Source organism: Microbulbifer sp. MKSA007, assembly GCA_032615215.1.
Lineage (GTDB): Bacteria > Pseudomonadota > Gammaproteobacteria > Pseudomonadales > Cellvibrionaceae > Microbulbifer.
In genome coordinates, this window is sequence record CP128433.1 from 2,153,947 (window position 1) to 2,211,617 (window position 57,671).

General features: G+C 46.4%; 51 protein-coding genes and 1 pseudogene (2 of these 52 only partly in view). 30 read left to right on the forward strand and 22 right to left on the reverse strand.

Annotated features, from left to right (window positions below; all coding sequences use genetic code 11):
• On the reverse strand, nt 1-50 hold the beginning of the coding sequence (locus tag QT397_12465) for a hypothetical protein (protein WNZ58106.1). 634 nt of this gene lie to the left of the window's left edge; the window shows 50 of its 684 coding nt (coding positions 1-50); the start codon lies at nt 48-50; the stop codon falls past the left edge of the window.
• Nucleotides 51-804: 754 nt separating this feature from the next.
• Between QT397_12465 and QT397_12470 the strand changes: the two genes are divergently transcribed.
• Nucleotides 805-2,973: a jacalin-like lectin gene (locus QT397_12470; GenBank protein WNZ58107.1), complete on the forward strand. Its 2,169-nt coding sequence runs from the start codon at nt 805-807 to the stop codon at nt 2,971-2,973.
• Nucleotides 2,974-3,119: 146 nt separating this feature from the next.
• Nucleotides 3,120-3,569, forward strand: a complete 450-nt coding sequence (locus QT397_12475; protein ID WNZ58108.1) for a phosphate-starvation-inducible PsiE family protein — start codon at nt 3,120-3,122, stop codon at nt 3,567-3,569.
• Nucleotides 3,570-3,694: 125 nt separating this feature from the next.
• Here the strand turns inward: QT397_12475 and QT397_12480 are convergent, their stop codons facing one another.
• Nucleotides 3,695-4,780, reverse strand: a complete 1,086-nt coding sequence (locus QT397_12480; GenBank protein WNZ58109.1) for an FAD-dependent oxidoreductase — start codon at nt 4,778-4,780, stop codon at nt 3,695-3,697.
• A 134-nt stretch (nt 4,781-4,914) separates the two neighbouring features.
• On the opposite strand from QT397_12480, the gene QT397_12485 reads away from it, so the two are divergent.
• A complete protein-coding gene (locus QT397_12485; GenBank protein WNZ58110.1) occupies nt 4,915-5,775 on the forward strand; it encodes a LysR family transcriptional regulator in 861 nt (286 codons plus the stop codon).
• On the opposite strand, the gene QT397_12490 is transcribed toward QT397_12485, so the two are convergent.
• Nucleotides 5,706-6,617, reverse strand: coding sequence for an EamA family transporter (locus tag QT397_12490; GenBank protein WNZ58111.1), 912 nt, complete (start codon nt 6,615-6,617; stop codon nt 5,706-5,708). The two genes, QT397_12485 and QT397_12490, sit on opposite strands and share 70 nt — an antisense overlap.
• A gap of 119 nt (nt 6,618-6,736) precedes the next feature.
• Between QT397_12490 and QT397_12495 the strand changes: the two genes are divergently transcribed.
• Both QT397_12495 and QT397_12500 read left to right on the forward strand, forming a co-directional pair.
• Complete coding sequence (locus QT397_12495; GenBank protein WNZ58112.1) at nt 6,737-8,137, forward strand: PLP-dependent aminotransferase family protein; 1,401 nt, start codon at nt 6,737-6,739, stop codon at nt 8,135-8,137.
• A 134-nt stretch (nt 8,138-8,271) separates the two neighbouring features.
• Nucleotides 8,272-9,042: a hypothetical protein gene (locus QT397_12500; GenBank protein ID WNZ58113.1), complete on the forward strand. Its 771-nt coding sequence runs from the start codon at nt 8,272-8,274 to the stop codon at nt 9,040-9,042.
• Between the two features lie 65 nt (nt 9,043-9,107).
• Here QT397_12500 and QT397_12505 read toward each other — a convergent pair whose 3' ends face one another.
• Nucleotides 9,108-9,488 (reverse strand): VOC family protein, encoded by a 381-nt coding sequence (locus QT397_12505; GenBank protein ID WNZ58114.1) that lies wholly within the window; start codon nt 9,486-9,488, stop codon nt 9,108-9,110.
• Nucleotides 9,489-10,058: 570 nt separating this feature from the next.
• Between QT397_12505 and QT397_12510 the strand changes: the two genes are divergently transcribed.
• The gene (locus QT397_12510) at nt 10,059-11,927 is read left to right on the forward strand and encodes a carotenoid oxygenase family protein (GenBank protein WNZ58115.1); all 1,869 of its coding nucleotides are present in this window, start codon (nt 10,059-10,061) and stop codon (nt 11,925-11,927) included.
• A 118-nt stretch (nt 11,928-12,045) separates the two neighbouring features.
• Complete coding sequence (locus QT397_12515; protein ID WNZ58116.1) at nt 12,046-13,629, forward strand: D-arabinono-1,4-lactone oxidase; 1,584 nt, start codon at nt 12,046-12,048, stop codon at nt 13,627-13,629.
• A gap of 154 nt (nt 13,630-13,783) precedes the next feature.
• On the opposite strand, the gene QT397_12520 is transcribed toward QT397_12515, so the two are convergent.
• On the reverse strand, nt 13,784-14,632 hold the full coding sequence (locus QT397_12520; GenBank protein ID WNZ58117.1) for an alpha/beta hydrolase: 849 nt from the start codon (nt 14,630-14,632) through the stop codon (nt 13,784-13,786).
• A gap of 205 nt (nt 14,633-14,837) precedes the next feature.
• On the opposite strand from QT397_12520, the gene QT397_12525 reads away from it, so the two are divergent.
• Nucleotides 14,838-15,629, forward strand: a complete 792-nt coding sequence (locus QT397_12525; protein WNZ58118.1) for a nucleotidyltransferase domain-containing protein — start codon at nt 14,838-14,840, stop codon at nt 15,627-15,629.
• Nucleotides 15,630-15,996: 367 nt separating this feature from the next.
• On the opposite strand, the gene QT397_12530 is transcribed toward QT397_12525, so the two are convergent.
• Together QT397_12530 and QT397_12535 are read right to left on the reverse strand one after the other, a co-directional pair.
• A complete protein-coding gene (locus QT397_12530) occupies nt 15,997-16,206 on the reverse strand; it encodes a helix-turn-helix transcriptional regulator (GenBank protein ID WNZ58119.1) in 210 nt (69 codons plus the stop codon).
• Between the two features lies 1 nt (nt 16,207).
• Nucleotides 16,208-16,717 (reverse strand): hypothetical protein, encoded by a 510-nt coding sequence (locus QT397_12535; GenBank protein ID WNZ58120.1) that lies wholly within the window; start codon nt 16,715-16,717, stop codon nt 16,208-16,210.
• A 148-nt stretch (nt 16,718-16,865) separates the two neighbouring features.
• Here QT397_12535 and QT397_12540 point away from each other — a divergent pair, with 148 nt between their 5' ends.
• Entirely contained in the window at nt 16,866-18,932 is a 2,067-nt protein-coding gene (locus tag QT397_12540; GenBank protein WNZ58121.1) for a S9 family peptidase, read from the forward strand.
• A gap of 163 nt (nt 18,933-19,095) precedes the next feature.
• On the forward strand, nt 19,096-19,530 hold the full coding sequence (tnpA, locus tag QT397_12545) for an IS200/IS605 family transposase (GenBank protein WNZ58122.1): 435 nt from the start codon (nt 19,096-19,098) through the stop codon (nt 19,528-19,530).
• A 141-nt stretch (nt 19,531-19,671) separates the two neighbouring features.
• Here the strand turns inward: tnpA and QT397_12550 are convergent, their stop codons facing one another.
• Together QT397_12550 and QT397_12555 are read right to left on the reverse strand one after the other, a co-directional pair.
• Entirely contained in the window at nt 19,672-19,968 is a 297-nt protein-coding gene (locus QT397_12550) for an Lrp/AsnC ligand binding domain-containing protein (GenBank protein WNZ58123.1), read from the reverse strand.
• 56 nt (nt 19,969-20,024) lie between these two features.
• Nucleotides 20,025-20,159, reverse strand: a complete 135-nt coding sequence (locus QT397_12555; GenBank protein WNZ58124.1) for an AsnC family protein — start codon at nt 20,157-20,159, stop codon at nt 20,025-20,027.
• Nucleotides 20,160-20,804: 645 nt separating this feature from the next.
• On the opposite strand from QT397_12555, the gene QT397_12560 reads away from it, so the two are divergent.
• A complete protein-coding gene (locus QT397_12560; protein ID WNZ58125.1) occupies nt 20,805-24,317 on the forward strand; it encodes an indolepyruvate ferredoxin oxidoreductase family protein in 3,513 nt (1,170 codons plus the stop codon).
• Between the two features lie 24 nt (nt 24,318-24,341).
• Here QT397_12560 and QT397_12565 read toward each other — a convergent pair whose 3' ends face one another.
• Both QT397_12565 and QT397_12570 read right to left on the reverse strand, forming a co-directional pair.
• Entirely contained in the window at nt 24,342-25,013 is a 672-nt protein-coding gene (locus tag QT397_12565; protein ID WNZ58126.1) for a ChrR family anti-sigma-E factor, read from the reverse strand.
• A 7-nt stretch (nt 25,014-25,020) separates the two neighbouring features.
• Nucleotides 25,021-25,635, reverse strand: a complete 615-nt coding sequence (locus QT397_12570) for a sigma-70 family RNA polymerase sigma factor (protein ID WNZ58127.1) — start codon at nt 25,633-25,635, stop codon at nt 25,021-25,023.
• A 250-nt stretch (nt 25,636-25,885) separates the two neighbouring features.
• On the opposite strand from QT397_12570, the gene QT397_12575 reads away from it, so the two are divergent.
• The 9 genes from QT397_12575 (at nt 25,886) to QT397_12615 (ending at nt 33,682) form a co-directional block, all read left to right on the forward strand.
• Nucleotides 25,886-26,317: a nuclear transport factor 2 family protein gene (locus tag QT397_12575; GenBank protein ID WNZ58128.1), complete on the forward strand. Its 432-nt coding sequence runs from the start codon at nt 25,886-25,888 to the stop codon at nt 26,315-26,317.
• Nucleotides 26,318-27,097 carry an SDR family NAD(P)-dependent oxidoreductase gene (locus QT397_12580; protein ID WNZ58129.1) on the forward strand — a complete coding sequence of 260 codons (780 nt, stop codon included), beginning with the start codon at nt 26,318-26,320 and terminating at the stop codon, nt 27,095-27,097.
• Entirely contained in the window at nt 27,097-28,347 is a 1,251-nt protein-coding gene (locus tag QT397_12585; GenBank protein ID WNZ58130.1) for an FAD-dependent oxidoreductase, read from the forward strand. The genes QT397_12580 and QT397_12585 overlap by 1 nt, the downstream gene beginning before the upstream one ends.
• Nucleotides 28,348-28,360: 13 nt before the next feature.
• A complete protein-coding gene (locus QT397_12590) occupies nt 28,361-29,158 on the forward strand; it encodes a DUF1365 domain-containing protein (GenBank protein WNZ58131.1) in 798 nt (265 codons plus the stop codon).
• A complete protein-coding gene (locus QT397_12595; protein ID WNZ58132.1) occupies nt 29,155-30,423 on the forward strand; it encodes a cyclopropane-fatty-acyl-phospholipid synthase family protein in 1,269 nt (422 codons plus the stop codon). The genes QT397_12590 and QT397_12595 overlap by 4 nt, the downstream gene beginning before the upstream one ends.
• Nucleotides 30,424-30,560: 137 nt before the next feature.
• Nucleotides 30,561-31,076 (forward strand): DUF2878 domain-containing protein, encoded by a 516-nt coding sequence (locus tag QT397_12600; GenBank protein ID WNZ58133.1) that lies wholly within the window; start codon nt 30,561-30,563, stop codon nt 31,074-31,076.
• The gene (locus QT397_12605; protein ID WNZ58134.1) at nt 31,069-31,803 is read left to right on the forward strand and encodes a hypothetical protein; all 735 of its coding nucleotides are present in this window, start codon (nt 31,069-31,071) and stop codon (nt 31,801-31,803) included. Before QT397_12600 ends, QT397_12605 begins: the two co-directional genes overlap by 8 nt.
• Nucleotides 31,804-31,980: 177 nt before the next feature.
• Entirely contained in the window at nt 31,981-32,376 is a 396-nt protein-coding gene (locus tag QT397_12610; protein WNZ58135.1) for a glycine zipper family protein, read from the forward strand.
• Between the two features lie 286 nt (nt 32,377-32,662).
• Nucleotides 32,663-33,682, forward strand: coding sequence for an NAD(P)-dependent alcohol dehydrogenase (locus tag QT397_12615; GenBank protein WNZ58136.1), 1,020 nt, complete (start codon nt 32,663-32,665; stop codon nt 33,680-33,682).
• A gap of 121 nt (nt 33,683-33,803) precedes the next feature.
• Here QT397_12615 and QT397_12620 read toward each other — a convergent pair whose 3' ends face one another.
• Complete coding sequence (locus tag QT397_12620; protein WNZ58137.1) at nt 33,804-34,292, reverse strand: DUF4334 domain-containing protein; 489 nt, start codon at nt 34,290-34,292, stop codon at nt 33,804-33,806.
• Nucleotides 34,293-35,030: 738 nt separating this feature from the next.
• On the opposite strand from QT397_12620, the gene QT397_12625 reads away from it, so the two are divergent.
• A protein-coding gene (locus QT397_12625) for an IS3 family transposase (GenBank protein WNZ58138.1) occupies nt 35,031-36,169 on the forward strand; the annotation gives its coding sequence in 2 pieces (ribosomal slippage) (nt 35,031-35,280 and nt 35,280-36,169; 1,140 coding nt in all).
• 344 nt (nt 36,170-36,513) lie between these two features.
• Nucleotides 36,514-37,539 (forward strand): alpha/beta hydrolase, encoded by a 1,026-nt coding sequence (locus QT397_12630; GenBank protein WNZ58139.1) that lies wholly within the window; start codon nt 36,514-36,516, stop codon nt 37,537-37,539.
• Between the two features lie 131 nt (nt 37,540-37,670).
• Here the strand turns inward: QT397_12630 and QT397_12635 are convergent, their stop codons facing one another.
• The 3 genes from QT397_12635 to QT397_12645 form a co-directional block, all read right to left on the reverse strand.
• On the reverse strand, nt 37,671-39,185 hold the full coding sequence (locus tag QT397_12635; GenBank protein ID WNZ58140.1) for a lytic polysaccharide monooxygenase: 1,515 nt from the start codon (nt 39,183-39,185) through the stop codon (nt 37,671-37,673).
• Between the two features lie 872 nt (nt 39,186-40,057).
• Nucleotides 40,058-40,453, reverse strand: a complete 396-nt coding sequence (locus QT397_12640; GenBank protein WNZ58141.1) for a hypothetical protein — start codon at nt 40,451-40,453, stop codon at nt 40,058-40,060.
• Nucleotides 40,454-40,861: 408 nt separating this feature from the next.
• Nucleotides 40,862-41,260: a TetR/AcrR family transcriptional regulator gene (locus QT397_12645; protein WNZ58142.1), complete on the reverse strand. Its 399-nt coding sequence runs from the start codon at nt 41,258-41,260 to the stop codon at nt 40,862-40,864.
• A gap of 120 nt (nt 41,261-41,380) precedes the next feature.
• Between QT397_12645 and QT397_12650 the strand changes: the two genes are divergently transcribed.
• Nucleotides 41,381-42,130: an SDR family NAD(P)-dependent oxidoreductase gene (locus tag QT397_12650; protein ID WNZ58143.1), complete on the forward strand. Its 750-nt coding sequence runs from the start codon at nt 41,381-41,383 to the stop codon at nt 42,128-42,130.
• A gap of 93 nt (nt 42,131-42,223) precedes the next feature.
• Nucleotides 42,224-43,171 (forward strand): alpha/beta fold hydrolase, encoded by a 948-nt coding sequence (locus QT397_12655; protein WNZ58144.1) that lies wholly within the window; start codon nt 42,224-42,226, stop codon nt 43,169-43,171.
• Between the two features lie 901 nt (nt 43,172-44,072).
• Here QT397_12655 and QT397_12660 read toward each other — a convergent pair.
• From QT397_12660 to csrA, 4 genes are all read right to left on the reverse strand, one after another.
• Nucleotides 44,073-44,576, reverse strand: a complete 504-nt coding sequence (locus QT397_12660; protein ID WNZ58145.1) for a hypothetical protein — start codon at nt 44,574-44,576, stop codon at nt 44,073-44,075.
• The gene (locus tag QT397_12665) at nt 44,576-45,187 is read right to left on the reverse strand and encodes a TonB-dependent receptor (GenBank protein WNZ58146.1); all 612 of its coding nucleotides are present in this window, start codon (nt 45,185-45,187) and stop codon (nt 44,576-44,578) included. Before QT397_12665 ends, QT397_12660 begins: the two co-directional genes overlap by 1 nt.
• On the reverse strand, nt 45,184-46,683 hold the full coding sequence (locus QT397_12670; protein ID WNZ58147.1) for a TonB-dependent receptor: 1,500 nt from the start codon (nt 46,681-46,683) through the stop codon (nt 45,184-45,186). Before QT397_12670 ends, QT397_12665 begins: the two co-directional genes overlap by 4 nt.
• 264 nt (nt 46,684-46,947) lie before the next feature.
• On the reverse strand, nt 46,948-47,136 hold the full coding sequence (csrA, locus tag QT397_12675; protein WNZ58148.1) for a carbon storage regulator CsrA: 189 nt from the start codon (nt 47,134-47,136) through the stop codon (nt 46,948-46,950).
• A gap of 932 nt (nt 47,137-48,068) precedes the next feature.
• Here csrA and QT397_12680 point away from each other — a divergent pair.
• Both QT397_12680 and QT397_12685 read left to right on the forward strand, forming a co-directional pair.
• Nucleotides 48,069-48,714, forward strand: a pseudogene (locus tag QT397_12680) (reverse transcriptase domain-containing protein).
• A 120-nt stretch (nt 48,715-48,834) separates the two neighbouring features.
• Complete coding sequence (locus QT397_12685; GenBank protein WNZ58540.1) at nt 48,835-49,161, forward strand: group II intron maturase-specific domain-containing protein; 327 nt, start codon at nt 48,835-48,837, stop codon at nt 49,159-49,161.
• A gap of 623 nt (nt 49,162-49,784) precedes the next feature.
• Here QT397_12685 and QT397_12690 read toward each other — a convergent pair.
• Together QT397_12690 and QT397_12695 are read right to left on the reverse strand one after the other, a co-directional pair.
• Complete coding sequence (locus QT397_12690) at nt 49,785-50,438, reverse strand: DUF4279 domain-containing protein (protein WNZ58149.1); 654 nt, start codon at nt 50,436-50,438, stop codon at nt 49,785-49,787.
• Nucleotides 50,439-50,532: 94 nt separating this feature from the next.
• Nucleotides 50,533-52,764: a M12 family metallopeptidase gene (locus QT397_12695; protein ID WNZ58150.1), complete on the reverse strand. Its 2,232-nt coding sequence runs from the start codon at nt 52,762-52,764 to the stop codon at nt 50,533-50,535.
• Nucleotides 52,765-53,312: 548 nt separating this feature from the next.
• Between QT397_12695 and QT397_12700 the strand changes: the two genes are divergently transcribed.
• From QT397_12700 to QT397_12715, 4 genes are all read left to right on the forward strand, one after another.
• A complete protein-coding gene (locus QT397_12700) occupies nt 53,313-53,906 on the forward strand; it encodes a TetR/AcrR family transcriptional regulator (GenBank protein WNZ58151.1) in 594 nt (197 codons plus the stop codon).
• 74 nt (nt 53,907-53,980) lie between these two features.
• A complete protein-coding gene (locus QT397_12705) occupies nt 53,981-55,111 on the forward strand; it encodes a methyltransferase (protein ID WNZ58152.1) in 1,131 nt (376 codons plus the stop codon).
• A 303-nt stretch (nt 55,112-55,414) separates the two neighbouring features.
• The gene (locus QT397_12710) at nt 55,415-56,239 is read left to right on the forward strand and encodes a transporter substrate-binding domain-containing protein (protein WNZ58153.1); all 825 of its coding nucleotides are present in this window, start codon (nt 55,415-55,417) and stop codon (nt 56,237-56,239) included.
• A 146-nt stretch (nt 56,240-56,385) separates the two neighbouring features.
• A complete protein-coding gene (locus tag QT397_12715; protein WNZ58154.1) occupies nt 56,386-57,273 on the forward strand; it encodes an SMP-30/gluconolactonase/LRE family protein in 888 nt (295 codons plus the stop codon).
• A gap of 6 nt (nt 57,274-57,279) precedes the next feature.
• On the opposite strand, the gene QT397_12720 is transcribed toward QT397_12715, so the two are convergent.
• Nucleotides 57,280-57,671 carry the 3' end of an amidase family protein gene (locus tag QT397_12720; GenBank protein ID WNZ58155.1) on the reverse strand. Its footprint extends 991 nt past the window's final position, so 392 of the gene's 1,383 nt are visible here — the last part of the coding sequence; its start codon lies off the right edge, out of view; the stop codon is at nt 57,280-57,282.

Here is a 57,671-nt window from a genome sequence, read left to right on the forward strand (position 1 = left end):
CATGAGGCGATAAGAATACTACTCAATATGATAAGTGCCTTGCTTTTCATTCTCTCTCCTTGATAAGGCTGCTTTCCTGGGGCGGAAATTATAAGTTTCTATTTGTTCTATGAATGTAATATTTCAATAAGCCTACCACTCCTTGGGTGCTCAATTCATCGTTTGGTAAGTATAAATATCTAAGTTGTACTCTTCTTATATCCTGAATCCGGCCTAGCTTTAAATCAACTCTACGCCTTAAGGGGAAGATTTCTTGTCGTCTATTTTTTTATCGATGTTAGCTGAAGAGTGTGATGCCGATTCTTTTAAAGTTGCCCCAATTATATTTTGAAACTTTCAATAATCTGAAAAGATGATTTAGATGTCCAAACTCCGCCCCTAAACCAGCTGATTTAACGTGCGTAATATCACTTCCAAGGTTGTGATTGAATCCTAAATACTGGAGGGATATTTGGCCTGTCATTTATGTTGGCCTTGTTACAAATGGGCAGATATTTACATAACTGCCTTAAGCCCGTAACTGATTGGTCATGCTCTGTAGCTACTATTTTGCGCCCCCGCTTGCGGGTAGTTTTATGAATGTTTAATTCGGAGATGGATGTTTGTCAGTATTGAAAAGTGCGTAAATTATGAAAATGTAAAGTAGGGTAAATGACTAAAATTGACCAGTCAGTACTGTTGTAATTTAGCGGTTCACGACAGGTGTGTACGCTTGTTCCAATTGGTCAATTCAACTGAGGGGAAATACTTACTGGGGTTTTTATTTTAGCGGTAACTATCAAGATACTTATCAGGAAAAGAATAATGCATGAAACAATTGGTTTGGTATCAAGTTTGCTTTTGAGTTTTTCGATGTCTGTTGTCGGCGAAATTGATGCTAGCGATGATAAAGTGAAGCGCCTGGATTTACAGGGGCAGATTGATACAAAGGCTCCCTTATCAAAGACCTTATGGGCGGGAGCGCATAATGCCTATGCATCCTATCAGTGGGATCAGGGTGTATATACCGATGTAAACCAGTGGTACGCGCCGGAGAAATTATTCAGTCGGGGAATACGTCTGGTCGAATATGATACTTACCCTGCTTCCAATTTCAGCTCAACACCGCACCTGTGTCATATGGGCCTGGAAGAGGCCACTATGTGTATTTATATGTTTGGCACAGCTGCAACGCTGGGGGATGGGCTGGATGAGATTAAGGATTTTCTTGAAGATAATAACGATGAAGTCATATTCCTAAAGTTTGAGGCTTACGATTCTGATTACCACCAGAACTTCCGCAATAAGATTGGTGAGAAAATTGAAAGCAGGTTGGGGGATCTGGTATTTAAGCCTACCGACTGGGGCTATACAGAAGATGATTGCGCCTCCCTGCCGGCGCAAACACTGACTAAACAGGATGTGTTGGATGCGGGACGCAACGTTATCCTATTTATTCAGGTGCCCAGAGAGTATCCGCACACTGGTGATAACAATCTGTGTGATTACCATGACGAGTCAAACACATCGAAATTCAGACGTAATGTCTGGATCGGTGTGGATGAAATGGATGCATCTGGAAACCTCACTTCTAATGAGCCACTTGCACAAAATTCCAGCCAGCTAACAGCAGATATCGACGGTAATGCCAGCGCAATCAGCCACTACAACAATGGGAATTTAAGTGTCGCCCTGGATGCAACAACGGAATATAGCAAGGATGACATCAAGTATTCCGGCAGTGAGATCCTGGAGAAAGCAGTATCTGGGTATAACATGCTTGAGTTGGCGCTGGTGGAGGCCAATGCGACCACTATAGGTGCCTCTAAAGCACCCCAGATTGAAGATTTTACGTGGTCTTGGCGGAATGACTCTCCCAGTGGCAGCAATAGTTGCGCCTGGTTAAGTAATGACGGTGAAATTCGTGACTATAGCTGTAGCACGGAGCGAGTGTTTGCCTGTGTGGACGATGAGCGAAACTGGCACATCAGCAGTGCATCGGGGACTTGGAGTGAAGGTTACTCCGCCTGTGAAGCTGATGGCTACCGCTATGGAATGCCTTATAACGCTTTGGAAAATGCCACGCTCTATGCCAAGAGGAATTCAGAAGGTGTAACTACCTCGGTTTGGGTGAATTACTACGAACCATTTGATGGGTTCTGGATCGCCAACCAAGATAGTTACTCGGATTTTGGCTACATCAAAAAAGATGCCGTGGGTGGTACCGGAGGTGATGCGTTTGATTCAATCGACCTGGTAAAACGCAAACTGCTCGGCAGCGGCACTATGAATCTGAAATCTGTCCAGATTCGTTCCGGTGGCCGAATTGATGGTTTTAAAGCTTGCTATGAATTTAAGCAATCCCTAAGTCATGCCACAGCCAGTGATCATGAATACTGTATTGAATATGGTGATGGAGATGGGGGCTCGATGGGGAGTGTACTGAGTTTCAACTCCGCCAGCAGCGAGTATTTGGATGACGTTAAAATTTGTGTCGACGATGAAAAGCATGAAACGGGTAGTGTTTACTACCTTAAATTGACGTCGAGCAATGGCTCATCTATTTCCGGGGGCACTCAGCAGGGGACTTGTACAACTTATTCTTCCACTTCATCCCAGCAAATTTTTGCTTTCCACGGGCGCCACGGTGATGAAATCGATGCTTTGGGCGTGCACAAGTTATCCAACAGCTTGGTAAACCCAGGGTACTACGCAACCGAGTGGCTGGACCTGGATGATCCCTCCTCAGGTGGCATTGATTATGAGAGCTTTAACGAACACAAGTCAGCGGGAAATATCAGCAATAGCTGTGCTGTCAGTGATGTTGCTGGTATTGAGGCAAGGGTTGTTGATACGAAGTTGGATTATTCCTTAACCGGCGAAAGCATGCATATTGGCGATATCGGCACTAATTACCGCTTCTTCTGTGCAACAGAGGATTGTAGTGACTACGAAGTAAAGTATTTCTTCTCTAACGCAGCCTGCCTACCTTAACGACTCACAATATCCCGGCGGTGAATATGCTGCCGGGATTCCTCTTACTACTCGCTCACTAAAGGAAGCTCTCTCGGCTGAATACGGGGATTTCGCCTATAGTCGAACTCAAGCAATGTGCGGTATCAATCGGCAGAGCGAAGCCCATGAAATATGACGAGATACATGAGGATCATGCTGATCCCCTGATCAACCAATTACATCGAGCAATAAAATATGCCGTTAAATTTCTCGCCATTCTTATGGTGTTGGTCATATTCTGGACCATTGCGGATGTCGTCTATGTACTTTATGAAAGGCTAATGGAGACGCCATTCCTATTGCTTGATATGGAAGATATCCTCGAGACTTTTGGGGCCTTTCTCGCCGTTCTTATTGCCATTGAAATTTTCACTAATATCCGACTCTACCTGGGTACAAATGTGATACCGGTGCAATTGGTATTGGCTACAGCCTTAATGGCTGTAGCTCGGAAGGTTATTGTGCTCGACTTAAAATTTGTTAATGCGGAGCAAATAGTCGGTATTGCCCTGGTGACTATCGCCCTGGGAGTTTCCTACTGGCTGGTGAGGGAAAAAAGTAATAAACCTGGTTAGTACTTGTGATTTTTTGTCCTTGATAATGCTCACTTTATGATTTTATTTTTTGTATTTATACAGTTGACCAAAATAGAATCATATCGTTAACTGCATTAATAGCTACTTACAATAGTTAGCCCGAACTAAGAGAGCCGGGCATTTGGCTGAGTGCCAAATCCACGATAAACCTTATTAATGAATAGGTCTTTCTGCTTCAACCGAACGAGGTGGTTGCAGGTTGTTACTGCGAAAGGTAACTGTACTAATCCTTGCTTCTGGCCAATGGGAACTAGTGCCATTAGTGGGTTTCGTTTATAGCTTTTGGTACTTTTTCCTGTTCTATTTCTGGCGATGGCCTTTGCCAGGTATTCACCTTGCTGAGAGGCGAGGTAGCCCAGTTTGGCCTCACCAATATCGGCAATATCTCCGAGTGCATACAAGCTTGGTTCGTCAGTAACTTGAAGTCTGTTATCGACTTTCACAAATCCCTGCTGATTAAGGATATGCGCTAAGTGCGGTTTTAGGTAATCATTGTTGGGCAGCGCACCAATTGCTTCAAAAACCAGGTCTGCATCGCTGGCTTGGCCATTGTTGAGATTTATATAGCGGCCATTCTGATTTTGGTAGCGGCTGTTAAACTGAATTTCTACACCTAAATTCACTAATTGTTTCTGGGCTTTGATCTGTGCTTTAGGCTTGAAGTTGTCCAATAAGACCTCTTTATTGTGTGCCAGAATTACTTGAGTTCTCGGCATAGCGTGTGCGACCTCTCCCGCCAATTCGACTCCAACGACTCCTCCTCCTATCACCATGACTTTCCTTGCTTGTTTCAGTCGCCGGTGCTCGTCCAACAGTTCTTGGTTCCGGGATTGAATATCCATTGCTGAAAGGGATTTGGCTAACGGCATGCTCGGATATCGGGTGCCAGAGGCGAGTATGGCGCTGTTGAAATGTAACTCTGTTCCATCTGCCAAACGCGCTGATTTCGCAGACATTTCAATTACATCTCCCTGAATGAAGCGGCCATAGAAAAAGTCTCTATAGTACTTGCGCGCTTGATTCCCGGTGCTGGATGGATCGGTTACATTGCGCAAGGTGGCAAAAGTGACTTCGAAATAATCTTTTTTGTCTACCAGAATGGTATGGACGCCATTTCTTTCCAGTACTTGCGCGACAGACACACCGGCGAAACCACCGCCTACTATCAATACTTCCGCTTTAATTACCATATTTTTCAACCATTAGAGGGTGTACAGGTCATTTGAATCCATTTTATGGTGTAGCGAATATGCTGTGAATGTGTGATTATGAGACTCTGATGTGCATATTTGCACATCAGAGTATGGGGGACTTTAGGTAAATAATGGATAAATGGACTGAGTTAAGGACCGCTTACAAGCTGGCCAAGCTAGGCACTCTGAGTGCAACGGCCCAAGAGATTGATATTCATAGGTCCACCGTGATGCGCCATATTAATGTACTGGAGGAGAGCCTTGGGGTTGTACTATTTCAGCGCAATGACAAAGGCTATATTCCAACGGAGGCGGGGCTGGATGTTATGCGACTGGGGGAGGTGACGGACAGCCATTTTTCCCAGTTGTCCTCGCGGTTACAAAGCAAAGAACAGAATTTGCAAGGCAAGCTCACCATCACCTCTGTCGGCGAGATGGTAGACCTGTTGATGCCGCTCATTAGACAGTACCAGACCCAGCACCCAGGTATGCTTGTCAATTTAATCGGGGACCTACGCAATTTTAACCTAGAGTACGGTGAAGCTGATATTGCAATTCGTGTCGGTGAGAAACCAACGACACCTGATAATATCGTGCTGCCATTTTTCACTACAGAATTCGTTTTCTATGCACACAAATCCTATGTTGAAGAGTATGGGCTTCCCGATAAAAGTAATCTTCAAGAGCACAGGTTTCTGGCTTTAGGTGATCGTCCGTTACACTTTGACTGGAATGAATGGGTTTATAATCATATCCACGATCAAAATATTGTCCTGACTACTTCCAGTCAGCAAATTCTTAACCAGGCAATGCTTTCTGGTTGTGGCATTGGCGCCATGCCGAGAATTCTGGCTAAAAAATTTGAAGACATTATTGAGATTCCTACGCCTGAAAGCTGGCAAATCTCAACTTGGATACTTGTTCATCGCGATATGTTTAATATGCCAAAAATCCGTGAGTTTCTTAGCATCTTAAAGCTCTGGCAAAAATGAACAATGCCAAGTGCCAGCCCAGAGAAAATCATAACAGCGGCTATAAACTTTTCGGGACCAATCGATTCTCCAGTTAATAACCAACTAAAAAAGAGTCCAAAAACGGGGCAGAGTAAACCTAAAGGTGCAACAGTAGACAGCGGGTACTTAATGATTAACCGGTTCCAGAACCAGTATCCCAGCAGGGTGGTTGGGTAGGCCTGAAACAATATGGAGAAAATCAACTTTCCACTAAGGTTGTTTTGTATTTCATAAAATACATCCGCACCACTTTGAATATAGGTAGCAGCGAACAGTGGTAACGGTGCAAATAATAGCCCCCAGACAATAAAGCTAAATACGTGCTGTGTGCCACTGGCCTTTACTATGAGCCCACTGATGCTCCAGCTGGTAGCCGCTATTAAGATAAGTGCAATACTGATTAGGGGTACAGTGCCATCTTCAACCATCAAACTTAATAACAGCCCTCCCAAGGCAAGTAGAGCCCCAAGAGCTTTCTGCGGGATAATTTTTTCTTTCAGGAATACCCAGCCAAATAGTAAGCTAATCGCAACATTTACTTGCAAAAGAAGTGAGGCCATACCCGCAGAGAGTCCGCTAGAAATTGCCCAGGTGGCCATCCCCCAAACCCCACAGCCAAAAGTCAGGCTGTAGGCCAGAACGTACTTCCAGCTGGCTGTCGGTCTGGAAACAAAAAGCACTGCCGGAAAGGCTGCCAAAGAAAAGCGTAAAGCCACCAGAAGGAGTGGGTCCAGATCTTCCGTTCCCATCTGAATAACGATGAAGTTGAAACCCCACATTGCCATTAGTAGCACACCAAGTAATAAATCCGAGTACCGCATCAGCCCCTCCAATTTGTCTCGGGGCTAACTATCCAAGAAATGAAAAAAGGTATACAGATGCAATTTTTGTATAAAATAGGTATACAGTTTGGGCGGAGACGGAATCGGGGAGGGGATAGGTGCGATATAAAGAGCTTGCCGAACGCTGTATAGAGGATATTCAGTCAGGGAGAATACCGAGCGGTCATAAACTACCGTCCCTCAGGCGGTTCGCTGCACAAAACGAAGTGAGCCTGACAACAGCCCAAAGCACCTACTACTTGCTGGAGGAGCTGGGCTGGGCGAAGGTTCGACCGCAATCTGGATTCTTTGCCTCAGTTCCTCCCAGCAGTAACCCGCCTCCCATAATGCCCGCATTCACCTGCCGAACAACAGATCCAGTAAATCACGATTGCTATTTCCGTGGGTTGGGAACAGGGCCATTGGGTGTTGCGTCTTTATCTCCAGAGCTATTGCCGTTAGATTCCCTGGAGCGCAGTATGCGGCGGGCAACCCGAGAGGCTGGCGCCAGGATGCATGGCTATCCGGTTTCCTCTGGGGAGCCGCTTTTGCGCAGTGCGCTTAGCGCACACTTTGCCAGCTATGATTTGCATTTCTCTGCCAATGAATTAGTAGTGACGAATGGTTGTATGGATGCCGTCCGCACGGCGATTGCCATTACGACTAAGCCCGGTGAAGCGGTTGCGATCAGTTCTCCTTGTTACAACGGTCTTCTTAATCTGTTGGCTTTGATGGGGCGAAAAGTTGTTGAGATACCGACTGTTGAAAACGGCTTAGACCTTGCACAGCTAGAGCGCTATATGCAGCAGGGATTGGTCCAAGCGGGTCTTTTTAGTAGCAGTCATATGAATCCTACGGGCGTGTCCCTGAGCTCGGAGCAGAAAGAGAACCTGGCCGCACTGGCTGGTAAATATCGGGTTCCAATTGTCGAGGATGATGTGTATTTGGAACTCGGATTTCAAAGAAGTCTGCCCATGCCCGTGCGCTACTGGGACCGGAGCGGGTATGTGCTTTGGTGTGGCTCTATCTCCAAGACATTGAGCGCAGGCTATCGCCTGGGGTGGTGCTTACCAGGAAGGTATCGAAAACAATATGAACGCTATCGATTTACCGAAAGTTTCGGTGTGAACTTGCCCGTCCAATTAGCGGTAGCCGATTTCATCGGTACTACTCAATACTCCCGTCATGTGCAGGGGCTCAAGCAAAAGCTTGCCTTCCAGGTCGCATCCTATCGCAACTACTTAAGTTCAAACTTGCCCGATGAATCGCGCATCAGTGATCCCCATGGAGGAATGGTGATTTGGTTGCAGATCCCAGGGTTGGATAGCCGGAGTCTTTGCCGTATGGCTTCCGAAGAAAATATAGCCTTGTTGGGCGGTGCAGATTTTAGCACGCTTGATCTCTACGGTGATTGTGTGCGGGTGAATTGTGGTTGGCCGCTTGAAGGTAAAGATAGAGGGAAGGCTGAGGCCGGATTTCAGTTGGAACGTTTTATCGAGTTAACTCACTTATGCCGATAATTAATATTATTCAGATATTCACAACCTTGGAAGAAGGTACCTGAACTTTCATATCGTTACACTGCTTTTGATAGTTTTTTTCCTCTGCTAGAATCCGCGTCCCTTTTAGGATGATTGTTCACGGAGGACATCTAATGAAAACTCTTGCCACTTTTACAGCAGCGATTGCTATTGCCGGTGCGGTTCCCGCTCAAGCAGAACAGACTTTTGAACTGCCTAAGTTCAGTCAGTGTTCTGTAGCGGCTTCTGCAAGTAATACTAATGATCGCGAGGTTTATCGCATCTTTTCAGACTTCTATTATGAAATAGAAGACTCTCGAGAGTATGCAGTTAAGGCTGTACAAAACTGGGCTGAAAGCTTTGCAGAAGGCTGTGCTGGGGAGACAAGTCAAGTCAGCCTGGATATGGTTCAGTGTGATAATTTTATTGGCGGTGCACCAGTTTGCAGAATAGAAAGTGATGAAGGTGATTACGTCATTGTGAAAGACTATGTTGATTCAACCAACGTAGTACTCTCTCAACATGATCAACAGAATTGGCCAGGAATACACTCCTCGAATGATCAGGAAACGCTGTGGATGGCCAGGCCTGAACTCTGCTATAGCGAGCTTCTGGAAGGGGGTATTGATTCCCAAGCATATTACCTGGATGCCTATAACTATCGCTACTTTGGTGATTACCGCTATGTATTGGCAAGGAGCAGCCGCGATTTAGTGCAAACTCTTGACAGACAATACAGTCAGTGTGAATACGATACTTCGGGAATTGAAGCCTACAAAATGCAGTGTTCTGAGACTTCCCAGGGGACGAAGGTGTGCGCAACTGCACATACTGGAGCCGGCTATTTCGTATTCGTGAGTGACGATCATCACGGTATGCACGTTATTTTCAACCGCTGGGACTGATTACACTATTAGTCCACTTCTAAAGCGCCTCCCTGTAAAGGGAGGCACCTGATAGCGAACCCTAATTAGCTTGCTCTATACAGTGCGCAAAGCTTATTGCCAGCAGGGTCTCGTAAGTAGGCGAGGTAGATTGGGCCTACGGCGCTATCCCGTACGCCTGGGGGTTCTTCGCAGCTGGTACCACCGTTGGCAATACCTGCAGCATGCCAGGCATCAACCTCTTCAGAACTGTTTACTGTAAAGCCAATAGTGCTGCCGTTGCCATGGCTTGCGGGCTCCCCATTGATGGGTTTGGTGATGGCAAAAATACCGTTGTCATTAAAATAGAAGCAGCGGCCACGATCATCAATAGTGCCGGGTTTGTAACCCAATATTCCAAAAGTGGAATCGTAAAATACCTTTGATTCCTCGATATCATTGGCCCCGACCATAATATGACTAAACATTGATGTCACCTTAAATTAATTTTAGGGTAGTTGTGCGTGAAAGATTGTATACCAATACTATTAAACATCAATGAATAATCATTCACTCAATGCCTAATAGAATTGTTCGTATATCCGTTACCTCCAGGCTGTACCTCTCAGGGTGTGTGGACTGGTGCAGCTTTCTATCTGTTGGGGTTTATATATGAGATGCCTCACAGATATATTAAATATTGTGCGATTCAATGATCATTAATGCTTATTTTAAATTCTGTTGTTGATAATAATGTGGTGACTAATTCGGGTGATATCGGATTTCTTATCGATATTTTTTTGCTTGACTGACTGGTGTTTGTTTTTTGTTCTGTTTGATAGGTTTTATTTCCTGGTTTGGTTTATTTTTATTGTGGTATATAGGTTGATAGTGTGAATTTTAAGGGGGTAAAATTCTGGAGGTTTGATTTGATAAAAAATAATAAATGGTTTTCGCTTAAAGGTTTACTTTGGGTGTAAGTTGCGCCAATTATTTAATTAAAAAATTTAATTTTATGGTCAGGTTAAGCTGTCGGCCGTATTTTTTAGGGATAAAAAATGAAGCGTCGAGATCTATTGAAGGCTGCAGGTGTAATGTCTGCATCACCGCTTATGGGAGTGGCATCAGCTAAGGCTGGAACAAGTAATGCTTTGGATGGCTCTAGTTTCCCAGAGTCAATAATGGTCGGTGATCTATCAGATTCCTCCGGAGTACTCAGTGTAATACAGGGAATCTTACCTGATGATGTTATTGGCCATCTTCTTATGGCTGAGGGTATTCCTTTGGCGTCCAACCATCTTACACCTAATGGAAAGGGAGCTTTGACCCGGCTCGACTTTACTGGGCGGAGCAATAACAGTGAAGTTCCCTATACCCGAAAAATGATACGTACCGCGTCTGCGATAATGCAGGAGCAGGATTTAACAGGTTTTGATAAATTCAATTTGTTAGGTGGGACAATATACTCAAGCCCGAATCTGGGATTTATGAACTACTGTAATACGGCCCCCAACTATATGGGAGATAACCGTTTTGCAATGAGTTATGAAGGGGGTATGCCCTATGAGTTTGATGCTACAACTCTAGAGATGGTAACCCCTATTGGAGAAGTGGATGAATGGAAATCGAGCTTACCCCCGCTGCTTGAAAATCTAACCCCAGAAAAGTGGCTATTTCCCCAGGTTCGGACTACCGGTCACCCTTTCTTTGATCTGGAAACAGGTAACTGTATCACCATCAACTATGGTGGAAATATTGGTGATTCTGGTAGCTCAGGATTTATTCGATTAATTCGCTGGGATCGAGAGGGTGCATTTGAAAGTTGGAACATTCGGGATCGTCAGGGTAACAACGCCTATATTGCTGCAAGCTCACACTCTCTTGGCGTAACGCGAAATCATATCATTGTCTTTGAAACTGCAGCGAGAGTTGAATCTACCCGAATTATTGGAACACGAATAGTTCTGCCTCAAGAACACCGGACCCGGTGTTGGGTTATTCGGAAGGCCGATATGGTGCCGGGTGCTGATACTATTATCGCAGATTACCTGGAGCTCGGCTTTGATACGTCGGACATTGTCTGCAACTACGATGACAATGCGGGTGAGATTACCCTGTATGGCCAATATATGGGGGCAATGGATAAATCCGAGCAGTTATTCCGCTTTGAAATCCTGCAGAAGGGAGGTTTGGTACCCAAGTGGTTGTCCGGATACCCTGCAGCACCGCTGGATGTTGGAGGTTTGGTACGTGCCCGGATTCGAGTTAACTCAAATTCAGCTATTGAGATAAAAGAAGATTACCGGGTTATTCGGGATGATGCGCTTTCCTGGGATATGAATGATCCGGCTTACCGTGGGCACTTCCAGTTCCCTGAAACCTTTGAGCACCTTTATTGGGCTGCTGTGGGTTACAGGCCTGACCATATATCTATGCGGGTTTCCTGGGCATATCGCGATTATCCTGAGCGCCACTACGGCTATTGGAATATGCCTGAAGAAAGTCGTCCCTCTGCCTTGATTCATATGGACTGCGTCAATATGAAAATTGCGGATGCCTTTCAGTTCCCAGAAGATTGCGTAATGCGTACACCGCAATTTATGGCCCGCCCGGGCTCCACGGCCCAGAACGACGGTTATGTGATTGCAGCAGTTGTACGCAAATATCCAACGACATCCGATTCCAATGGTAAAGAGTTTTGGATTTTTGATGCGGCACGTCTCAGCGGTGGGCCAATTTGTATCCTAGCTAACCGATCACTGGAATTTGCAACCACGAATCATGCACTGTGGGTGCCATCCATTGGTCGTCGCCCTTTATCAGCCTACCGGTCAAATTATGCTGATTTTCTTCGCAGTAAAGCGCCTGATCACAGCAGTAATGTTCGGGACATTATCGATGGGGAGCTGCTTCCCCGTTTTGGTTGATTTATCCAGTCTACGTTAATGCAATAAAGGGAGTTTAGGTATGTGTGCAGAAATAATAACCAAATCCAAACATTTATTGAGGTGGTGTAGAAAAGCTCTTTGTATAGCGGGCGTTTTTATGGCTGCTACAAGTGTTGCAGAGCAGCTACCGCCACCAATTGAAGTGCCTGAGGTATTAAAAAACTACCAGGATACTCAGGATTGTTTCCCTGGTGTTATCCATGATCCGACCAGTATTGAAGAAGTTCAGCAGATAGTACGTGATGCAGCGGATCAAGGCCGTAAAGTGATGACAGGGAGTCGCCGATTCAATAGTCAGATTGATGCGGCCTGTGCAGGTAATGGAGAGGTGCAAATCACTCTGGAAAATATGGATCAGGTTGTTAGCCTAGACAAAGATAACCTGTTGGTTACTGTCCAGGCCGGTATGAGATTCCGGGATTTGACCGCCTATCTTCGAGAGCATGAACTAAGTGTGCCGATGGTGACAGAGCTGGCCATATTCACGATAGGCGGTATGCTGGGAAGCGGTACTCACGGTTCAACTTTTACACAAAAAAGCAGCATGATCTCTGATTATGTCACCGAATTGAAGTTGGTTGATGGCAATGGGGACTTACGAGTAATCAATGGTGAGATGCTCAATGCCGCCAGGGTAAACCTAGGTGTTTTAGGCGTAGTTGTTGAAGTGACCATAGAGGTTGAACCTGGCTATAAAGTACAAGCAAAAGTAAAGGGGTATCACAGCGATGATGAGCTGGAGGATGTTGTTCTTGATTTGGCTCGAGATAATCATTCAGCTAATGTTGCCTGGTTCCCGGGATTAGGGCGCTATACCGTAACAACTTACAACAAGGTACCTTTGTCGACTAAGGGTAATGCCTACAATGCCCAGGCAGATGTATCAGACTTCTCCGAATATTTATTTGGGCTGATATTTGATAGCCTTCATGAAGCCGATAGTGCCGCATTGCAGTGTTTTGCAGCTTCTCTTCGCCATACTGCTCGCTCCAGTTCCTATTTCAGGGATGTTGACTCAGGCTTGAAAAAGTTTATTAAGCCCACTGGACATGCGGACCTGATGCAACATTTCGTATGTAAAGAGCCAGATAAATGTGTCTGGGACAACCTTCCAATTGCACTTCAGGAAGTCGCGATTCCATTTGAAGAATTGCCCAACTGGATTGCGGATGTCCGCCAGATTATTGCAAATAGTGAAAAAACCTGTTTTCCGCTGAATGGTATTTATTTCCGTTTTGGCAAGTCTTCCGACAGCTATTTAGGGATGACAGCAGGCCGCGATACAGCGTTTGTAGGGATTGAATATACCCTTCGTCAACGAGGTGAAGCTGTGCCAAAGAACTACTTTGTCAATTTGGAAATTGAGCAAATGTCCCTCCGGAAGTATGGAGCCAGGCCTCACTGGGGTAAGAATTCAGTCGCTATTTTTGAGGACATGGCTGAGCGATTCCCCAAATGGTCCCAGTTTATGGATGTTAAAGAAGAGTTGGACCCAAACAATATATTTTCCAACCCCTTTTGGAATCGGGTAAGTGGAGCTGATCCTTTGGAAAACTATTTAACTCCTGGCTGCAATCCCGATGGTCAGTGCTATTGTCAAACAGATGAACACTGTGAAGAGGGTTCCAGCTGCCAAGCGGGAGTTTGGTATTCAGACGCAAGGATTTGTAAAGCTGATTAGAGCACTTTAGGGGGGATAATTCCACCCCCTGTATTTAATTGATAATGAGTAATAATAAGAGGCTTTTAACTGTTGAGCGGGAAAGAATACTCGAGAGACTAAGCCTAAAATCGGTATTCATGCCTTATAGGTGTTCTTTCCCTGCCCTTTATTATTAAGTTACAGGTTGCTGGTCACAGCAATTGGTAATGCGATCTCTCACAAGTTGGCAAAAGCGTGCAGGATCTTCCAGAGGTAGCATATGATTTGCTGAGCTTACCTCTTGTGGATGGGTGTCTGGAATTAATGTTCCCGCCACAAGCGATACAGTTTTAAATAGCTGGCGAGTATTACTGCCATAGGCCACGGAAACTGGAATAGATATGCCTGAAAGACTACTTGGGTTCAGTGCGGATTGTTCAGTTTGATTAAGCTGTAGAGGTAGGGTGTAGGCATTATCCAGCTGCTGTACGCGATATTTAAGGGGCTGCTGAGAGAAGTAGCCTGCTTGATTCCCAGAGCCGTCGATTAGTAGCTTAACGGCAGTATCCAGCTCACCTTCAGCTGTTGTTTTGAAAATTTCTGCAAACATAGATTCAGCATCTTGGCGATACTCTTCCATGTTATTGCTTTCAATGTATCCCGGATATCCAGGCTCATAAAGGTACAGACTTTTGATTAATTTAGGTGCCTTTATGGCAGCATTTAAGCTTACATCGGCACCATAGGACCATCCTACTAGGTGGGCAGGGCCTATATCTAGTGCCTCAACCAGCCCTACCAGGTCTGCTGCATGGGTATCAATTCCAAAGGGGCCTTCCGAAGGATTACCCGGATTACCGAAATGCCTTTGGGTGAATGAAATCGCTCTAAATTCATTTGATAGAATTTTGCAGTGTTCTTGCCACATGCGAGCATCGGCCAGTGCGCCATGTACAAGAACAATGGGTTCTCCCTGTCCCTTCTGGAAATAAGAGATAGAGTGGTTGTTTACAGTGATAGAGTCTTTTGGGTTTCCGTCCATGGGGCTAGCTTCCTGGGAGCCATTTTTTAGCGCTTATCATAGTCTATTAGAGGTTTATGTTTAACATTTCCTAGTCCAGTTGTTAGGAGAGAGAGACAGCTGCCCTAATGTCTCTCTCATGAGAGTAAACCGATAGGTCTCCTAAGAGTAATCAACGAGCTTTTCGGGTATAGTTGATTTGTTTTGACGTAGCAGGTGGATGTATATGGAATCGCTGATAAAGGACCGTCTGAAATCACTGGAAGTAGAGCGAGATATTGAAATTATCTATGCCTGTGAGTCAGGAAGCCGCGCATGGGGATTTGAATCCCCTGATAGTGACTGGGATGTAAGGTTTATCTACAAACGTAATATTCAGCAATATCTCACTATAGGTACTCCCAGAGATGTTGTTGAGGTTCCATTTGATAAAAAACTTGGTGATGAACTGGACTTGGTCGGCTGGGATATCAAGAAGACTTTAACTTTAATGAGGGCAAGTAACCCCACTTTAATTGAGTGGCTATTTTCGCCAAAGGTCTATTTTAGAAATGAAGATGTTTTGAAGTCATTGCAGGATTTGGCTTTAAAATGTTGGCAGCCGCGAGCATTAGCTCATCACTATGTCAGCATGGGATTTAATAATTATTCCAGGTTTATTCGCGAGGATGATCGAGGCTTTAAAGAGATTAAGGTCAAGAAGTTACTTTATGTTCTGCGTTCACTGCTTAATGCTCTGTATATAAAAGAGTTTACAAAAATTCCTCCTGTGGACTTTAGTCATATGTATAACGAGTTGTTGCCTTCCTCAGGAAGTGAGTGGCTTCTGGATATTCTTTCCAGTTTGATTTTGAAAAAGAAGGAGCTTGAAGAGGGCGATTTGATAGCCGTTGATGGCAAACTGGATGGCTGGATACAGGAAAATATGGATAGATCTGGTGCCAATTCTATAGAGGAAAGGCCAAAGTTGGATCTTCCAGAATTTGACAGGCTTTTTCGTAAAGTTCTGGGCGTATAGCCTTTTAAATCGGACGGATTAGAATTTTATGCATATGCGGCGCGCATAGGGTTTGGCGAGTAGCGGGAAGAGCAGTTTTGGGGGTTAGCCTGAATTAACAGGTAACTATATAGCCACCTGTTACCTTGTGATAATGTTATATCTCACCTAATTTCGAAAGGGATTCCCGATAAATGCGTGTACGAAAGTGCTACTACTGACTGCCTTAGAAAAAGCTGAATTTCAGGATTTACTGCCGGAAATTGAGAAGACCTGGGCAGGTATCCTAGCTCAGTACGCGAATTCTACCTTGGAGTGAATGGCTTGCTTTGCCACTGAACAAGGTAAAACCTGTTGTTAGAGAGCCCATTGGGCTCTCGTAATAGTCTTACTCGTCTGGTTTAAACTCAAGAATATCGCCAGGCTGACACTCAAGTGCTTCACAGATTGCCGCCAAGGTATCAAACCTTACTCCCTTCACTTTGCCGCGCTTCAGTAGGGATAAGTTGGCTTCGGTGATTCCAATTCGCGCGGCCAGTGATTTCGAGCTGACTTTACGTTTAGCCAGCATAACGTCCAAATTGACAATAATTGCCATGCTAAACAAACTCTTTGTTTTCTTGGTCAATTTGTTTTGCGGCGCGCAAAATAAAGAAAATGCTGACTAGTACAAATAGGGTAAGTATCCTGCCGATATCAAACGGAAGATGTAAGGAGACCTCTTCGCTATGCATGTAGTAAATGTAACTAATCCAGGCTGATTCAATTGCCCGTAACGGAATAATGGCTCCATATAGGCATACCAACCACAGGTAACACCGGTCGCTCTCCTTATCAAAATAGTCACCTTTTGCATACTGGCCGAAGAGACGCCACAGCCAGTATATAAATAAACCAAAAAGCACAATTGTTGGCACTTGGCCAATTAGTAATAAAGGTCTGTATTGGTCATCCTGTGCCCATAGTTCTCGAAGAAAAGGATTGGCACTATTAAATAGGTACTTATCGAAAAGAAAAAAATTGATCAGCAAGATACCTACAGCGAGCAGCCCTATTGCTAGGACACTCCAGCGCAGGCGAGTACTCACCACCTGAATTTTATGGTTCATAAGTTCCCCCTTTTTTGAAGTCATAAGCATTATATCGTGATGTTTAATTTCTGCAATTCAGCTATAAATTATTGCTTTACAATAATTTATAGCTGTCTTACAGTGTTTTTTACAGTCGACACTGACAGCTAACAAGGAGTTAAAGCATATGAAATTGCACATTCGTAACAGTTCAATAAAGAAGGCTATCTGTAGCTTGAGTCTTGCGATTGCATTTAGCGGTTGCAGTATGAATGCTTCCCAGGAAGAGGGGGCGACAAAAGTTAACGAGCAGGAGTTGATTTCTGTCGAGAGCCTCTTTAATGAGTCTGCTATCAAGGATGTTAATCTGTCATCAGATGGACAATGGCTGGCCTGGCTCCAGCAGCATAATGGAGCGCCAAATATCTATGTGATGTCGGCTGATGGGGCAAGCAAAGATGCATTTGCGTTAACAGAGTTTGCAGATGGTGTAGATGCTTTTTTGTGGGATAAGCATCGGCTTGGTTTATTCGTTTTAAAAGATGTGGATGGGAATGAGCAACACCAGGTTTATCGACTGGACCTGAATGATGAAGGTAAAAGCTTAAACTTGATTGGCACCGAAAAATTAACCTCAAACGACTCTGCAAATTACATGGTTTTTGGGCAAGCTTCGGAAAAGCGGGATTCACTGACGCTAATGGCCAATCATGATGACCCGAATAATTTGAAATTTTATCAGCTTAATACTGAGACGGGTGAACTAACATTTTTGATGGAAAATACTCATCGATTTAACGAAATTTTAATTGATGATGAAGGGGTTCCGGTTGCTGGTGTGCGACCCAATCCTGATACGTCAAAAGAGTTATTTGTTCGTAAAGGCGACTCCTGGGAGGGGGCACTAAAGACGGAGCCGGGAGAAATACTATCTCTGTCGAGCTATAACTCAGAAATTGGCAGTCTGTATTTTGAATCAAGCTTTGGTGCAGCTGATACCTCTGGGGTAAAACAGTTAGATTTAACTTCAGGAAAAATAGCAGCCATTCACCAAGATCCCAATCAACGGTCAGACGTGTATAAAACTCTGTTCAATAAGGATGGTGAGCTCCAGCTGGTTTCCTATTATTATGGTTATCGAGAAGACTATCCTGTTGATAAGAATTTCCAAAAGCACTGGCAAAATATCACCAGTAACTTTAGTCGTCGGGTGGAAATAGACGTTGTTTCCATGGATGAAGAAACTGGAGTTTGGTTGTTGGAAGTTGCCAGCGATATCGATCCTGGTGCGTTTTATAGATATCAGCAATCAGACCAGTCACTGGTACGTTTAATTGACAAAGATTCCCAGTTGGACCCTAAATTTTTGTCAGAAAAGCGCTCAATAACCTATACCGCGCGTGATGGTATTACTATTCAGGCATACCTCACTTTACCTAAAGGGAAGAGCAAGCAATTGCCGTTGGTTGTTCTGCCCCATGGCGGTCCTTGGTCGAGGGATTACTGGAAGCTCAACGATGGATTTATGACGCGTCTAGCACAGTTTTTAGTGAATCGCGGTTATGCGGTATTGCAGCCAAACTTCCGTGCCTCCACGGGTTTTGGTGAGACTTTTATCGCTCTGGGTAATCGCCAATGGGGAACAGGTGCGATGCAGCATGACTTGACCGATGGAGTAGAGTTCTTGATTGAGCAGGGAATTGCTGACAGCGATAGAGTAGCAATTATGGGGGGCTCATATGGAGGCTATGCGGCTTTGTCAGGACTAACATTTACGCCTGATACATATACTGCAGCAATATCGTTTGTTGGTCCCTCTAGCTTGATTACTTTGATTGAATCGTTTCCGGAGTATTATCGCCCCTTTATTTCCAATTGGTTTAAAGCGGTTGGAGATCCTTTGATTGAAAGTGATCGGGAGGAAATGCAAACTCGATCTCCGTTGAACTATACCGATCGAATCAAGGCACCTTTACTGCTGGTTCAAGGGGCTAATGATCCTCGTGTTACCCAGGTGGAGTCTGATCAAATCGCCAAAAAAATGTATGAAAACGGGTTGGAAGTTGAGTATATCTTGGCAAAAGATGAAGGGCATGGATTTAGCAAGCGCATTAACAAGTTGGCACTTTTAATAAAAACAGAAGACTTCCTGGCAGAACACTTAGGTGGGGAGGTGAGCCCATTGGTGTCGGATCAAGTTGCCACGCATCTGGCTGGTCTTGAAGTTGATATATCAAGCTTATCTGAGAAGTAATTCTTTTAGATAATTAATGGGGGGGTTGCTAATAGAGTTCCAATTAATTAACACATGGGTAAACCACCGCCTCTGGCGGTGAGACTTGACAAGGCTCTGCCGTTCCGGCGTGCAGAGTAAAAATATGGCCTCCATGAACCGGCAAGTTCTTTAAGGAGGCCATATGCGAGATTGGCAGTGCCAAGCTCACGTGAAACATTATTGCAGGTACCATGTGGTATTTGTGCCCAAGTATCGAAAGAAAGCGTTATTTGGGGCATTGAGAAGTGAGATTGGAGCAATATTCCGAGACTTGTGTCGTCAAAAAGGCATTGAGTTGGTCGAGGGGTACGCAATGAGGGATCACATTCATATGTTGTTAATGATTCCTCCAAGGTTAAGTGTTTCCAATACGGTTGGGTTTCTGAAAGGGAAATCTGCGATCCGGATATTTCGGAAGTACAAGCATATACAGAGAAATTTCACAGGAAGACATTTTTGGGCTCGGGGCTACTGCGTGAGTACAGTAGGGCTTGATGAGCAGATGATTCGAGAGTACATCAAGAATCAAGAGGTTGAAGAACGCCGGCAAGAGCAGATGCAATTGGCGGGATTGTAACAAGCCCCCTCTGGGGGCTTTCACCATACCACCCGCTATGCGGGTGGTTGCTGATTGGCTTAAGCAACCCGCACAATTTTGCGACGGCTAAAGGCAAGATTGTGAATAGACGCCTGCAAGAATGCAGGCATCAAAAGAGGCTCAGCTTTGGCTTTCCAGCAACTGATCCAAGGGTAATTCAGTGCGGTAACGCACCTGCTTTAAAGAGAAGCTGCTTTTAATATGATCGATGCCTGGGAGTTCAGTGAGTTTTTTATCCAGGAATTCCTGGTAAGCCTGCAAATTGGGTACAACAACTCGCAGCAGGTAGTCGAAATCACCGGTCATCAGGTAGCACTCCATCACTTCCGGCCATTGGCCGATAACTGATTCGAAGTCCTGTAACTCTTTTTTCACTTGGTGGTTAAGAGTAACCTGGATAAATACACTTACCGGCAACCCAACCTTTTCCGGTTCAAGCAGGGTAACTGCGCGTTTTATAAACCCTTGCTCGTTTAGGTTTTTAACCCGCCGTGAACAGGGGAGGGTGAGAGGCAGACTTTTTCTGCAAGCTCAATATTTGGAATGGTGGCATCCTGTTGAAGGATTTCCAGAATTTTTTTGTCGATGGCATCCAGTAAATAGGCCATGGTTATATTCCGTATCTCATCTCTCTGAACGTACGCCGGTATCGCCGGCTGCTAATCATCAACCTGCCAGTGAACCTTTGCTTCCCAGCGTTCTCCGGTAAATTGTGTGCATTGCGTACATGGTTTTTTTTGGTTTGTTATGGCAGTAGCTTCCTATACTGCGCATCTTTTGTGAGACCTTCTCGTTTTTTATTAATTTCCCGCTAATGGGTACGTTGCCCAACCGGTTGATACTGGTTAGCTGTAAACGGGCGGAAACTGATATCCCCTGATCAGTTCCAGGCTATGCCTCTCAAAAAGCTGAACCTTTGGCGCTTATTTAGTCACACAGAGTGTGAAGGCCAGAGGCGAGCACCATAAGAGGGCATCTCCTTTCCGTTGTACCCCCCAAAATACTTCATTTTGAGTGATTTGTTGCCAGTAGCTGGTCATCTTTAGCGAGTTATGGCGGCATTATGCCTGAGTTGGGCCAATTTTGGTATGACCTGCTCTGCCGGGCAGTGTTAATTTTAGCGCTATTAAACAGCTCTGGTCTGTTCTGCTGTAACTCGGGAGATGCCGTGAATATTTTCGCGACATGTTACTGGCGTCGAGAACCGGAGTGATGAAAGCAATAAAGCAATAAAGATAAAATAGGTGGTACCCATGGCAATGGTCGAAGGCGATCAGGAATTGGGCTTTGATAGCGAGTATTCGCTGAAAGCGGCTTTTACCCGTGAATCCGGCCGTGTATTCCTGACCGGAATTGACGCCCTGGTTCGTTTGCCCTTAATGCAAAAGCGCATGGATGAGCTGGCGGGCCTCAATACAGCTGGCTTTGTTTCCGGTTATCGCGGTTCCCCATTGGGCGGTTACGACCAGGCCCTGTGGCGGCACAAGAAGTTATTGGCCGAGCGGGAAATCCATTTTGAGCCGGGTATTAATGAAGACCTGGGGGCGACCAATATTTGGGGCACCCAGTTGCTGGATCACTATCGCCAGCAGGCAACGAAAGACGGCGTCTTTTCTATTTGGTATGGCAAGGGCCACGGTGTAGATCGCACCGCAGATGTTTTCCGCCAAGCCAATATTCAGGGCACCTCAAAACTAGGTGGTGTTTTGGCGTTGTGTGGGGATGACCACACTGCAGAATCCTCCATGTTTTCCCACAATACCGACCAGATTTTTGAGTCGGTAATGATGCCGCTGATATTTCCGTCCTCCATTGATGAGTACCTGACCCTGGGCCTCGCGGGCATTGCTTTATCCCGTTTTTCGGGCTTGTGGGTGGGTTTTAAGGCAATTACTGAAACTGTAGAGGCCGGTGCTTCCTTGATTGTGCCGGAGTTGCCCCAGTTTACAATTCCAGCTGACTTCCCAATCCCGCCACACGGCCTGAACTACGATCCCCACCTGAATTGGCCTGCCGAGCGCCTCGAATATGAGCGCCGTATGCTGGAGGAGCGTTTGCCTGCAGCCAAGGCATTCGCCTATGCCAACCGCTTGGATAAAACCACCCACAGTGCGGAGCGGAAACGCTTCGGCATTGTAACGGTGGGTAAGGCCCACGGTGATTTGCTTGAGGCCTTGAAACTGCTCAACTTATCAGAGGCAGATCTGAACTCAGCAGGCATCTCCATCTATAAAGTGGCGATGTCTTGGCCGCTGGAGCCTAGGGGCATCAGTGAGTTCGCCAAGGGCATGGAGCGCTTGCTGGTAGTTGAGGAGAAGCGTCCCCTGGTGGAGGATCAGCTGAAAAACCTGCTCTACGGTTGGGAAGATAGCTATCGTCCGAAGGTAGTCGGCAAGAAAGACCTGGATGGCAAGGATCTGTTGCCGGCAGTGTGGGGCTTTGGCCCGGATCAGGTGGCCAAGGCCATTGCCCGCTGGCTGGTGGATACTGAACTGGCGGCACAGCTGATTCCCCTGGCAGAAAAACTGGGGGGCAATGTCGCTGCAAAGGCTCAGGGCTTGTTGGCTCGTGAACCCATTTTCTGTGCAGGTTGTCCTCATAACACTTCCACCAAATTGCCAGAAGGCAGTTTGGGGAGTGCCGGTATTGGCTGTCATATTATGGCTTTGGGTAAAGGCCTGCGCACCGATACCTATTCCCATATGGGAGGCGAGGGTGCCCAATGGGTGGGCCTGCACCGTTTCTCCAGCGCCGAGCATATTTTCCAGAATATGGGCGATGGAACCTACAACCACTCCGGGCTATTGGCCATTCGCCAGGCCGTGGCGAGCCAGGTGAATATCACCTACAAAATTCTTCTGAACGATGCGGTGGCCATGACCGGTGGCCAACCCGCCGATGGCGAAGTTAATGCTCCCTCCCTGGCTGCACAGTTGCTGGCCGAGGGGGTTGGTACGGTTATTCTTTTGACCGAGAACCCCGACCACTGGCGTGAACACCGCAGCCAACTGCCCACTGCCGTAGAAGTTCTTCCCCGCTCTGAGCTGGATGCCGTGCAGCGTCGCCTGCGGGAAACTGCCGGTGTGACGGCGATTATTTATGAGCAGGTCTGTGCGGCCGAGAAACGCCGCCGCCGCAAGAAAAAACAGATGGTCGATCCATCCCAGCGATTGCTGATTAACCACCGGGTCTGCGAAGGCTGTGGCGATTGCAGTGTGCAGTCCAGCTGTATTGCCGTGGAGCCGCTGGAAACCCCGTTGGGGCGCAAGCGTCAGATCAATCAGTCCAGCTGCAACAAGGATATGCGCTGTGCCGATGGTTTCTGCCCGAGCTTTGTCACTGTGGAAGGGGGAGAACTGAAAAAGCCCCCGGTGCAGTCCCTGGCGGATGCCTTAGACGTGGCTATTGCCGGATTACCTTCTGCGCCGGTCGCGACTCTGGCCCAGCCACTCAGTATTTTGGTGGCCGGCATTGGTGGCAGTGGTGTACTTACCGTGGCGGCACTGTTGGGCATGGCGGCGCACCTGGAAGAGAAGGGCAGTACAACTTTGTACTTTACCGGTCTCTCACAAAAAAATGGTGCCGTTGTGGCTCATGTAAAAGTGGGAGAAAACCCCGAGGCGATTACCACCGCTCGTATTCGCGATGGCGCGGCGCAATTGTTATTGGGCTGCGATATGGTCACCGCCGCTGGCCAGCGGACCAAATTTGCCACCGGCGAAATGCGTGCCCTGGTAAATACTGCTGAAGTACCGGTGGCTGCCTTTGTTCGCGACAACGAGCTGGCATTCCCCGCCGATGCGACCCAACAGAGTATTGAGTCCCTGTGTGCGGAGTACTTTGCCTTTGATGCGAATAAATATGCTCAGGCACTGTTTGGCGATACCGTAGCCAGTAACTTGATGATTATGGGGTTTGCCTGCCAGAAAGGACTGCTGCCAATCGGTGAAGCGGCCTTGGAGCGGGCCATTGAGCTCAATGGTGTGGCGGTAGAGAACAATCTGCGCGCTTTCCGCGCGGGCCGTTTGCTGGCGGAAAACCCTAAAGCGATCGAGCAATTGGCAGTGCCGGCCAAGCCGGTGAAATTGGTGGAGCCTGAGGAGTCAGTGGAGCAGTTGCTGGAGCGATTGGCGGCAGAGCTTCGCGACTATCAAAGCCCGGCCTATGCGGCAGAATTCCTTCGCCATATAGAGGCGCTGCGCAAAGCAGAATCCTCACTGCCAGCTACTCGGGGCGATCTTACCCGTATGGGTGCGCGCAGCCTTTATAAAGCGATGGCTTATAAAGATGAGTACGAAGTGGCGCGCCTCTACACCGGTGAAGATTTCAAGCGACAGCTACGTGAGACATTCAGCGGCGACTACACCCTGAAATTCCATATGGCGCCGCCGCTTCTTGCGCGCCCCGATAGCAGTGGTCGCGTACGCAAAATGCAGTTTGGCCCCTGGATGGGCAAGCTGATGCCGCTGTTGGCTAAGGGTAAAGTTCTTCGCGGTACTGCACTGGATGTCTTCGGTTACACCCAGGAGCGCCGTGCTGAACGGCGCTGGGCCCTACAGGTGGCCAAAGCAGTTGATTGCGTGGCCGCGCATCTGTCCGGCGAAAACCTGTCAGAGGCACAAGAGCTGCTCGAAATCCCCCTTCAAGTGCGAGGCTATGGCCATGTGCGCGAGGAAAAATTCGCGGCGGTCAGCGATCGTTGGGACGAGCTTTCTGCAGTATTTGTGGGCGGGGAGCAAGAGCCGACTTCTCTGGCGGCGTCCTAGACGCCGCAGCTCTTTTAATCGGTGTCAGCCCGGACGAAACGGGATAAGGCGGTTTAGCAACCAGCCGCTGACGCCGGTAATCGCCACCGGTGCCTGTACTGCAGAGAAGCACAGGCACTCTTGATCTTCTGTGACCGTCGGGCGGTGCACGTCGCCGGGTTCCCGCAACAGAAAGTCCCCTGGACTATAAACACCATCGCTATCAGAGAAGCTGCCGTACAAAACCAGGGTGAGTTCGTAGCCCCGGTGATCGTGCTCTGCAACTTTGCCGCCACAACTCAGGCGATGAAAGCTCACTTCATATTGATCCTGCCCGGTTTTTAGTCGACACATTTTTAGGGCGGGCGCTATAGTTTTCCATTTGATCGGGGGATTTTTTTCCAGCAGCTTGTGCACGACTGGCGGTGCATCCGCCAGCATGGGCTCTGTGGATTTGGATCTTTCGGGAGATACTTGTTGCTCCGATTCAGCTGCCTGATCAATACGTCCCATCAGGCGTTGGAAAGCCTCATCGTTTACGGCCTGTGGTGCACAGGACTCCAGAATGGAGCCACCCAGGGTGTTCATGGTTTGATATTGAGCGCGACACTCGGCACACATTTGTATATGGGCGGAAACGACCAGGCTGGCGCCTTTGGGCAGGCTGCCGGAAGCGTATTCAAGGAGTAAATTTTTATCGGGGTGGTGGCGAATCATACTAAACCTACTTGGCCAACCTCGCTTGTAACTTCTTTAGGGCCAGTCGCACGCGGGACTTTACCGTGCCCAATGGTAATTCCAGCTCCTTGGATATCTCACTGTGGGATTTTCCCTCCATATACGCCTTTTCCAAGACGTGGCTCTGTTCTGCTGGCAGGCTGTGTAGGCCTTCCGCAACTTCCTTTTCGTTGCGTCTTCTCTGTAGAAATATCAACGGTTGGTGTTCGGGGGTTTCATCCCAAACATCCATGGCTTCAATAATCTCGGCGTTTTGATGACGCCCGTTGCGGCGCAACATGTCGATACGAGTGTTGCGCATAATGGTGAATATCCAGGTGCTGGCAGAAGCCTTACTGGCATCGAAGCTGGGGGCCTTGCGCCAGACTTTAAACAGGGTTTCCTGAACTAGCTCATCGGCGGCTTCAGCGCTAATTGCCTGAGTGGTGCGGCTGTGATGGAAACCCTTAATTAGTGGGGCAAAGTGGTGAAAGAGCTGCTCAAAGGACTGGCGATCACGCTCCGCACCGACTCGCGTCAGCAGGGCACTCCAGTCCTGGTCCTCTCTTTGTGGCAGTTTCACCGGGCGTATTTCACTTTTTGCTTGGGGGCTATGCGCCATGTTAACGGTCTTTCTGTCGTTGTCGATACTCACGCAATCAAGCATGTGTGGAAATTAGTGTTGAGACCTGTTGTGGTACATCCGTGTACCACACTCTGCAACAGACTCTCAGGGGAGACTTCCAAGTTGTCTGATAACTACTTACGCAGAGGGGGCATAACTGGATCTCCCTGGCCTACCTTTTATTAAGCGGTGATCCAACCGATGGGGTGTGGCGTATTTATCTGCAGCTTGAACAGTAAGGAATCCGATGATGAGCGCGTTGATTGAGGAGCTAGAGGAGTACTACAAAGACTTCCTGATGCAGGAAACTGGCAGCCTTGGATCACTATATAGCGACGATGTCATTTTTTGTGACCCGTTGCATCGGATAGAGGGATTGCCTGCTTTAAAGAGTTACTTTGCGGGAATGAGCAGGGGGCTTACCCAGTGCCGCTTCCAATTTGATGATCTGCCGGTGGTGGGCGAGGGCAGCGCCTGCCTTTCGTGGACCATGCACTACCGACACCAATCACTCAAAGGTGGACGCCCATTACAACTTCGTGGCTGTAGCCTGTTGCGTTACACCGATAAGATTCACTACCACGAGGACTTTTACGATATGGGTGCCATGGTCTATGAGCAGGTGCCGGTATTGGGCTCCTGCATTGGTTTTATCAAGTCGCGAATGGAGCGCAACTAAGTGTCCCAGGGGATTCGCGATAAAACCATCTGGATCACAGGTGCTAGTTCGGGTATTGGACGCGCGCTCACATTGCGCCTGGTGGAGCAGAATAATTTTGTGATTGCCAGCGGTCGCAGGCTGGATGCGCTGACGGAGTTACAGAACATAGCCCCCAGTCGCCTCAGGGTATTGGACTGTGACCTTAGTGATGATGCGGTAATGCCGGGAGTTGCTCGGCGATTAGCGGACTTCACAGATCACCTGGATATGGTGATTGCTTGCGCTGGTACCTGTGAATATGACGACGACCTTCAATTGGATATCACCATGTACCGGCGGGTTTTTGATGGCAACTTCTTTGCCTTGGTGAATACCTTGAAATGCGCGCAGCCACTGTTAGCCGCAAGCCGGACTCCGGTTTTTGCCGCGCTCGGTAGTCTCTCGTCAGTGGTGCCTTTTCCCCGCGCCGAAGCGTATGGCAGCTCCAAAGCGGCGGTGGCCTATTTTTTAGAGTCGGTGCGCGCCGATACCAGCCTCACTCCACTTCGAGTAGTTCAAATTCGCCCGGGGTTTGTCGATACCCGCCTTACCCAGCGCAATGATTTTGATATGCCCTTTTTAATGACTCCAGAGCAAGCTGCCGAGCGCATTGAACGCGGGCTCTGTGGCGTTGGGAGCACAGTTGATTTCCCCAAACGGCTCAGCTGGCCTCTGCGGTTTCTGGGTTTTTTCAGCTCAATCTGGTTCCGTTTTTGCGTACCCAAAATGACAAGAATCCGCACTCTAAGGAAGAATTGATGCGAATCGCTATTGTTGGCAGCGGCATTGCCGGTCTTACTGCCGCTTATCTATTGAATCGAAAGTACGATGTCACCCTGTTTGAAGCACAGGCGCGCCTGGGAGGGCATACCGCTACGGTTGATATTGACGAGGGGGAACGCCGGTTAGCAGTGGATACCGGCTTTATTGTTTACAACGACTGGACCTATCCGAATTTTATTCGCTTGCTTAAAGAGCTGGGAGTTCAATCCCAACCCACCTCCATGGGCTTTAGTGTGCGCTGCGATCAGGAGGGGTTTGAATATGCGGGTAACAATCTCAACAGCCTGTTTGCACAGCGCTCGAACATCGTCAGCGCTGGGCACTGGCGTATGCTCTGGGACATTGTGCGCTTTAATCGTAATGCCCTCCGCGACTGGCAGGAGGGGAGGCTGGGCGAGACATTGACCCTGGGTGAGTATCTACCTGCGAACGGTTACTCCGCGGAATTCGCCAATCGCTATTTGGTACCTATGGGCTCGGCTATCTGGTCTGCCAGTGTGGCGCAAATGCTGGAGTTTTCTGTCAGTTTCTTTGTCCGCTTCTTTGTCAATCACGGCTTGCTCAACTTGGTGCGTCGCCCGCAGTGGCGAGTGATCAAGGGCGGGTCGCGTGAATATATTGATCCGTTAATACAATCTTTCGCAGATAAAATTCGCTTATCTACGCCCATTGAGGCGGTGCAGCGCTGCAGGGAAGGTGTGAATGTTCGCACCGCAGCAGGGGAAAATTTGGAGTTTGATGCCGTTGTTTTCGCTTGCCACTCCGATCAGGCCCTTCAATGTTTGACCGACCCCAGCGGCAGTGAGCAAAAAATCCTGGGGGCTATACCCTATGCAAAAAATGCCGTGGTCCTGCATACAGACAGCACCTTACTACCCCGTCACCGTCGCAGTTGGTCGAGTTGGAATTACCAATTGCGCAGTGAACAGGATGCACTGCCTGTTTTGACATACAACATGAATATACTTCAGGGATTGAATACAGAGAAAACGTATTGTGTCACTCTGAATGCCGAAGAGCGTATCGATCCCAAGTCTGTGCTCGGTCGTTTTGAATACTCCCATCCCCAGTTCTCTGTGGCCGGAACACGAGCGCAACAGCAGTGGGATAGTATTAATGGCGTTAACCGCACCTGGTTCTGTGGCGCTTATTGGGCAAATGGATTTCATGAAGATGGCGTAACGAGTGCGCTGCGAGTGGCTCGGGGGTTGGGTGTTGACTGGTAAGGAGGCCGGTATCATGGAAAGTGCGATTTATACCGGTTGGGTGGAACACCGGCGCTTCGCGCCCAGAGCTCATCAGTTTCGCTACCAGGTTTTTATGATGTACGTCGATCTGGCAGAGGTGGAAGCCATTTGTCAGCTCTCACCTCTTTGGTCCTCCCAGCGGCGAGCACCTGCGAGATTTTGTCGCAGTGATTTTTTTGGCGATGAATCCCTCAGTCTTGATGAGGCAGTTCGACAGCGGGTGGAGGAGGAAGCGGGAGAGCAGCCTGCGGGACCTATTCGTTTGCTGGCCAATTGGCGTTACTTTGGCTACAACATGAATCCACTCAGTGTTTACTATTGTTTCGATGCTGAGGGCCAGAATGTGGATTGGCTGCTCCTGGATGTACACAACACACCCTGGAAAGAGCGTCACAGCTATGTTTTGGATTGCCGTAATAATACCAAGTTGCAAAAAGCGACCTTCGCAAAAACATTTCATGTCTCGCCTTTTATGCCCATGGCCCAAGGGTATCGATGGAGGGGGACAAAACCTGGAGAAAAGCTGACAGCTTACCTGCAAAATTTTGATGCGAGTGCCGAGGATACAGAAGATGGCACTCGCCCAATGTTTGATGCAACCCTGAGTTTACAGCGCTGTGAAATTAGCGGCCGATCGCTTAATTCAATATTGATCCAGTACCCTTTGATGACCGTAAAAGTTATAGCCGCCATTTATTGGCAGGCACTGAAATTATGGGTCAAGCGTATCCCGGTATTTTCGCACCCTCGCGATGACGCCGAGGTTCAGGCAGGAGATAAACAACTATGAGAGCAGTTCAGGAAGTTGATCAGGCTTCGTCGTCAAAATCAGAAGTATCGGCACAGTCCTGGCTCGTTCGCCTGGCGCGCAAGCTGGTGTTGGAAAAACTCAAGGGTATTGATCGTGGCCACTTGCTAATCGAAGAGGGGGAGCAGTGTTACCACTTTGGCCAGAGACCAGAAGAAGCAGAGATCTCGGCACATATTTGCGTACATGATCCATCCAGTTATATACAGGTGCTATTAAACGGAACCATTGGTTCTGGAGAAGCCTTTATGCAGGGCGCCTGGACCTCAACCAATACCGTGGACCTGATTCGCCTGATGGTGGACAACATGGAATTGGTGGAAGGCATCGATAGTCGTTGGAGCTATTTACCTCGATTAGGCCTGCGCTGGTTACATCAATTAAATGCGAATAATCGCAATGGCTCACGCAAGAATATTTCTGCACACTATGACCTGGGCAATGAATTTTTCCGGTTATTTTTAGACAGGACCATGCTGTATTCATCTGCGGTCTACCCGTCTGAAAATGCAACTCTGTTTGAAGCCTCTAATCACAAACTGGAACTGATCTGCCGAAAGCTAAAGTTAAAACCCTCCGATCACCTCCTTGAGATTGGTACTGGGTGGGGTGGTATGGCCATTCATGCTGCCAAGTACTATGGCTGTAAAGTAACAACCACTACTATCTCCCAAGAGCAATATGACTATGCCCGCCAATGGGTGAAGCACGAAGGGTTAGAGGAGCAGGTGACCCTGCTATTACAAGACTATCGGGACCTGAAAGGTAAGTACGATAAAATTGTATCGATTGAAATGGTGGAGGCGGTAGGTCACGAATTTCACAAGACCTTCTTCGCCGGTTGTAGCGAATTACTCAAAGAAGATGGCCTGATGGTGATGCAGGCAATCACCATTCGCGACCAGCGCTACCACGAGTATCGTAAAGAGGTCGACTTCATTCAGCGATATATTTTCCCCGGTGGCTGCCTGCCATCTAATCAGGTTATCGCGGACCATATTGCCAATTCAACAGATATGCAGATTGTTGGACTTGAAGACATCACCGCCCATTACGCCCGCACATTAAGTGACTGGCGCAAAGCATTTCTTGAGCGAATTTCCAAAGTGCGCGAGTTAGGTTTTGATGAGCGCTTTATCCGTATGTGGGAATTCTATTTATGCTATTGCGAAGGGGGATTTTTGCAACGAGTGATTGGTACCGCCCAATTTGTGTTCGCCAAACCTCGGTTTTTGGGCAGTTTCTAAACTCTCTCAAGTTAATCTTGTGAAGTGTTTGCCTTTCAGAATGGCTCAGGATCAAGGCGTGATTTCAGGAGACTGTTTAAACTTTTTAAGAGTTTGCAACCCAAGGATATTACGGAATCAACCAGAGGCTCTCCTGCATGTGGCGTTTTGTCGCTAATGCCTTACTTTTCGATATCGCCTGGCCACTGTGCGTCATAGTGGCCAAGGTGTGGTTGGTGGTTCCCTTTACTCTGTTGAACCTTTTTATACATCTGCGCTATATCGCCAATTTGCCCAGGGAACCGCTTTGGTTAGCGGGGGTGTTTATCTTTGGTGTGTCTATAGACTCTATCTTGTTTCATTTGGGGGTGATGCGAAATGATAGTGGCTCCTCCTGGCCTCCCTTATGGCTGATCTGCCTGTGGTTGAACTTTGCCATGACCTTGCGATACAGTTTGGTTTTCTTACAGAAAAATCTATGGTTGGCGGTAATCCTGGGTGGTTTTTTCGGACCATTTAGTTACTTTACCGGTGCATTCCTAAATGGCACTGTGGAATTGCACAGGCCCCTGTGGCAATCCCTGGGAACATTAAGTGTAATTTGGGCCTGCATCCTGCCGTTGTTTGCCTATTTGGCAAGAGAGATTTGTCAAAAAGAGGTGAGCAATGCTTGAATTTATTGCGATGTCGGCTATTGCCGGAACTAACTGTCACTATGAAGGGCCTTTCCTGGTAAAAGGTCTGGCCTATGATCCGGATAATCAACAGTTACAGTACTGTGAATATTATACTTCGCAAGATAATGGCGAAATAACTGTTTTCTACTATGCACCCCAGGGTGATTTAATAGCAGAGAAAACCCTTCGAGAGCGAAATGGCCCCGCAGCTGGTCGCAGTGCCTTACCTAGTGTCACTCAAATAGATCGGAGGCACGGTGAAGTCCGTGAAGTCCTTTGGGATGACGGCCAGTGGATGATGCGCTATAGAGCCAACGAGGGCGAAGCCTGGAAAGTAAGTTTGCGAGAGGCACGAAGTGTTGATGTAGTTGATGCAGGCTTTGATACTTATGTGCGTGACCACTGGGACTTATTGTCCTCAGGAAAAACTCTTAAATTCAATTTTGCTTCGCCACTGCATGGTCGATCGATAAAGCTGCGCGCTAAGGCAGTATCCTGTAATCAAGCGGCAGGCGAAAATACTTGTATACGAGTAGATATTGCCCAACCTCTTATCCGCCTTTTCGTAGAGGACTTAAATCTCACTTACGATACGGAGAGTCGGCGATTAAAGAGTTTTAAGGGCATAGTAAATATCCTCGATCCACAAGCGAAATCTCAAGAATTAGAAGTGTTTTACCAATATTCAATTCTGCCTATAGGAACCCAGCCTGCAGATCCATAGAAAAAAGGCGCCCTCCACTAATAGCTACAACACTATTTACGCCTGTTGAATTTGTTGCCCAGCGGGTCATTCATTTTTAGGCGCCGGACTGGCGCCAAGTTCTACCAGCAGCTAAACCTAAAGAAGAAAAGCGTGACAAGCTCACTATCCTGTGGCGAAAGCGATATGGGGTGTTTGATGAAGACTGCTATTTCTGCAACTGCTGGAATTATGATGTCGCTGCTTTACGGCTGTGCGAATCAGCCAGAGCAGGTTCCCGGTGCCGGTGGAATCGTTATCGATACCTGGGGCGTTAACATGAATCAGTATCAAGCGGACCTTGCAGAGTGCAAGGGAATCGCTTACTCCACGTACAGTGACCAAGGGCGCAGAACAGCTGCCGGTGCTGCAGGTGGTGCTGTAGTAGGTGGTGCGCTTGGTGCAATAGTCGGTGACAGCGGGCGTGCTGCGGTAGCCGGAGCCGGTGCCGGCGCGCTTGTTGGGGGCTTGTCAGGGGCGGGTAGTGCGAGCTCTGAGGCAACCTACATTATCAAGAATTGCCTGGTTGGTCGCGGATATCGAGTGTTGAATTGATCTTCTGCGTAAAACTGCGGTCCAATTTCTCATCAGTCCTCTGCTATTCAGCAACCTCACAGGACTTGACACTGGCCGGGGGAAGTACCCCCGGCCTTTTTTCTGTTTTACAGCTTTAATTTCAATCTTTTACTTTCTCCCGGTTAACACTTTTAATTTCTGTGCTAGATAGTAGGGCCACTAGTTTCTAGAAAATAAAATTGTAAGTGTGCAATAAAGTCTACAGCTGAATGGCGTCTAAACTTTTAAGGTCATTTGTGATTTCCTTTTCTTCAAGGAGCCCGCCATGTCTACTGCATCAACTATTAATGCCTATGCAGTCTTGGAGGCCGGCGGTCCATTTAAGACCTACCAAATTGCAGCTGGAGAGTTGGGTGCAACAGAGGTTGAACTGGAAATCATGTACTGCGGCATCTGTCATAGTGACTTGAGCATGATTGAAAATGAATGGGGTATTGGACAGTACCCTATGGTTGCCGGTCACGAAGTCATCGGCCGTGTCACCGCGATGGGGGAGCAAGTAGCTCATCTTAAAAAGGGCACGGTGGTTGGGTTGGGGTGGAATTCAGGCTACTGTGAAACATGCCATACTTGCCGAATTGGTGACCTCAACTTATGTAGAGAGGCAAAGTTCACCATACTCACCAATGGAGGCTTTGCGGATAAAGCCAGGGCGGATATGAGTAGCCTGGTTGTTATCCCTGATGGTGTGGATTATGCATCGGCCGGCCCCCTTTTATGTGCGGGTATTACCGTATTCAATCCATTGGTCCAATTTGATATCAAACCCACTGACAAAGTGGCTGTGATTGGTATTGGTGGCTTGGGCCACCTTGCCTTGAAGTTTTTCCATGCCTGGGGCTGTGAAGTTACCGCGTTTACATCCAGCGAGGAAAAACGCAAAGAAGCCTTAGCTCTCGGTGCTCATAAAACACTGAACTCCCGTGATCCCGCAGAGATTCAAGCTGCGGCAATGAGCTTTGATTTTATTCTGTCGACTGTGAATGTCAGTCTTGATTGGGATCTGTATATCCAGGCTCTGAAACCTAAAGGGCGCTTACACTTTGTTGGAGCTGTAACTAACCCAATCCAATTTACTCTATTTCCCTTGTTATTTGGGCAGCGCTCAATTTCAGCATCTCCAGTCGGCAGCCCTGGTACCATCGAAACTATGCTTGAGTTTGTGGCGCATCATAAGATCAAACCTGAGATAGAGATTTTCCCAATGAGCCAGATAGAAGCGGCATTTGAGCATTTGAAATCTGGTAAGGCTAAGTACCGGATTGTTTTGTCGCAGGAAGGGTAGGGATATTTAACTGGATCAGCTTCTGGGTGAGGAGAGCGCAAAGTCACACTACAAAGGAGCTTAAATTAAAAAGTATGGGGTTGGGATTTAGGCAGAAGCAATTCATTAGAAATCGATAAGGTCAGTTAGTTTTTTTCATAGTGAAGAACATACGGCCATCCATTCCTTTTCTCTCCATAAGTCCTAGAATATGATCCTCATCGACTTTTCGCATCATATCATGCATAGGTATCGTGTCATAAATCATAGTGGCACTTGATTTCCCTCTGTGTTCCAAGATGCGCAGGCGGGCTTGGGCTTTTGTGGTTATATGTAGTTGTTGGGTACGGAAGAACAAAGGGGCATCGTAAGCGTTGATAGATTTGAAGTCTGAATCCCAGCATAGTAAAGGATAGACCGTTTCAGAATCAATAAACTCTTTGCCGTACCAGCGTTTTCCTGCATCCATTTCATGCTGTAAAGGATGTTGTGTGTTAAATCCTTGCGCTTCCCATCGGCCGATAAGAGAGTTTATTGATATAGGTGAGAGATTATCGTAAAACTCAAGCAGTTCTTGTGGATCTACCTGATCCAGTTTTTTAAGTTTTTCTAATGTGGTTAAGAAGTGCATGAGCTTGATTTAGTAGGGTATGTTTCTGGAGCATGTAATTGGGAAATAGCTTTCCAACATAACTAATACTGAGTATAGAAGTAGGAATATTAATAATCAATTATTCTTGCTGTGCTTGGCCGCTGATTTCAATGATGGTTACCCCCTCCGGCAGAGAGCCTAGAAACACTGGTCTTCGGTACAATATTCTTTGAGGAATTGGGTAAAACTAATACCTTCCTGGAACTGCACCTAATTACGAGCCATGATCTTTACCACTGTGAATCAGGTAAATGGCCGTGTCTATGTAGAGTTCATTGTGACCTTGCAGGGTGATAATTAGGGGGCTCATGTATATTTCAGAAGCCAAGAATAGAAAATATCAAAGAACTATTCAGGTGCTAGGGAAGTCAAATTCTTACACCTTTCAGGAAGCAGTGAGGGTATCTGGTCTTATAGCCTGTCTGGGAGGGGTGGATCAGGTGCCCAATACTGCTGAATGTAATACAAGTTGACCATTTGTATTTTTGTACTGCTCAACTGGAATCAGCCAGTGCTCGTGAAATTTCTGCTAGAGACTCTGGTATCTTCCAAATTTTTACAGAGGTTGGGCATTTTTTATCTTGAGCGGGTGGGAGAAATTTTCTTGCACCAATAGTATCCACCTGGGCATTATATAGAACTATAGGAGCACCATGTAGTGGTCTAATCCTTCCGGACACTTCGCTAAGATGGTAAAACTACCAAGCGAGGTGAAGTATGACAACAAAAGGTACACGTCGGCATTTCAAGCCGGAATTTAAGAAAGACGCCGTAGCGCTAGTCTCTGAGCAAGGGTATTCAATTTCTAAAGCAGCAGAGGCTGTAGGAACAACAGCCAATAACCTGCGACGCTGGATAAAGGAACTGAAGCAGGAAGAAGACGGTGTGAGGTTGGATGTAGGTGAGCGCGCAGAGTTAGAGCGATTACGATGTGAAAATAAGCAGTTGCGGATGGAGAAAGAAATCCTAAAAAAGGCCAGCGCCTTCTTTGCGAAAGAAATGAAATAAAGTACAGCTTTATTGAAAAACAGCAAGGCAGCTTTCCTGTTAGGGTGCTCTGCCGGGTAATGCAAGTAAGTAAAACTGGTTATTACGATTGGTGTTGCCGTGGTAATAGCTCAATAGATGCTCAAACATGGCAACTATGCCATCGTTTGAAGGCCCTATTTGCAGAATCTAGACAGAGCCTGGGAAGTCGTCGGTTAATGAAGCTGTTACGTAAAGAAGGCTTTGAAGTCGGGCGCTATCGAGTCCGCAAGCTCATGAAAAAGCTAGGCTTGGCAGTAAAGCGTAAGAAGCGATTTACACTGACGACAGACAGTAAACATCACCTGCCGGTCGCAGAGAACCTTCTGAATAGGGAGTTCTCACCGAGTGCTAAAAATCAAGTTTGGACGACTGATATTACATATATTTGGACTTCGCAGGGCTGGTTGTACTTGGCGGTAGTGATTGATCTCTATTCGCGCCGGATTATTGGTTGGCATCTAGATCGGAAGATGGAAACGGCCCTGGTAACTCGTGCGTTGATGATGGCTGTCAATTTGCGTTCGCCCCCAAAAGGTCTCCTGCATCACTCTGATCGTGGCAGTCAGTATGCCAGCCATACCTACCAAACGTTATTGAGTCAGCATGGGATGGTGTGTTCAATGAGCCGTAAGGGAAATTGTTGGGACAACGCACCGACTGAACGTTTCTTCAGCAGCCTGAAGCGGGAGTGGGTAACGGGAAACCTATATCCGACAAGGGAGGATGCGGTAGCAGATGTAAGAGCCTATATTGCTTATTACAACTCACGAAGAATACATACAACACTGGGAGACCTAGCCCCTATCGAATTTGAGAAATGTGCTTAAAGAAGTGTCCGGTTGGAGTTGACCACAACACCAGGCTCATAAAGCAGCTGAGTCCATTGTTGGTTTCTATACCTTATATTTTCTGTTGCATGATCATTGAAGCTATGAGCTGCAGGCAGGTCCATACATAGGGTTGCACCCTTAGTCCCCCTTGCGGAGGATTAATTTTAATGTGTACATTTATCATCCAGTCGTTGTAGCTGGGCAGTTTAATCATCAACAAAAGATGACAAATGTCATATATATTTGATAACAGAAATGACTTACCCAATTTCCGCTATTGCCTGATATTACATATAAATATTATTTCTGCACCGGTGTTACGGTGTTTATGGAGGCTTACATTGATCAAGAAAGTTTCTTTAATCATTGGCACGATAGTATTCCTTCTGGTGTTAGCCTGTACTGTTTGGGTCCTTACAACACCCCCGCTTCCCAAAGATATCCAGAAACAGCTAAATTTGAGTCTTGAGAAACCACTACCTGAACTGATCTCCGGTCAGAGCGGATATGTTCGCTCAGGGAGCCTTAAAATTTGGTATCAACTTAAAAGCCCAGAGGGGATACCTGTTCGTGGCACAGTGTTACTGATAAACGGTATGGGCTCTTCTTCTTTGTACTGGCCATCTGAAGTCTATGAGCCACTCTTAGCTGCTGGCTATCAAGTACTACTCACCGATCATCGTGGCTGCGGTGCCTCGAGTTGGGTTACCAACTGGGCTAAGGAGACCGCTTACGACCTTTCCGACATGATGCGCGATAACCTTGCGGTTATGGACTCCCTGGGGATTAAGCAAGTTCATGTTATGGGCGCCTCAATGGGAGGGATGATTGCGCAAGAAATGGCCCTGCAATTCCCCAATCGCTTGAAAAGCCTTACTTCAATCATGTCCTCAGGTTTTCTCGACGACCCCGAGTTACCCCAGGGAAAAACCTTCAGATACAATATGCTTCGGCTATTTCTTCGCTATGGACTCAGTGGCTCCGATGAGGGTATGGCTAAGTTGATGGTAAGTACTTATCACAGTCTTCAGGGGCAGGGAGGCTTTGATGTTGAACATATTGCACACACCACTCTCTACGAACTACGTCATAGGCAAGGATTTGATCATAATCTGCCAATTCAGCAATTTACAGCAATCTCTCTTTCTGGCTCGCGATTAGAGCGATTGGAGGGCTTAGAGGTCCCCACTATGGTTATCCACGGTGATAGAGATCCCCTGTTAAGTATTGCTCAAGCCAAAAAGTATGCAGCTCGCATTCCTGGTGCTAAAACGTTGTGGGTAGAAGGTATGGGCCATGCCATGGCACCTGTATATGTGAAACAATGGATGGAGCATGGAGTACAATTTTTGGAAGCTAATAACTAATGCCGGGATATCACTATTTACACTAAATGGGCTTACAAAAAGAAAAGGCCTCAGGATTACTGAGGCCTTTTTGTTATATGCTGGTAGTCGAAGTTTCTAACAGTTAATATTTTTGGCTGGCGGTCCTTAACTTAACGCCAAACACCCCATTGGCCGGTTGTACCCGGCTCCTCGCCCCTTGTCCACCATCCGGCAGTCCATGTTTCACCATTGTGGCTAACGATATCACCTGCGGTGTAGATTTCGTTGCTATCCCAAGCTTGAATACTGGGATCTGTGGGATCTGTGGGATCTGTGGGATCTGTGGGATCTGTGGGATCTGTGGGATCTGTGGGATCTGTGGGATCTGTGGGATCTGTGGTAGTTGATGGTTCAACAGTAAATGAGTAGATCTCGTCATCAACAGCAGAGTCACCGCTTACGGTTAACTTGAAACTTAATTCATGCTGTTCATTTGTTAAGCTTGACGTGTCGATTACCAGTGCACCACTGGGCCCGGTTGCGGTTTCAACAGGGCTTCCACTTACCTGTGACCATTCCGTATTATTGATATTTCCGGCGCTTTCTCCCGATGAAAGTACCACTAAATCCCCGTGTTCTACTCTAGCTATATCAAGCGGTTTTAAAACCTTAGGTGTGATAGCAGCTATTAATTCACTACCGTTGCTTGTAATAGTGAATTGACCGGAGGCACGTGAGTCTTTGGAGTTGAAGTAGTTACCATGTAAATCACCCTGGAAGTACATGTAATGATTCATTTCTTCATGCCAGCGACCAATAAAAACATTTCCATTGTGGTTTGATTGGTACCAGCCGGTGACTTGAGAAGCTAAAAGCCTGTCCCAGTCATTCTTATTATCCTCGGTAATTGCCAGCGAAAATGATGAGTGTTCCTCACCATTTTTATTGAATACCGTATAATTGACGGTGTCCCCCACATTAACCGAATCTATACTAATGTCTTCTGGAATAAAGGTGTTGCCTTGAATCAGGTGCGGCTGTGTGGTGCCGGGATCAGGTTCGCTAGGCGGTTCAACATCACTATTTACAATAGTGATATCACTACAGTTGTAGAAGCCTTCACCAACTGGGTCTACTCGCTGCCAACGTACAAATAAAATTGCATTACCTACCCTGTCTTCTGGAATGGTGACATTCATTCGATATTGACCATTGACGACAGGTACGTCCCCTTCTTCCTGGATAAGCTCAAGGTCATCCCATGCCAGTGGTTGTGACAGGTCTGCATCCGCTTTCGTAAGGTAAAACTCCCAAAAAGATGGATTGTGTGGCGCTGTTGCCTGGAATACGTACTCGAATGTTCCAGCATTAACTTCTACACGGGTCCAGGCATCAGTTGCTGCGCCCATCCCTTTTTTCTGCGAATCATTTGCATAGCAAAGAGTTCCATCAGGAATGGCACTTTTTACAGCGGCAGAATTATTGTAGTCAGGGATGTTAATAGAGAATTCGTTGTGTTGTTGGAAAGGATAAGATCCAGAAATGGATTTTGCCAGGGCACAGCCTGGATTGGATGGTGTTCCAGACCAGATATTGCCTTGATCATAGCAAATTTTTTGCCTGGCTTTTGGAAATTCAGACCAGCCGTGAGCGTGTACTTGTAAGCTGAAAGGTATCAGCAACATTGTCGCAAGCGCGCTTTTTTTCTTAAAAGCATAAGGTTACTCCTGGTTTACATTATTCTCGTCGATTTATTTAGAACGACTGGAATATTAAGTTCAATTTCCTGGTGAATACTGTGAAATAAGTTGGTGTTTGAGAGTGCCGGCCATTCTTTCCTTGTCACCAGGATCAAAAAATTCAGTTAGTAAATAATTACCCGTTAAAAATTGCTAATAAGACAGACCTTTCACGTGGACATGGGTTCCATGCCATACATGAATTAACATGTTTTAATAAAATTTACGTTTCCATTAATCAATAGTTGCTTGAGTAGTGGGTCAAAAAATGAAGTTATTTTTGGTGTTTTGTGACAATGTGATGGCTGTCAAAGAAAATAAAGCATGAAGGGCGGTATAAAAGCTTGAAATTTATGTGCTAAATATAGAGGGCTCTACGGATTAATGAAAAGGAAAAATACACACTAGCCTCATTAGATTGCCTAAATTGTATTGGAGCAGGAAGGTTTTCTGGGGGGCTGAAAAACCGCATTGTTTGAGGAGGTTTGTCTCATAGCAGCATAGACTATTGCAAAGTAAATTTATTGCACTTTCGATGGTCTAGTCTCTATCTATTCTTTAAGTGAATGTTAATTTATTTGGGTGGAGCTGATAGGGGTTAGACGAGAATAGGGGGAGTGACAATGACAAACCAATAATTGAGAAGCTTCGGCCTTCAAATATGTAGCGGGCAAAAATTGAACTGTAATTATTTTTTCAATCTATTTGCTTGTTGTATCAGATAAATCGGTCAATAAGTTAATGCTGTAGGCATCAATAGATTCAGGTGCTGGAGCTGATTTGTATATCCTTGTACTTATTTTTATAGATATTAGGTCTCAGGTGGAGCTTATCAGCTTTAAGCGATTATCAATTAGCTTGTATACCTTTAAGTTGTTATTAAATGCCCCGAGAAACCATGAGCCACAGGCAATCCAATATTCAGCATCATGTTCTTTTAGAATAAAAATATCTTGGACATCCGATGTCCTCCAGAACAGCTTTCCTTTTAGGAGATAGTAGTTTTTGAGTTCTACAATTTCTATATTTTTGCTTCTTGCCCAAGATCTTATCTCTCTCCTAAAATATCTGGATTTTGGCGGAAGTACCACATACGGAAGTCCTCCAAGTATTAAGAATAAAAGTAAAGGTAGACTCCCTCCCAATTCAGGACCGAACGTATGGACTAGACTATCCAGGCCAACTGCTACTATTAGAATTAGAATCAATCTCATTTAACAATCCTAGCGGTTTCAAGCCCTATGGAGAGAGCGGCAGAAAGTGAAATATTCACTGTAGGCACATTTTTGTATCTTTCTTTAATTACCAGATCTAAAAAGCACTTAAATAAAAACTATTTATCTGCATCATCGAATAAATGCTCTCACCATTTTGGTTTGGATGCTTCAGTCATTTTCTGACTGCCATTAATCCTTAAAGCCGTTTTGATAAAAGAGTTTTTCACTCTTTAAATCGCAGTCCATCGGCTAAAAGTGCAACCATACGTCCTACTTGCCCAGATGAGTCTTCAGATGAGGACATCCCCAATCTCGCAATTCCTCCAAGTAGTTCATCTGCAGTTATATCTGAACGAACATCTCCCGATTCTATTGCTGCACCTAACACCATAGCGAGGGCAGGCCTTAAGTGCTGGTCAAAATAGCTTGGAAGGGTTTCAAAGGCTGGATCGCCTGAGTGCAATACTTCGGATAGCCCTCGCTTAGTGGCAAAAAAGGTCGCAAATATTTGCATACAGCTGGCCAGGGCTTCAAAGGGGGGAGGTGTTTAGCTTGTTCTATCACTTCCTCAGAGCAGCTATCGATCTCCCTGCGGAAAACTGCCGCGATCAGGTCTGCCCGCTTCGGGTAGTGCCGATAAAGAGTGCCTACACCGACACCGGCCTTACCCGCAATCTCCCGCACTGGGGCATCTACGCCGGAGGTGGCGAATACTTCCTTGGCTGCCTGGAGCAGGGCGTCATGGTTGCGCTTGCCGTCGGCTCGCTTACGTTGGCTCGAATTAGTGTCATCAGGTTTTGGCATATCTACCCCTTGCTAAACGGAACATTGCTCCGCATATTTAATCGGAACGTTGTTCCGATTTTGCCATAGCCATGTGCTGTAGCCAATGGCTCATGAGCTGTATCTATGAGGAGACTGACGATGCACGGTAGACCAATTGCATTGATAACTGGTGCTAATAGGGGAATAGGATTACAAGTCGCGAGGGACCTGAGTGCTAGAGGCGTTTCTGTCTTAGTTGGGGCTCGTGATTTGAAGCTGGGGCAAAAAGCCGCTGATTCCATAGGCGAAAGCGCTTGGCCTATTCAGCTAGATGTTACTGATGAGAGCAGTATCCGAGTTGCAGCTAACACTATAAGAAAAGACTTTGGCCGTCTCGATATATTGGTTAATAACGCGGCGATTAGCCATGCAGGGGAGTCTGGAGTAACTCTGGCGGAAATCGGCAAAAAGACTCAGGTTAGCGCTGTAACTTTGGCTGAATTACGTGAGATATTTGAAACTAATGTTTTCGCGGTTGTAGCGGTTACTCAGGCAATGCTACCTCTTCTAAAACTCTCTCCTTCTGCCAAAGTGGTTAATGTTTCTAGCGGTGCTGGCTCGTTGATGAGCCATTCAAATCCTAAGAATCCGGCACGAAAAATGTTTGGTGCCTACTCCATGTCAAAAACTGCGCTAAATGCTGTGACTATGGCTTTCTCAATTGATCTTGAAAAATCAAACATAAAGGTAAATGCCGTATGCCCTGGGTTTACTTGCACTGGCTTAAATAATTACGAGGGTGAGCAAACTGTAGCAGAGGGTGCGAGGGAAATTGTGCGTGTCGCCCTTCTGGGCCGAGAAGGGGATTCTGGTACTTTTACTAGCTTTAATGGTTCTATGCCATGGTAATTCGGTACTGATTGCAAATACCAGTGGCCACTTTACTGAGTTCTATTAACCCCATCAATCAAGTGGGAAATTAAAGTTGAAGGAGAACAATTTATGACAATATCAGATCACACATCAGTAAAAAAACAAGGCCCTTTTGTTATACATCATGCTGTATTACTGCCTGACTCGGTCAGGGGGCAAGAGCTAAAGGTTCGTGTAATCGCACCGGTGAATGGTGAAAACTTACCAATCGTTATCTTCGCCCATGGATACAAATCACCACCTTATGGATACGCTCCAATAACTGAATTTCTCGCCTCTTTGGGTTTTGTAGTTCTGCAACCAGTTTTCCTGGATTCTGAGGTGCCAGATGATGACCCTAGAGTGCCTGAAATCTGGCAGTATCGAGTATCTGACATGAAGAGAGTTCTGGATGAGCTGGACAGTATCGAGAAAGCTGTTTCCATGTTGCGCGGCCGTCTAGATAAAGAAAAGGTAGTTGCTATTGGGCATTCCTATGGAGCACAAACTGTAGGTATGTTACTAGGGGCTCGGGTATTAAATGAAGACAATATCCCTGGCCCCGATTTATCAGATAAGCGGGTGAGAGCGGGTGTTTTACTTTGTGCAACTGGAACGGGCGGAGAGAACCTATCCCCTTTTGCGGCCAAGTTCTTCCCATTTATGAATCCAAGTTTTACGGAAATGACTGCTTCATGCTTAGTTGTTGCAGCGGATCAGGATAATTCCCCACTGAGTACCCGTGGGCCAGACTGGTTTACTGATGCTTTTACTTTGGGAACTGGTGCAGAGTACTTGCTGACCCTTGTGGGGGCAAAGCATTTACTGGGTGGAATTAATGGGTATGGCGTTATAAGTGAAGAAGAAAACAATCCTGCCCATGTATCAATTGTGCAGGCCGTAATTTCTGCGTACTTAAGTAAGCAGTTCTATGAGAAAAACTCCGTTTGGGACGTGTTACTAAGCACGCTAAAAAACCAAGATCCATCTATTGGTTTTGTTGAAGAAAAGTCAGCCAACACTTTTATGGCTTTATAGTCTGGAAACCTGTTGATTCTTTTCATTCAATTAATCAGTTTTTCTGGGCAGAAAGCGAAGCCTCCACTTCGCCTTTAATCACGTTAACCTTCAGTGAATGATCTGGTAGTGTGATGAGTATACTTATCCAGGCTTTAATTGCATTGTAGTGAATACTATATTGAGTCGCTATATCGATAGAATATCTGATTCACACCCAGGAAAAGATATAACGATTGTAAGGCGTATTATTTAGAAAGCCAGGACTATAAATGGCAGGAATATTGGTTGTGTGTAATTTATACAATTTTACGGGGTTTGATTCCTTATTCTATTCTGTGTCAATATTTCTGACATGTATCGTTGTGGCTTTGTTGGGTGCCCTACATTGCTAATACGACTTGGAATTTTAAGAAGAAGGTTGTGTTGTGGATAATGCCATTTATTGTAACTCTATATATTACCCGGGACTTAATCCATGAGAGTTGCGATGCTGGTTGTATTATTGCTAGTTAGTGTTGCTTATCTAAGTAGGCCGGAGAAAGCGAGTGAGTTACTTGCTGAGTACTGTGAAGATTCTCATCCAGATAAATCATTAGCCTATTGCAGACAGCAAATAACAACGCCTCAAATTAGATGTGGTGTACTGAAGGGAACTTTAGAAAAAGATGGTACTTGTGTTAGGTGGGGACCGCCAAAAGGGAGTAGGCGCGGGCTTGATAATGATATCAACTTGTAAACTTTCGCTGACTTAGTGAGCCTAAAATAATCCCTAGATCTTCTGGCCACAGTTCTAAATTGGGGTAATTAGCTAAGTTAGCTGATATTCACAGTCTTGGCTGGCGATATCTTCAATCTATAAGTACTTAAGATCTAGCAGGGTTCCTATCTCAGCAAAAATTGCAGTATTCAGTTCTCTAATTTATGAGGCTGTCCCGAGAGCACTTTCACATTTGAAGTCAAAGCTCCTCTCCAAAATCGGTTGTAGTTTCTTATCCGGAATATACCCCCTTAGCCAGCTGAGAGGCTCTCCGCTGGAGGCTATAAGGAAACTAAATGGAGTTCCGGGAGTTTCGCCCAGTACTTTTTGAAGCTGTGTGCTTGCTTGAAGCATGGGGAATTCCGGGCGTAGCTTTCGATATTCATTCAGTAGGGCTTTTCGGGAGCCATTGATACCCAGGGCGATGGGTTGAAACTGTTGGGGGCACTCGCTGGTCAGCCGGTTGAGTACTCGAACCTGGCGAAAGCACCAGGGGCAGTCAGGTTCAACCAGTACTATCAAGCTGGGTTTCCCTTTGAATTGCTGCAAGTTGATACGCTCGGGGCCGGCGAGGCTGCGCAGTTCAAAATCGTAAAGGGAAATGGCAGCTTCTGTTGCGCCAGCAGGCGCAAACAGAAGTGTGATTAGTGCGAGCCAGGTTCGCATTATAGGTTCCAGTCGAAGCCCAGGTAATATTCACGCCCTCGTAGCGGGCCGTAGATATAGGCTACGTCGTAGGCACCACTGGCATCCCAGAATAGAGGGCTCTCACCTTCCTCAACCTGGGTGTAATCTGTCAGGTTATTTCCGCCCAGATACAGGCTCAGATTTTCTGTGACGTCAAAGGTTAATTTAAGATCTACTGTCCAATAGGCGTCTGCGCTTGTGCTTTTTAAAGTGGAGTCGCCCAACTGGTTGAAACCTTCGTAGCCAAATTCATCCAGATCCCGGGAGCCTACCCAGGTAGCGCTGGCATATAGCATCCAGTAATCGGCTTTGTAATCCAGATTGAATAGTGCACGCTGCTCTACTGGAGCAATGGCAAAAGATTCCCGGAAAACATCGTCGTAGTCATAGGTCTCCAGTGTGCCACCGATGGACAAATTTTCGGTGAGCGCATAGCCGAGAGTGATATCGGCAGCACCTACGGAGGCGCTTTCCTGCATCTGGGTAAGCAGTGGTACTCCATCCTCGGTTTCGCTCAGTGCTGCGAGGTTATCTACTTCGGTAAATGCCAGAGACAGGGTGCTGTTGAGGCGTTCTCCCTCGAAGCTCAATGCATAAGTTGCGGATAGAGATTTTTCAAGGTTTTCGATCTCGATGGCAAAGCCATCACCGGCATCAAGAATGCCGTGATCTGTTTCGAAAAAGGATAGGGGGCTCGGTATCCTCGTCCCAGCGCTACCCGGGAGGTCCACTGGTCGTCGTGCAGATAGCGGAGGTCTATACGCGGGGCGACCACCGTTTCATCGATCTCTGTACCGGGTTTTTGCTCGGCGACAAAGTCGGCTTTGGCGTTGTCTACGCGTATGGCCAGTGCCACTTCAAGATCCGGTGAAAGGGTCCAGGTGTCCTGTATGTAGAGGCCGGTGGTCTGGTAGTCGAAACTGTCTTCGATGTAATTATCACTTTCCTCCCCTGAGACAGAGTCGGAGCGCATGGATTCATCGCGAAGATCGACACCAAAGGTGAGCATGTGCTGATCGTTAAGGATCAAATTGTTGCGCAGGTCGAAGTAGTTGAGTGTGTCTGTAGCGGTGTAATCGAATCCTTCGTAGAAGGAGTCCTGCTTGTGCTCAGACCAGGCGACAGTAAACAGCGTGTTATAGGATTCGCTGAATTCGTGGAGCCAACTTGAGGAAATTTCACTGCGAGTGGTGGAGATCCATTCGGTAGTTTCCCAGGGTTTGCCAATGTATTGCTGCCGCACATCGTCGTCGACAAACAAGTGGTCAGATTCCACACCATCGTAGACTTGTAGGACGGAACCAATGCTGTATCCCTGAGGGCCGCCAAAAATACTGGAGTCAGTATAGGCTGTGCGCAGTACCACGTTGTCCCGCTCACCCAGGTCATGGGAGAGGCGAACTACATAACTGGTGTTCTCTTGCAGCGGTGCTTCGCTAACTCCGTTGTCATCATTGTCCATCTGGTGGTGCTTATCATCCTGAATGACCAGCGATGTACGGGTGCGTTCATCATCGCTTACATAGCCGCCCATCATGCCTAGAAAATAGCTGTCGTTGTCCTCCATAGAGGCATTGATGTTGAGGCCGGTTTCCTCGATTTCCTTGGAGATGACATTGATGGTTCCGCCGATTGCTTCGGGTGCGAGCAGCGATGCTCCCGCACCTCGGGCCACTTCGATACGAGAGACACCCGTTGTGGCCAGAGCATCCACTGCGTAATAGCCAGCCATCATGGTGTGAAGAGGAACGCCGTCGGTGAGGATGGTAGAGTGCTCACCGCGCATACCGTTCAGCATTATTCGTTTGACCCCGCACATGGAGCACTCATTGGAAACCCGAACACCGGGGGACTTTTCAATGGCGTCAGTGAGGTTAACCGCCTGCAGGGATTTGATCAGACTTTCATCAACAACCTCAGTTTTCTGGATTGCATCCAGCAAGGCTCCGCGCTCATAGAGGCGCTGGCGCACGCCGACTACTACGGTTTCCTCCATTACCGTGGGCTGATCTGAAGGAGTTTCATTGGCGAGGGAGGCGGGTACTGCGGCTGCGAGTGCGGTAGCTAGCAGGGTTTTGCGAAACATGAGAGGACTTCCAGCAAGTAAACTGCCGAACATAATAATGATTCGCATTTGCGTGGCAAGTGAGCAAAGGTGGTAGTTTTAGCGGCTTTGGATTTAGCGGGCGAGGATGTAAGGGCGCTAATTTAGCGGGGGACACTCAAGGAGCCTATGGATTTCTTTTGGGTTGGCTTAGTGAGTTGCTCTTTGTGAAAGAGTTGGAAAACCTTGGCCGATAGATTGAGGTTGAGGCCCATTGTGGGCCCTCATATAAAGGGAAGTTGATTCTCAGCGTTTTCTGTTACTGAGTTTCTGCTCCCTTTGAATACGTCTATAAATTTCTTCGCGGTGAACTGCTAGGGATTTGGGGGCATGGATCCCGATCTTTACCTGGTTGCCCTTAACCTCCAGTACTTTGAGTGAGATATCTGTTCCAATTCTTAGGTTTTCACCAGTCCGACGCTTCAAGATCAACATATTTTTTCCTACTGAATTTCAAGCTATTTTTTTGGCTCCGAAACCGGAAGGCTTAGAAAGTTGTGATTGCAGGAAAGGCAGGGGGAGCGCGAGAACGGTAAGCATAAAAGAAGAAAAGGCGGGCACTACGCTCCCAGAGCTTGGGAAATCGCTCCAAACTACTGGATCTTCTCGACTTTATTGAACACGAGCGGGTTTCTAGCGTACTATGCATATAGCCAGTGCGTCCTGAGTATTTTTTTTATTTATTTTTTTTATAAATAAAAAATACGTGCTATCCAGGAGATGGAGGTCGGCCCTCCGTTATCGCTTTGCAGGAAGTGGTAACAAACCGCCTCAAGGTGATCGGAGTAAAGAGCTTTGGTTAGAAGCGCTTGAGGAAAAGGCGTACGAGATACGTCAGGTATGTTGTGTAGAGACGAATGCAAATGAACCACTGATGAGGTGTCGAAAGCGTATTACCAAGATGATGTCAAAACCCGTGCACTGGCTAAGTGCGGGGATAAGCATGGAGGTTACCTGTTTACCGACCGAGTGGCATCCGGCATAGAGGTGGCGTGAACACACAACAGGCTTTTGGGTGGAACAGGAGAACCTGTCGTCCAGGTGTTAAGGAAGAGCGTCAAGTAGAGGCCCTACAAGATGTTGAGTACCAAGACTGGTCACAGGGGCGGAACAACCCGTAGTAGTGGAGAAGCGGCTGTAATGGACGTGGAGCGAAGGGGTTGTCGTATTCGGCGACTAACCGTGTAATCAACCCAGATGGGGAGGAATTAACGATTAGCGCAAAGCCATTCAATATTCCAAAGCGAGCGGTTTGGGAAGCGTGGAAGCAGATCAAGGCTAATGGCGGCGGAGCGGGGATTGATGAGATAACGATAGAGCAATACGAATCGAGTCTCGTCAAAAACCTTTACAAGCTATGGAATCGGATGTCATCTGGCAGCTATTTTCCATCAGCCGTCAAACGAGTGGATATTCCGAAACTCGATGGCAGCCTGCGACCATTGGGTATCCCCACAATCGAAGATCGCATTGCACAAATGGTGGCTAAGCAACTGCTGGAGCCAGAATTGGAGAAGGTGTTTCACCCTGACTCCTACGGCTATCGGCCAGGCAAATCTGCTATAGACGCAGTGCGTCGAGCTCGACAACGATGCTGGGATAGAATCTGGGTAGTTGATTTAGATATCAAAGGTTTCTTTGACAATATTAATCACGAACTTCTGCTGAGGGCATTAGATAAACATAATAATCATCGGTGGGTACAGACTCTATGTACAGCGCTGGTTAACGGCTCCAGTACAACATCGGGACGGACAGCTTGAAGAGCGAACACAAGGTACCCCACAAGGGGGTGTAATCAGCCCGCTACTGGCAAACTTGTTTTTGCACTACACGCTGGACGCCTGGATGGTGAGAACGCACAGAGATATTCCTTTTGAGCGTTACGCGGATGATGCTGTTTACCATTGTCGTAATCCTCGAGAGGCGGATCGCTTACTGGCGGCTCTAAAAGCACGCCTGGCTACCTGCGGGCTTGAGGCTCATCCAGAGAAAACGCGCAAGGTCTATTGCAAGAACAGTAATCGTAAAGACTCCCACCCAGTTATCCACTTTGACTTTCTGGGGTTTCGATTTGGTCCCAGAAAAGCAAGGAATCGCCAAGGACAGATCTTCACCGCATTTAGTCCTTCAATGAGCCCTAAAGCTTTCAAGAGGATCAAGGATAAGGTTAGGCAGTGGCGTGTGATTAACTGGGTGGATCGATCACTATCTGAAATGGCAAAGGTACTTAATCCCGCAATACAGGGTTGGCTGAACTATTACGGTCACTTTGGGCGGAGATATGGTGTTTATCGGCTACAGAAGTATCTTGATCAAACGCTGATGCGTTGGGCTAGGAAGAAGTTTAAGCATCTAAAGCGAAGCTGTTTCAAGAGTTGGGCCTTTATTGGAAAGGTTCGTCAACAAATGCGCGGCTTGTTTGCACACTGGAGAATGGGAAGATTGAAAATGTGCTGAATACGAAGAGCCGTATGAATTGAGAGGTTCACGTACGGTTCTGTGAGAGGTCGAAGGGGAAGTTCCTTTGGTCTACTCGACCTTTGATAGTGTGATTATCAACTTGGTTAGCTGGCCCCTGGTGTTGGTAGCACCTTGGGTCAGCGCCTTTTACTTACTTTTACGTCACGCTACCGTTCTCCTTTGAGAAATGAGTCTTGGATTTGTTTGAATCAACGACCCTTAAAAAACTGCTGGGTAAGACTCTAATTCCGATAAATATTCGTCAATTTTACGCAGCTTTGACACTAAAACAAACTTAATAAAATCCAATAAGATCATTTTAGTGCCTATATTTTTTGTTTCTTTGAAGGGGCTGCAATTGGCTGTTGTATTTCAGGGGGGTAACGCTGCTTGCCACTCTCTATATCGCGAGTTTTAAAAATAATATTACTATTCAGGCTAAGGTAAGTTCGAGATGAAAATACCTCTAGAGGTTCTAGTCTCTCCAAATTTGGGAATGTAGTGTTAAAGGGAGTAAATTATACGTATTAAAGCTACAATTCGGTTGCTACTTTAATAATTGCCATTTTGGTAAAATTGTATCTCTTAAGGAGGGGTAAGATAATTATTAACCTATAATATTATTCAATCTCTTGCCCACAAATATGGGTGTCAATATCTAGTGCTAGATTAAGCCCACTTAGCCTGCTCAATGTTTCTAAATCCAAGTGTATACCCGCATTGGCACTTATATATTGATGCTTGCAAACTGAAATATATGCCTTTGTTTTTTTTGTAAGCTCCCGGATAGAATCAGCTTCCTTTTCTAGTTCTTTTAATAATTCCAGTAGTTTCTCTTCTAGTCCATAAGCTTCGTTCATATTTGGTTCATAGGAAATCCGTGTGAAGTTATATTTTAATTTTTTATTTCTTTGCAAGTCACCTTTTGACCAGCCGGATAAGTTATCATAAGGAAGTATACTTGATAGATCTTCATAGCTGAGTGTTTCGGTTGCTGCTGTTAAATAGACACGATGCCCAGATTCTACCCATATCCATTTGATGTTTGGAATGCTTGATTTGGCAACATTTACTACGAGAAAAAAACGTTCATTCTTAATGTGGAAATACACAGCCACAGTGTCTTCATAGTGATTTAAATTCACTCGCGCTACTTTGGGATAGCCATTTTCAAGTTCGATTTCCATAACCTGCAAGTGCTGCATTGTTAGTTCAAATGTAGGTTTGTTAAGTTCTTGAGTAGCTGCTGAAACATACGGCTGCGGATCGGTCATTTTGTATTCAATGATAGGTGTCAGAAAAATAGAGTGGGCAGTAGTGTCAATAAAGGATGACAATCCTACTGCCCGATCACTAGTTATTTATACTTCAATAATCAGCACTAATCCAAACATTTTCAAAGTCGGTATAACCATAGATGGTAATATACCAAGTGCCCGATTGAGGAGCGTTCAAATCTATGGATTCATAGTTGCCCCAGTTTTCAGAAGCGTAGTCGGCATTTGATTCAGTGGCGGGTTCACCGTGCTTGATGTAGAGATCTGCATCACCAACGGAGTTGAATAGAGCTGCGCCCGTAGCTACAGAAAGCTGGGTCGCTCCTTCAGGAACTTCAATCTTAAACTCGAATTGATCTCCTGCATGGCCATTCAGGTCAGAGATAACCTCGCCGGGGATTAAAAATTCATCAGTAGATGATTCAGTAAAAGAGCCGACCAGGGATACTTGATCGAAGTCTGTATAGCCGTGGAGCATGACATGCCAGATTCCGGGAGTTGGGTTTGCTATAGCAACGGACTCCTCATTGCCACCTAAATAGGGCCGATAATCATAGACCGATTCAGTTGGTCTGCTAGCAAAACGAATATAGAGATCCGCATCGCCACTACCACCGGTTATCTCAAATGAAAGGTCGCTGGCATTTTCCGGTACTGTGATGGTGTAGAACAACGACTCTCCTGCACTGGCATTAAGACCGCTGACAGGTTTCTGATTAACCAGAATATTGTCGGACTGATCAGCCAGGGTTACCGTTGCCGTTAAATCTACACCCTCGAAGGAGCGTTCGATAGGAGACAGTAATATGTACCAGCGGCCGGTTTCCGGCGAAGTGATCTCAATATCTTCAATATTACCGCTATTTTCAGAACTGAAGTCAAAATCGGCTGGGGTAGGTTGGCGATTATAGGCCACGTACATATTCATTTCACCGCCCAGTTCATCGCCTGAATTGTCAGTAATAACTGTCAGGGTTTGAGCATTTTCGGGCACGTCAATATGGAATACTTTTTCGCCTTTGCTACTTAAGTTCTCTCGCGTTTTTGATGGGAGGAGAGTTAGCTCTGCCTCCTCATCACAAACTAATGAAATACCCCCTTTAGCGGGGCTGAAGCTAATGCTCCCTTCATTAAGATAAGAATCAATTAATTCAAGCGCTTCGCAGGAGTAGACATCGAGGAGATTGTCCGTAACATCAATATCAGTTAAGAAATGTCGATCCATTACCCACTCGAATTGCGCAGTATCCAAGTAGTTGCCGGCAATATTTAACGTTTCTAGACGTTTAGGTAATTCGGGTAACTCTGTGAGGTTTTCATTAACAGCGGTTAAGTGCTTTAAGTATCGGAATACGTGAATACCTTGCAGTGACTGGATTTCCCCGTTGCCAGGAGTGCGAATTTCTTCAATGCTTGCTGCTTCCAGGCTGTCAATTTCACCATCGTTGTTTGTGTCGAAATAGGACGTCAAATATGACTTGAATGCAGGGTCAGGAATATTAATATTGATCGTGCCATAGTGCGATGCTGCTGCAACCTGATCACCGCCGCCCAAGTCGATACGCTGGGCCATTATACGGCTGAAGTGCTCATAACCCGATTTAGGGATAATAGTCTCTTGCCCATTAACCGAAAATGCACGTGATGGATAGTGCATTACAGACAGGAAGTCATAGTTACTGTAGTTGTGGGTTTGCCGTATATCAAAATTGTGGACATACTCGGGTTTAATATTATCCTCAATGATTTCGACATATTCATCACGATCAGATCGCTGATGTTCATGCCTCATACCAATAACATGACCCAATTCATGGACAATAATGTACTTGGTATCCCAGTTGTTCATGCTGAAGAATTGCCCGCCGCCAGTCTTTCCAACCATGGAGCGGTTTTCAGTTCCGTTTCTTACGTGAACGTAGTCAGATTGATCAGTGCGTCTTAAAAATTGTAAGTCTGCAATTTCTTCCCAGACTTTGGTGGCGTCGATAAAACGCTGTTGATTTTCTTCAGTGACACTATCGTAAAAGTCGTAATATATGATTCCATCAGGCCACTTATTCGCTGATATTTCAACAGCGGACATAATGCTAACTTGACCGGAATCCTCTTGAACTGGCTCCAGCATATCTCCGGTCAGCTGGTATAGCTTGCCATCAATAATGACTTGGCTCGATTTGGGTTGCTCTTCCAATTGAGCAAACTCATTGCCGGTGTAGCTTGGTATCGTTATATCTACAGCCTGGCTGTATGCCATTGCAGACTGAAAAGTTAAAGTTAGGGTTGCTGAAATTCCCAGTGTGGTACTGGTAAATAGTTTCATTTTCATGTTCCTGCTTTGAAAATGTTTTTAAAGTTTTGCCAAACTTTTATCCATAAATAGTCGAGTAGGAGGCATGTCTGATTAACTCTGGCAACAAGTTAAATCAGGATGAATATGCCGCCGCGCGGGAGAATACCGATGTTTGGATTTGAGGTCGATAGGTGGTTTTAAGTTGATTCAGAATGCGAGATTTGATTCGTGGCATTTCTGGAAGGGCGAACTCACGAACGAGATAAAATGTAGAGGATGACTATCAATTTTCGAGTGTATATCTTGGTGTTATTAGCAATACTTGTGTTCTGAATATTAGGGATCACCCAGGTGCTTTGTTAGCTGGGTAAATAGTGCCAGATTCAAATCCACTTGCTCTAAACTACGAATATCTTCGAGACAATTTCATATGAATGAGTGGGGTCGTATCCAGTTTGAGGATATACGGCCACCTCAAGCAGTCGTACAAACCCCTCAAATTGAACAACAAATGGCCTGGAAGGCAGTAGGGTACCCTGTTAGCCTCTCTTGCAAGCTAGATAGGAAGGAGCGGGCCTATGCAGGAGTCGGATGTTGCCAATCGGCTAATCGATGCGGCGCGAGAGTGCTTTTTGAACGATGAGTACCACCGGGTCACAACTCGCCAGATCGCTGCTAAGGCTGGAGTGGCGGTATCGATGATTCGATATTACTTCGGTAGCAAGGATGGCCTCTATGAAGATATGATCCGCCAAACCCTTCTGCCATTGATCGAGGCCGTAGAGCAACTCAGCCTTGATGGCGATTGGGATTTTGGAGATTTCTTTGCCCTTTACTACTCCACCATGCAAGAGAATCCCAAGTTTCCGGCTCTGATCCTGAAAGTCATGGCCCTTAATCAAGGCCCGGGGAAAAATGTGATCCGTCAGCTCCTGGAGCGGGGGCGCCAAAGAGGTTCTCGGCGGTTAGCTGAAATTAAAGGTGAAGAAGCCGAATCTGAAGACCCCAAGTATGATTTGCTCAGGATTTCATTTGTCAGTTTGGCTATGTTGCCGATGTTGGCCAAACCCGTCCTGGAAGAGCAGATGGGGCACGTTATGGACCCCGATTTCTTAAAACAGCTTGCAGAGTTTAATGGCCGACTTCTGAAGTCAGGTTTGCAAAGCTTATAACGATATGGCCTCAGCAAGTTGAGGCCGGTCCCTTATATCTATTTTTAATCAGATGTTATTTCTGAGGAGTTCTTATGCCCCAGTCGATGCAAAGAAATAGGGCCGTAAATTGGGTCTTTCAACGCGCTTCTAATATGATTAATAGTATTTGTAATATTCCTAATGCTCTGATGCCGCCTCCATTTCGAGTAATGCAAATTGGATCGCTATTTTGGCAGTCTAGATGTCTGTATACGGCTGTCCGATTAAATATAGCTGATCATATTAACGGTGAAGTCGTTCCAGTAGAAAAACTGGCAAATGATTGTAATGCAGATAAAGAGCATCTATATCGATTGATGAGGATGTTGTGTGCAATGGGGATTTTTAAGGAGGTAAAAGCAAGGCACTTTTCACATAATCGAAACTCTGAAGTGTTGCGCAGTGATGCCAGCAACAGCGTAAGAAGCATGGTGCTTATGCATAACTCCCCTGAGTTCAGTAAGCCTTGGTTTAATGGGTTTGAAGACCATATTAAAGATGGGAGTGTGCCTTTTGAAGGTGTTTATGATCAGGAAATGTTTGATTATATGAATGATCATCAATCTGTTAGCACGCTGTTTTCGGACGCTATGGATACCGTTGATAATCTTACCGGGCTACAGTATTTACAAGATTTTGATTGGAGCAGGTTTGATAGAATTATTGACTTGGGTGGGGCAAAAGGCAGCAAAAGTGCGAGTGTCCTCTCTTCATATAAAAACATAACGGCGATGGTGGTCGACAGGAATAATGTTGAGGGGACGGCAAGAGAGTACTGGAAAAACTCACTGAGTGATTCAGTTGAAGAGCGATTGGACTTCTTCCCAGCAGATATTATTAACGATAGGCTGCCGGTAGCTAATAGTGATAAGGATATCTACTTGTGTACGGCCGTTTTCCACTTGCTGAATGACAGTAAGGCAAAGCGACTCCTCAATAATATTTACTCTGCCATGCAAGGGCAAAATGCTACGCTCGCCATTGTTGACGCAGTATTACCTGAGAAGGGCGCAGACCTTAATTTGGCTGCCATGGACATGCAGATGTTGATGGGAACTCGTGGGCGGGAGCGAACGTTGAGTGAATGGAATCAACTGTTTGGTGATAGTCCTTTCTACTTGGTGGAGACAGTCTCCGTGCGTACCTTTGCAAAACTGATGGTGTTGAAAAAGAGAAAGGGTTAGGTGCTAAGCAGTAAGTGGGTGTCAACAAGCGCAATGTTATTAATCGTGAAAATGAAAAAACATTGCGCTTATTGTATTGGTGGCACGAATAGTCTGCTTATCAACTATAGATACGCCAGCAAGCCAATATCCGTAGTAGCTTAAAGTGCAGTATCACCTGTATTGGTTTTATATACGCCTATATTTACCTATAGCCTCTTTCTGCTAGTCGACTAAGGTTTCGGCCTTTGGTGTCTCAGTGGATATTACAGAATTACTTAGGGGGCTCTGAGCCAATATATTTGAAATTACTGGATCTTAGCTATGTATCTAGTGTCCCGTCTAATAGGCAGCTTGCTAGTTTTATCGGTTATTTATGTGGGGTATGTTTGGGCTGATCTTGAGGATCGAGAGCTAGTTGCTGGGGTTACTTATGATATTCCAGGGTTGGCGTATAGAGAACCCTCTTCTGGCGCTATAGAAGGCTTTGAGCCTGACCTGGTCAGGGCAATTGGGGAGAAGTTATTTGGCGGCCCTGGCTATATAAGGCTAACCCGTGTGCTGGATGAGGATCGTATAAAGGCACTTGAAGACGGAAGAGTGGATATGGTGGTATCCCAGTTTACCATCACTCCAGAGCGCGAAGAAAAAGTGGACTTTTCGATTCCTTATTACGTCACTGGGGAGGGTTTATTGGTCCATAAAGATAGCGATATTGAGAGCTTTATCGATCTGGAGGGTAAGATAATTGCTGTTACTAAAGGCTCACTTTCCCTAAAAAGAATGCGTGCTGTCCTGCCGTCATTGGAGGGGGCAAGATTGGTTGTAGCGCCCACAAGCTCAGCGACCTTAGAGGCTGTTCAAAGCGGAAATGCTGATGCTGCCTCCAATGACATTATTAACCTGGTACTTTTGCGTAAGGCATCAGCCTATCCGACTTTATATCGTCTGGTGAATATTAGTGGAGACTTCCCGCCAAAGCCCTTTGGTATCGGTGTTAAGAAAGGGAATAAGGAACTGCTCGAACGACTAAATGCCGCTCTAGAGAGCTTAAAGGAGAGTGGGGAGATCAATAGAATGCTGGATAAGGCCGTTTCCAGTGTGGGGTCAGAGAATGACCCTGATGATACCTTCAGCGGCTCACAGTAGAGTAGTCGCAGAACTATCCGTACAGATAAAGTCTAATTAGGGGCGATATGACTACTAAATCCTCCAGTGCCTTCTTTTCTTTGCTTTTCAGCTCAGTCCTTTTCTTGGCTATTACTTACAACAATTATCTACTGGGGAATTCCCCGATGCAGGCTACCCATTCGATCTTGGTGGAAACGGATGCACATGAAGGGCTTGTTTATGTACCCTCCCAGAAACGTCTCTACTTCACCAGTGTTCCAGATTTAGAGATTGAGAATCCACAGATAGCGATCCGTTACTACGACTTTATTACTGGCGAAGTTGTAACCTGGAAACACCGAAGCAATATGGCAAACAGCATGTGGCTTAGCAATGACGGTGAACATTTACTGGTTGCAGAGCAGGGGAAAGGAGCAACCCCGGGCGCTATCAGCCGCAGAAGCCTTTCAGGCGGGCAACGAGAAGTGCTAGTAGATGCCTATAAAGGTAAGCCATTTAATTCACCCAATAAAGTTGTACAGTCACCCTCTGGCTGGATCTACTTCACCGATCCAGATTATGGCTACAACCAAGGCTTCAAGCCTGAGCCAATGTTAACGCCAGCTGTCTATGCTTTTGATCCTTCAACAAAAAAGTTAATTCGCTTGTCAGCGGAGTACATGATGCCTCATGGGTTGGCAATCTCCCCAATAGGCAACCAAATCTATATTGGTGATACTGCAGCTATCGATGGAAAGAATCCTTACAACCCCAAAAAAACAAAAGACATTTATGTAAGCGCTTTGCCATCCCCGGAAAAATTGGAAGAGAAGCAATGGGTGTTGTCGGTACCAGTAGGGATTCCTGATGGTTTTATTGTTACTGGCCCCAAAAATGATCTGTGGGTGGCGGCAGGTGACGGACTGCGACACTATCGAGAGAACGGCTCCCTGGTTAATCTTTACCCTGTTCCCGGCGGTGTATATAGCGTAGCAACTGACGGTAAAGCAATTTACTCATCAAGTAATACCGCTATATGGAAGACAATTCCCCGAGGGGAAGAGGGGGGATAGTTCCTCTTACTTTTGGAGTGTTATTACCTGTTCGATCTGTCTAGCTACGGCAAGTAGTGCCAAATCCGCTCCAGGTAACCCATCTATCTCCAGGCCCACCGGTAATCCATTGGTACCAGGCCCGATGGGGATGCTGATGCTTGGGGCACCGGTAACTGGTGCGGAGACATTGTTGTATATCAGTGTGTCCAGGGTGGGGAGTGTCTGTCCATTTAGCTCCAGTTGGTATGAGGATGTTTCCAGGGGTTGCGCTTCGATTGGCGCAGTTGGAAATACGATCGCGTCCAGTTGATGCTGCTGGATGATCTTCGAATAGCTGTCGCGCACAGCAGGTAACTTCTTTAAGGCCGCTTGATAGGCTGAGTCTGGCGGTGACTTAGGCCCGAGCACTGATTCCT

Excerpts from the sequence above, each read along its gene's own strand:
- QT397_12470 (WNZ58107.1), top strand. The coding sequence starts at position 805 with ATGCATGAAACAATTGGTTTGGTATCAAGTTTGCTTTTGAGTTTTTCG.
- QT397_12475 (WNZ58108.1), top strand. The coding sequence starts at position 3,120 with ATGAAATATGACGAGATACATGAGGATCATGCTGATCCCCTGATCAAC.
- QT397_12480 (WNZ58109.1), bottom strand. The coding sequence starts at position 4,780 with ATGGTAATTAAAGCGGAAGTATTGATAGTAGGCGGTGGTTTCGCCGGT.
- QT397_12485 (WNZ58110.1), top strand. The coding sequence starts at position 4,915 with ATGGATAAATGGACTGAGTTAAGGACCGCTTACAAGCTGGCCAAGCTA.
- QT397_12490 (WNZ58111.1), bottom strand. The coding sequence starts at position 6,617 with ATGCGGTACTCGGATTTATTACTTGGTGTGCTACTAATGGCAATGTGG.
- QT397_12500 (WNZ58113.1), top strand. The coding sequence starts at position 8,272 with ATGAAAACTCTTGCCACTTTTACAGCAGCGATTGCTATTGCCGGTGCG.
- QT397_12505 (WNZ58114.1), bottom strand. The coding sequence starts at position 9,488 with ATGTTTAGTCATATTATGGTCGGGGCCAATGATATCGAGGAATCAAAG.
- QT397_12510 (WNZ58115.1), top strand. The coding sequence starts at position 10,059 with ATGAAGCGTCGAGATCTATTGAAGGCTGCAGGTGTAATGTCTGCATCA.
- QT397_12515 (WNZ58116.1), top strand. The coding sequence starts at position 12,046 with ATGGCTGCTACAAGTGTTGCAGAGCAGCTACCGCCACCAATTGAAGTG.
- QT397_12520 (WNZ58117.1), bottom strand. The coding sequence starts at position 14,632 with ATGGACGGAAACCCAAAAGACTCTATCACTGTAAACAACCACTCTATC.
- QT397_12525 (WNZ58118.1), top strand. The coding sequence starts at position 14,838 with ATGGAATCGCTGATAAAGGACCGTCTGAAATCACTGGAAGTAGAGCGA.
- QT397_12530 (WNZ58119.1), bottom strand. The coding sequence starts at position 16,206 with ATGGCAATTATTGTCAATTTGGACGTTATGCTGGCTAAACGTAAAGTC.
- QT397_12535 (WNZ58120.1), bottom strand. The coding sequence starts at position 16,717 with ATGAACCATAAAATTCAGGTGGTGAGTACTCGCCTGCGCTGGAGTGTC.
- QT397_12540 (WNZ58121.1), top strand. The coding sequence starts at position 16,866 with ATGAAATTGCACATTCGTAACAGTTCAATAAAGAAGGCTATCTGTAGC.
- tnpA (WNZ58122.1), top strand. The coding sequence starts at position 19,096 with ATGCGAGATTGGCAGTGCCAAGCTCACGTGAAACATTATTGCAGGTAC.
- QT397_12555 (WNZ58124.1), bottom strand. The coding sequence starts at position 20,159 with ATGGCCTATTTACTGGATGCCATCGACAAAAAAATTCTGGAAATCCTT.
- QT397_12560 (WNZ58125.1), top strand. The coding sequence starts at position 20,805 with ATGGCAATGGTCGAAGGCGATCAGGAATTGGGCTTTGATAGCGAGTAT.
- QT397_12565 (WNZ58126.1), bottom strand. The coding sequence starts at position 25,013 with ATGATTCGCCACCACCCCGATAAAAATTTACTCCTTGAATACGCTTCC.
- QT397_12570 (WNZ58127.1), bottom strand. The coding sequence starts at position 25,635 with ATGGCGCATAGCCCCCAAGCAAAAAGTGAAATACGCCCGGTGAAACTG.
- QT397_12575 (WNZ58128.1), top strand. The coding sequence starts at position 25,886 with ATGATGAGCGCGTTGATTGAGGAGCTAGAGGAGTACTACAAAGACTTC.
- QT397_12585 (WNZ58130.1), top strand. The coding sequence starts at position 27,097 with ATGCGAATCGCTATTGTTGGCAGCGGCATTGCCGGTCTTACTGCCGCT.
- QT397_12590 (WNZ58131.1), top strand. The coding sequence starts at position 28,361 with ATGGAAAGTGCGATTTATACCGGTTGGGTGGAACACCGGCGCTTCGCG.
- QT397_12595 (WNZ58132.1), top strand. The coding sequence starts at position 29,155 with ATGAGAGCAGTTCAGGAAGTTGATCAGGCTTCGTCGTCAAAATCAGAA.
- QT397_12600 (WNZ58133.1), top strand. The coding sequence starts at position 30,561 with ATGTGGCGTTTTGTCGCTAATGCCTTACTTTTCGATATCGCCTGGCCA.
- QT397_12605 (WNZ58134.1), top strand. The coding sequence starts at position 31,069 with ATGCTTGAATTTATTGCGATGTCGGCTATTGCCGGAACTAACTGTCAC.
- QT397_12610 (WNZ58135.1), top strand. The coding sequence starts at position 31,981 with ATGAAGACTGCTATTTCTGCAACTGCTGGAATTATGATGTCGCTGCTT.
- QT397_12615 (WNZ58136.1), top strand. The coding sequence starts at position 32,663 with ATGTCTACTGCATCAACTATTAATGCCTATGCAGTCTTGGAGGCCGGC.
- QT397_12620 (WNZ58137.1), bottom strand. The coding sequence starts at position 34,292 with ATGCACTTCTTAACCACATTAGAAAAACTTAAAAAACTGGATCAGGTA.
- QT397_12635 (WNZ58140.1), bottom strand. The coding sequence starts at position 39,185 with ATGTTGCTGATACCTTTCAGCTTACAAGTACACGCTCACGGCTGGTCT.
- QT397_12640 (WNZ58141.1), bottom strand. The coding sequence starts at position 40,453 with ATGAGATTGATTCTAATTCTAATAGTAGCAGTTGGCCTGGATAGTCTA.
- QT397_12645 (WNZ58142.1), bottom strand. The coding sequence starts at position 41,260 with ATGCCAAAACCTGATGACACTAATTCGAGCCAACGTAAGCGAGCCGAC.
- QT397_12650 (WNZ58143.1), top strand. The coding sequence starts at position 41,381 with ATGCACGGTAGACCAATTGCATTGATAACTGGTGCTAATAGGGGAATA.
- QT397_12655 (WNZ58144.1), top strand. The coding sequence starts at position 42,224 with ATGACAATATCAGATCACACATCAGTAAAAAAACAAGGCCCTTTTGTT.
- QT397_12660 (WNZ58145.1), bottom strand. The coding sequence starts at position 44,576 with ATGCGAACCTGGCTCGCACTAATCACACTTCTGTTTGCGCCTGCTGGC.
- QT397_12670 (WNZ58147.1), bottom strand. The coding sequence starts at position 46,683 with ATGTTTCGCAAAACCCTGCTAGCTACCGCACTCGCAGCCGCAGTACCC.
- csrA (WNZ58148.1), bottom strand. The coding sequence starts at position 47,136 with ATGTTGATCTTGAAGCGTCGGACTGGTGAAAACCTAAGAATTGGAACA.
- QT397_12685 (WNZ58540.1), top strand. The coding sequence starts at position 48,835 with ATGAGCCCTAAAGCTTTCAAGAGGATCAAGGATAAGGTTAGGCAGTGG.
- QT397_12690 (WNZ58149.1), bottom strand. The coding sequence starts at position 50,438 with ATGACCGATCCGCAGCCGTATGTTTCAGCAGCTACTCAAGAACTTAAC.
- QT397_12695 (WNZ58150.1), bottom strand. The coding sequence starts at position 52,764 with ATGAAACTATTTACCAGTACCACACTGGGAATTTCAGCAACCCTAACT.
- QT397_12700 (WNZ58151.1), top strand. The coding sequence starts at position 53,313 with ATGCAGGAGTCGGATGTTGCCAATCGGCTAATCGATGCGGCGCGAGAG.
- QT397_12705 (WNZ58152.1), top strand. The coding sequence starts at position 53,981 with ATGCCCCAGTCGATGCAAAGAAATAGGGCCGTAAATTGGGTCTTTCAA.
- QT397_12710 (WNZ58153.1), top strand. The coding sequence starts at position 55,415 with ATGTATCTAGTGTCCCGTCTAATAGGCAGCTTGCTAGTTTTATCGGTT.
- QT397_12715 (WNZ58154.1), top strand. The coding sequence starts at position 56,386 with ATGCAGGCTACCCATTCGATCTTGGTGGAAACGGATGCACATGAAGGG.